Origin of the sequence: Sporosarcina aquimarina, assembly GCF_033253705.1 — a bacterium.
Lineage (GTDB): Bacteria > Bacillota > Bacilli > Bacillales_A > Planococcaceae > Sporosarcina > Sporosarcina aquimarina.
In genome coordinates this window covers 115,344-173,014 of sequence record NZ_JAUBDH010000007.1, presented here as the reverse complement: position 1 = coordinate 173,014, position 57,671 = coordinate 115,344, and the positions used below count along the sequence as shown (strand labels likewise).

Here is a 57,671-nt window from a genome sequence, read left to right as displayed (position 1 = left end):
CGCCGTTGCCTTCGCCTTCACCGAGCTGATGCATCGTAATGATGTACAGCCACTTCTTCGTTTCCTGCAGTCCAATCAGCATGATCGCTTGCTGAATCGACGTGATTTTTCGCGGAATGCCGAATGCATACGTGTTGATGAACCGCAGCAGTTTGTATGTTAACGACATGTCTTGTGTAATGAGCGCCGCGACGTCTTTCACTTTCGGCAGCTCGCCGTTCAGTTTGTCCATAACTTGGAACGTATGGTAGTCGACGGAAGGAACGGCTGCGCCTGCTACGACTTCGGGTGTTGCAAAGTAGTACCCTTGGAACAGCTCGTATCCCGCAACTTTTGCTTCTTCGTACTCTTCTGCCGTTTCGATCTTTTCCGCCAGCAGTTTGACGTTCGGATAAGAGCGGACGAAGTGCTGGATCCGCTGCCGATCTTGTCGATCCGACTGGATGAAATCGACTTTGACGTAGTCGATTGTTGTAAACAACGTTTTTTCAGTCGCATATTGTTCATTCAGCACAAAGTCATCAAGCGCAATTTTAAACCCTTGCTGTTTCAAATCGCGCAGTCTTGACACGAGTGCAGGTGTGATTTCGACATCTTCCAGCACTTCGATAATAATGCGTTTTGGATTCAGCTGACTGTAAAAATCTTGTGCTAATAGCTCCCCTGTAAAGTTGATGAACGAGGGATAGCTGCCCGTCACTCGGTTCGCGCCAATGGTGAGGAATGTATTGACCAACACACCGATTGTCGCTTTTTCCGGATTGACGTTCGGAAACCGGTTCTCTTGGCTATTGCGATACAGTAATTCATATCCGAAAAGGTTCCCGTTGCGATCCAAAATCGGCTGTCTTCCTACAAATACGCTCTGTTCCATTGGAGTTCCACCTACCTAGTCGTTTTTCCTATATTGTAGCAAATTAGGACTAGTTTGCATAATTGTTTTTTTAAAACGGAAATCAAAGTAATTCTACAAGTTATACTACTGACGTTGTTTTCCGCTACTGGCGGACGCTTTCCGAGGGGCTCGATTTCAGCCTCTTCGGTGCTACGCTTCTGCGGGGTCTTCAATCTTCGCTAATCCCTCCGAAGTCGCCGCCCTACGCTGCAAACAACTAACTTATAGAGTAGATATAATCTTTAGTACAGCATATTAATCGGGTTCTTTCTGGATTCGATACGATCGAAATGATATGTTTGAAGAGGATACAAGAAACTCTGGGGGTGTATGGAATTGGAAACGATTTTAGTAGACAAGAAAGACGGCATTGCTTGGGTGACGCTGAACCGGCCTGACGCAATGAATGCGTTCAATTACGACATGATTCGCGAGTTAGGTGAAGCGGTGGAAACACTTCGGATCGATCCGGATGTACGCGTTGTCGTATTGACTGGGTCCGGGGAACGTGCACTCAGCGTGGGGGCTGATTTGAAAGAGCGTAAGACGTTATCCGACCTCGAAGTGAAACGGAATTTGAATAAAATCGGAGAAGTCTTTACGGCGATCGACCAGATGCCGCAGCCGACAATTGCGATGATCAATGGGTTTGCGTTCGGCGGCGGTATGGAACTGGCGCTTGCGTGTGATTTTCGATTTGCAGCGAACACTGCCGTTATGGGACTTACTGAAACAGGGCTTGCCATCATTCCTGGTGCAGGCGGAACACAGCGATTGCCACGACTCGTTGGCGAAGCGAAAGCGCTTGAGCTCATTTTGACGGCTCAGCGGCTGACTGCAGATGATGCTGCTCTTTGCGGACTTGTGACGAAATCGGTCGAAGCTGCGAAATTGCGCGAAGAGACGCGAGCGTTCGCCGACACGATTCTTGCAAATGGGCCAATTGGAGTGCAGCAGGCGAAATTTGCGATAAAACAAGGAATGAAGGCGGATCTTGCGACAGGATTGACGATTGAACGGAAAGCGTATGAAATTACGATTCCGACAGAGGATCGAATTGAAGCGTTGAATGCGTTCGCAGAAAAGCGCAAGCCGCAGTTTCAAGGGAAATAATCGAGAGCACGAACTCCGTTGTGGGGTTCGTGTTTTTGTTTGGATGTGTTGAGTGAGGGTGAAAACTTGGATTAGAGAGGGTTAGATTCGCAGAAGCGGGAGTTTTCCGGATTCAATGTGGAACACTTGGTTCGTAGGATCCCATCGCATGCCTGTTCTATTGAAGAGGTGAACAGAATTGCATCGTTCATCATAAAAACGACCGCAGCTCACTCGCGCTTCGGTCGTTTCTGTTTACTGGTGTTTGGCTGCGTATGTGTCACATCGGGGATTGCCCGAAACGATCGCAGCAGATTTCGCGATTACTGTAAGAATGGTGGTGGCGCCTTGATGATTCGCTTCGTGTTCGACACGAACATATGGACTGAACTTTGAGTTCGAAATGTAGCGTGGCGGCAATTCGTTCAAAGCCAGCGCGCAAATATCATTCAGGCATTGCTCACAATCGCATGTAAGGTGCAGACTGCCTTTGTATGTGTGCAATGTGTCTCGGACGACGTCTTCCATTACATTGTGGACTCCCATCGGGTATTCCTCCGTTCTCATTTCCTATGTATCGATGATTGGACTGGCTGTTCAAGAATTGGTCAGTTTTTCCATTGGATTTATCGTACAAGATTATTAAAACAGTTGCAAACGCCATTGCTCATTTGTGCAATTTTGTGTCTGTAAGAAGTTTGTCCTCAGTTGTTTGTCCACGTCATACTTATCGAATTGCATAAAGTAGTAGTGTTCGGACAAATCAAATTCAAAACGCACTAGTATCAGTACTTCAGCCGCTGAATGAGTTGACCGATGGCGCTTGTCCAATCGATAGATTTCTAGCAGCATAGACTAGTAAGGAACGGACACGAACAACCTCCCCGCATCTAGAAACCCCGCTTCAAAATCCTTCCACAACTTTTTGAGAAGTTTGTCCCCCGGCTGGTTGTCCAACTCGCAGAGAACCTGCTGCATAGACTAGTAAGGGACGGACGCGAACAACCTCCCCGCATCTAGGACCGCGCTACAAAACCACTACTACTAATTTTTGAGAAGTTTGTCCCCGGCTGGTTGTCCAACTCACTGAGAACCTGCCGCATATACTAGTAAGGGACGGACAGCACCAACCTTCCTGTTCGGCAGTTCGATGGTACCAAGTGCTTCGAGAAGTCTTAATACGGATGGTTGTCCATCTCACCCCGAAACACGCGACACAAACTTAACGTGTCCGGACACATTACCCTTTAAAGGAGGTGAACGACCATGGACCACGCTAGAATGCTTAATCAGCTGCAAGCTGCAGCGTCAGATTCGCTACAGACTGGCACTCTAACACTAGGTGAAATCATCATCGTTTCCGCTTTGCTGACAGAATTCGCAACGACAGCTATCCTGTTTGAAGAAGTTCGGAAATTTGATGAATTCAACGACAACAATACAACACCTTGCCAAAAGATCGAGTACAACGAAGCACTTGCCGATGTACTGAAAGGTGTATGTTGTATCGAGGATGCAGTTGTGAAGAAAATCCGCGCTGGCATCGCTTACGATGCAGCACAAGACACTCCTGACACACCCGTCAACGACGGATGCTGCGGACGTGACTAACTTCATGCTTCCCCCCTCAAAAAACGCCTGCCCCGCAACTCGGGACAGGCGTTTTCCTCATGTCACAAATACTTTTCGAACCAGCTTGTCAATTCGTTCAAACGCGTGATGCGCAAGTTCGGTTTTCCTGTGCGGGACAAGTTGTGATCCGATTCCGGGAACCGGACGAATTCTGTTTCTTTGTGCATGCTCTTGAGAGTGATATAGAGCTGTTCTGCTTGTTCGATTGGACAGCGCAGATCGTCTTCAGAGTGAAGAATGAGCAATGGTGTTTTTACATTCTCTGCATATTTCAACGGCGAATGCTTCCACAGTTTGTCGACATTTGTCATGTCCGCTTTGATTTGCCAATCGCAAAGGTAGTAGCCAACGTCTGACACACCGAAGAAACTAATCCAGTTACTAATTGAACGTTGTGTAATTGCCGCTTTGAACCGGTCCGTGTGACCGACAATCCAGCTCGTCATGAAACCGCCATAACTGCCGCCTGCCACGCCGAGTTTCTCTTTGTCGATCCACGCGTGATTTTCCAGCACATTGTCGAGTGCATCCATAATGTCCTGGTAATCTCCGCCGCCATAATCACCGCGCACTGCGTCGACAAATTCCTGGCTATACCCATGACTGCCGCGGGGGTTGATATATAGAACGCCCCAACCTTGTGCTGCAAGAAGCTGCATTTCATGGAAGAAAGAATTCCCGTACATCGCATGCGGACCGCCGTGAATGTTGACGACAAGCGGGTACTTGCTGCCTTCTTTGTAAGTTGCAGGCTTCATGAGCCATCCGTGGACGTCGAATCCGCCAGCACCTCCGAATTGAATCGTTTCCGGCTGCACGAGAATCGTGTCGTTTACATAGGTTTCATTGAATGAAGTCAACGCTTTCCGCTCGCCCGTTGCGATATCGAGTCGATACAATTCACCAGGGTTCACTGGATTACTAATCGCTGCAAGCGCGAATTGTCCATTTTTCGCAACGTCGTAATCGTAGACATGCTCTGATTCTTGTGAGGCTGGATACAAACTGCCTTCCAGGTCTGCGAAATAGAGTCGCACGTCGCCCATTGTTGTCACTTGGAAATACAAGTAGTTGCCTTCTGTCCAGACAGCATCTGGCGGATTCGGGCCTTGCTGGGTATCTGCAACGACTGCGTCGCCAATTGGCGCATCCAGTCCTTCTGTCAGATTAAGCGTCGTTTGGTTTTCAGTGTCGTAGATGTACAATTCGCTATGTGTTGCGTTTTCGAATGTACGGACGGAACCCGTGTAAGCGATGTAGCGGTCGTCCTCGGAGAACGTTGCGCCTCCAAAGTAGCCTTCTTCATCGACTAGAGTTGTTTCTTCTTTCGTGTCGAGATCGACCAGATGGAGCGGCTGACGGAAATCGAAATCTTTGTTTTCCGCTCGGTTGACACCCATTACTAGTTTTTTACCGCAGTGTGAAATTGCATTCAATGAGTGATGGAATGGTTCGTTTGTGAATGCTGTGATTTCTTCTGTGTCGAGGTCGAGCGTGCCGATTTGCGAATGGTGGTCTTCTTTGATGAATCCCACTCCGTCCATTTTATATTTCATCGTCGTGACACGAAGCGCTTCCGGTTGCTTGTCTTCTTCTTTTTCCTTTTTGTCTGTGAAAGTTTTTCCGTCTTCCAGCGTGCTTGTCAGCCAAATCTTTTTACCGCATGGCGACCACAGGAAACTTGTCACACCAGTTTCGTAATCTGTCAGTTTGCGCGCTTCCCCGCCAGCTGCCTGCATGAGGTAAAGCTGGTTCTTTTCATCCCGTGTCGATAGGAATGCAACTTGACTGCCGTCAGGTGACCATTGCGGCTGCGACACGCGTTCTTTGCCATATGTCCATTGCGTCGATTTTCCTGAGTCCACTTGCAAATGATACAAGTGTGCATGATACGTATTTTCTTTTTCATCAATTTGCGTCACGATGAATACCGCTTCAGTAGCATCTGGAGATAGCACTGGATTTGTGACTGATTGGATGTTCAATATATCCTTCTGTTGCACCGTTTGTTTCGCTGTCATTTCCACATTCCTCCCCTAATGCCATCTATTTCGACACTCGTAAGGTTTTCCCTTTATTTTGGTGGGGGTATCGGGCGGGTTGCACGTGAAAGCGGGCGGGTTCTGTGCGGTAACGAGCAGGTTCCCTGCGCTGTGCGCGTTGTGTGATGGAGGGATGTTCTTCGGCAAATCACAGATTTTTACCGACACAGCGAGTGGGTTCTACGACATTAGCATGTCCTTCTTCATCACAATGGGGCATTTCTCCGACACTACGCGAAGTTTCTCGATAAGTAGACACAATTTAGCATGAGTTAAGAGATTAATTGGTAGCGCTTCGCGCGTTTAGGGCAGAGGGAATGTTTTTCAACAAATCAAAGGGGTTGTCCGACACAGCGGGAGTGTTCCTGGACATTGGTATGTGCTTCTTCATCACAATGGGGCATTTCTGCGACACTACGAGAAGTTTCTCGATAAGTAGACACAATTCAACTTGGTTTTAGGAATTAATTGGTGGCGCTGCACGCGTTGAGGGATGGGCTTGCGGGTTGCTCATGGAAGCGGGCGCCTTTCATGAGTTATCGGGCGAGTTGATCGTAAATGCGGGCGGGTGCCGTCAGCTTGCGGGCGGGTTGCTCAACTTAATGGAGCGGTTAGCCTATGTAATCGAGCGTTCAATAAGGCTAATGGAGCGGTTCGCCCATTCAATTGAGCGGTCAACATACTTAATGGAGCGATTAACCGACGTAATCGAGCGCACAGCTATGGTAATGGAGCGGTTCGCCCGTGTAAACGAGCGGTTAACGACCATAACACATAAAAACAGAGAGCACATGCGCACCCTCTGCTTCAAACAACTTATGCGTTCACTTGCGCCTTCAACGAACGACGGAGAATTTTGCCGGTTGTGTTCTTCGGCAATTCATCCAGAAACTCGATATGCTTCGGGACTTTGTATTTCGCGAGACGCTTCGAACAAAACTCGATGAGCTGCTCTTCCGTTACCGCGCTGCCTTCTTTCACTACGACATACGCGTGCACTGCTTCCCCGAAATCAGGATCCGGCACACCGAGAACCGCGGCTTCTACTAAATCGCGATGTGCAAACAGCACTTCTTCCACTTCACGCGGATAGACGTTATAGCCTCCCACGATGATCAGATCTTTCTTGCGATCGACGATGTAGAAATAACCGTTTTCGTCGACGCGCGCCAAGTCGCCTGTGTATAACCAGCCGTCGCGCAATGTTGCGGCAGTCTCTTCAGGCATTTTATAATAGCCTTTCATGACATTATCGCCTTGGACAATCAGTTCGCCGACTTGTCCAACCGGGACTTCCTCGCCGAGTTCATCCACAACTTTGTTCTTCACATTCAATATCGATGTTCCGATCGAACCTGGTACCCGTTCACGATCTAACGGATTAAAACAGGTCACAGGAGACGCTTCGGACAATCCGTATCCTTCTGAAACTTTCACTTGGAACTTTTCCTCGAAGTTTTCAAGCAATGCCACTGGGAGTGAAGATCCGCCTGAAATTGCCAGTCGAATCGTGGAGAAGTCTTCACGTTTTGCTTCCGGATATTGCACCATGAAGTTGTACATCGTTGGCACACCCGCAAAGATCGTCGCTTTCTGTTCTTTTACCGCTTGGAAAACGTCTCCCGGGCTGAATCTTGGTAATAGAACAATTGTCGCGCCTTTGACGAGTGGTGCATTCACAACAACAGTCAGCGCGAATACGTGAAATACGGGAAGCGTTGCGACAACTCGGTCTTCGGATGAAAACCCGAGATATTCCCCGACGTCACTTGCATTCGAATACAAGTTTTTGTGGGTCAGCATCGCACCTTTAGGCCGGCCTGTCGTACCTGATGTGTATAAAATGATAGCGGTTTCATTTTCATCGACGGCAACTGGTTCCATATCTGGTTTTCCACTTGCAAGTACATGTGTAAATAAGTGCGTCTTTGCTTGTGCTCCTTCAGATAGCTGACTCACTTTTTCACTCGTCTCCCTAGTTGTTTCACACACGATATAGTGTTCGATTGCAGGCAGTTGAACAGACGCCGCTTCCACTAGTGGGATCAGCTGCTCAAGCGCAACGACAACTTTCGCATCGCTGTCATTCAAAATGTACGAGATTTCATCAGGCGAATAGATTGGATTCACAGGAATTGCCGTTGCGCCTAAACGCATCGTTGCGTAAAGTGAAATCAGGAAGTGCGGTGTGTTGCCTAGTAACAATGCGACGTGATCCCCTTTGTTCACGCCTAGATCTTGCAGAGCTGATGCAAACATTGCTACAGACTGGTCGAATTCTGCGTACGAAGTGTCTTTGCCCATAAAGTGATAAGCAGTTTTGCCAGGTTGTGACTTAGCGGTCGCCCGGACTCGGTCTACCAGATTCATAGTTGTACCCCTTTCGTAGTTGAATGAATAGTCATTCATTTTACTCTTCTATTAGTATATAAGAAAAATTTAAATAATTCAATAGCCTTTATTTTTCGATAGTTTGCTTTTGAAATACTTTTCCAGGAAAACAAAAAGACACCGGGATTATTCCGGTGTCCGAATGTGAGACAAGTAGCGCCAGCGAATCAGATAGAAATAGGAGATCTGTAAAATCGCAAACCCGCCTAATACGAGCGTTAACTCTGTCACTATGGATATTTCTGCAAGAGCGTCCCAAATGACTTGAAGCGCCAAAAACGCAAATGCCGTGTGAATGAACGCCACTCCCCACGGGATGAAAAACTGTGGAAGCAATTGTCGGTTGACAATCTTTTTCAGTTCTTTGTCTGTAATTCCCATTCTTCGCAACACGTCGAATTGACGACGGTCACGGTCTAACGTTGTATACAAGCGGAAGTAGACAAAACTTCCCGCAGCAAGAAACAGTACAGCTGCGAGCAAAAGCCCCATAAATAGTAACAAGGAAAATGTCGTCCGGATTATTGAATAATTGAGTCCCGGATTGCCGAATGAAAACAATGTGTTCGTTTCCCCGCCAAGCAAAATGGACTGCAGTTCGTCCTCATGAAGCGCACGGCCGACATCTTTTGTTTCTTGCCAGTTTGCGATATTGAATGCATAATATCGGAATAGTGAAGCCGTCGAACCGTCTTCCCCCATCAATATCCGATCAAAGTCTTCATCCGAAATGACGATAGCATTCGCACCAATCGCGTTTGGCGGAAATAAGCGATACGGATACGCACCTGAAATCGTCACGTCCAGATTGCTCTTTTCCAAAGAAGTTTTCACGGAATGGTCTTTCAACTGTTCGAATGACGACTCGGATTGAGGCAGAAATAAGGCTTCTCCATTCTTCACATTCACCGCATCGTGACCAAACGTGTACCCGAGTGCGTTAATACTCGATAGACGCACAATCGATACGTTTTTGTCTGTAAATGAAGACTTCTGCTGCAGTACACGGAACGGTACAACCGTGTAATCAATGTCTTTTTCATTCAGTTCATCAGTCAGTTCACGAACATGAATTTGTTCAAGCACATTTCCAGGATAACTTTTGTAAACGAGCCCTAAAGGATTGATCTCCCGGTATTGATTGGCAAAAGAAGTGAGCGATGCAAGCAGCCCGACAGACATGAACGCAAGTGTCGACACCATCGTGACGATGAAAAACATGCGCGCATTTTCTTTTAATCGCACAACGCCTTCAGACAGGGACAGCAGCCAAAACGGACGCCAATACAAGCGCTTTCGTGTTCTAAACAACTGAATCATGTAAGGCAATGAGTCGCTGAAGAAGAAGTACGTTCCGAGAACAGCAGCTGCCGGCAGCAAGTAAATGACGCGAATGACATACAAATTGGTCGCGTAAACTGCCATTGTGTAGGTCACGGCCAATAAGACGATTCCCGCTAGTGCGCGCCATTTCGATGTCGAATACGCGTCTTGTTCTGCAGATTCTCCTTGAAGCAAGTCGTACACTTCCCCCGTGCGGATGAACATCGGAGCGACCAGCGATATGATCACGAACACACTTGCAAAGCTGCCGATGGTGAGTGCAAACGGCTGCCACGTGAAATAAAAAGGAAGCGTCGGTACTTGAATCAGCTCTTTCACAATCATAAGAAAGAACTTAGAAAATACGAAGCCAAGAGAAGTTCCCGCCACAATCGCAACACTGCCAATCAGCATTGTCTCCAAAAAAATCAGCCGCTGCAGTTGGTTTCGCGCCATACCGAGCAGCAGCAAAATGCCGAATTCTTTTGTGCGTGCTTGTAAAAAAGCCCGCATGGAGTAAAACAAGAAAAACAATGTGAAGATGAACAGTACAAATTCCGCCATAAGCATACCGCTCGTTGCAATCTCTTCGACGAATCCTTCGTTCATGGCTGGGTGGAACAGCAGCATGGAGTATAAGAAAAACACCATGACGGAAAAGGCACTGGCCATGAAAAACGCTGCGTAAATGCGTCGATTCCGAACAACGTTACGGTAAGCGAACTGACGAAAGGTCATTGACGTTTCCTCCGAGTAACGACAGCACGTTCAAAATTTGTTGGAAAAATGTCCGACGCTGTTCATCTTTGTACAATTCGTTGAAAAACTCACCATCTTTGATGAATAACACCCGATCACAATAACTCGCAGCAAGCGGATCGTGTGTTACCATAATAATCGTCGTGCCCGCGGATTTATTGATTTTCGACAATAATTCCAGCACATCCCGCGCAGATTTCGAATCCAGATTCCCCGTTGGTTCATCCGCCAAGATCAGTTCCGGTTCATGTATCAACGCTCGTCCGACAGCAGTCCTCTGTGCTTGTCCTCCTGATAATTCGTCCGGCCTTCTCGACAAAATATCGTTCAGCGACAACTTATCCGCCAATTCCGCTATTCTCCGTTTCATTTCAGGAACTGCTACGCGATCGAGCGTCAGCGGCAATACTAAATTCTCTTCCACCGTCAGCATTTGCAGGAGGTTGATGGTCTGGAATACGAAACCTAGATGTCGTCTTCTAAAAAGTGCAAGCTCATTCTGATTCAGTGTTTCAGGTTCCACACCATTGACCGCAATCCGGCCGTATGTAGGCAAGTCAATCGTGGAAATTAAGTTGAGCAGCGTTGTCTTTCCGCTTCCAGACGGTCCCATTATGGCGATGAACTCTCCTTCTTCCGCCTCAAAGTCGAGACGATTGAGCGCCCGATGCATCACTTTGCTTTCATAGATTTTCGTCACTTCCGTCAATTCGACGATTTTTCGTGCCATCGTTTTCTACCGCCTCTCCATTTGAGAACAACACGGTCACCGCTGTTCCTTCGTCCACTTTCGACTCAATCGTCATCGTATGCCCAAGTCTTCCGCACACTTCAGATGCAATATATAAGCCCATCCCTGTCGACTCGCCCGTTTTTCGACCATTTTCCCCAGTGAAAAACGCACGCGTCACGCGTTTCAAATCGGTGTCAGGAATTCCAATACCTTCGTCACAAACAGTCAATTGAATACCGTCAGACATATTCTCCGCAGTGACATATACTTTCTTCCCTTTTTCAAACGTATATTTCACAGCATTTGTTATGAATTGGCCAAGAATGATTTTCATCCACTTGCGGTCCGTTGCAACGACAAAGTTTTTATCCACCGTGATCTCAGGAAAAACTCCATTGGTAATAAATAACCGTTTATGCTCTGTAACTACTTGCCGCACAAGCTCTTCCAAAACCACTCGCTCAATTCTCATGTCATCCTCGAAAGTCTCAAGACGCGCATTGACGAGCACAGCATCCAGTCCGTCTTGCAGCCGATCGAGTTCCTCATGAAAACTTTTTCGGTCAATTTCTTCTTCTTGCAGCAGCAAACCCAGTACCGAGATCGGTGTTTTCATCTGATGTACCCACTGATTGATGAAATGCAACTGGCGGTGCTGCGCGGTATCGAGCTTTTGCACATCACTGTGGTACAGCCTGTACATGTTGCGCATATATTGAGCCGTTATGCGATGCTCCGGTGTTTGCGGCCGGCCGATCAGCGCATCCTCCATACGTGTCGGCTTTCGCTCGAGCACTTCATAAAACGACCTTCGGGTAATAAATTTTGCAAGCAAATAACCGCATGTTAACAAAATCCCCATCAAAACCGCATAAATTGCTGTACTCCAATTGCGTGCTCCATCGAGCCAAAAGAGCAGCGTGATGAATAGCAGCAGGATTAGTTGAAACAGTAAAAACGCAGCGTGCTCTCTGATGAATAATTTATATTTGTTCATAATTCCTCAGTCGCTAGTACAAATCGATACCCTGCTCCACGCACGGTGTCAATCGTTGAAATGATGTCGAAATCCGATAACTTTTTACGCACGCGTGCAATATTTACGTTCAACGTGTTTTCATCGACAAATGACTGATCGTCCCATAGTTCTTCAAGAAGTGTTTCCCGCGAGACGACTTTCGGTGCGGCTTCCATTAACAATTCCAAAATAATACATTCCTTTTTTTGCAGCGGTACGATAATTTCCCCCGCCTGCAATTCCATACGTTCTGCATATAACGTCAAGATGCCTGATTTCACAATTCGTTCAGATTGAGCAGGTGCGTATTCACCAAACGATCTGCGCAAATGGCTCCGTATTTTAGCAAGTACAATATCATAATGGAATGGTTTTGTGATAAAATCATCACCGCCATTTTCTAACGCAAACACTTGGTCCATATCCCCCGATCGTGCAGAAATGAATAGGATCGGACAAGTCGTTTGAATCCGTAATTGCCGGCACCAATAATAGCCATCATAGGTTGGCAAGTTGATGTCGAGCAGAATCAGGTGAGGATCGAATGCTAAACATTCATCCGAAATCCGATCGAAATCCTCCGCAACCGCCACATCATACTGGTATTTCCTCAGCGTATCCGCTAGCAGTTCCGCGATTTTACGATCATCCTCAACGATAAAAATACGATGTTTTTCCATAGATCCGCGCCTCCTTCACAAGTACTTCCAGTATACCGCATCTGCCCCTCGCGCGTCTTTACGGACACATGAAAAAACAGGATTCCAGTGCGTCTATTGACGGCCGGAATCCTGCAGATTTGATTTAATAAATAAGATTCACAAATTCTTCTTGGGTAATCCCGCCAAGCAGCTTTGGAATATCCAACGTGCTGACTGCGGCAGTAATCGATTCGCGGTCATATTGACAGCCCACAAGACGTTCTTCAATTTCTGACACACTGCCAATCCCGAAGAAATCACCGAAGATGTGCACCTCGTGGATTGTTCCCTTTTCCACTTGAAGACGGACGTCAATGCTGCCAACTGGGAATCGGTGGGAGTGCTGGACGTTACATTTAGGAGAACGTCCATAATTCCAATCCCAGTTTCCGTAGCGCTCAGCGGATAATTGATGGATGTTTTCCCAGTCTTGCTCCGTCAATTCTTTGTATTCGATGTTCTCTTCGCCATCGAATACAGATTTCAAAATTTCCAATCTGAATTCTTCAATCGACATCGGCTTGTCCATATACTCCGAAATGTTGGTAACACGGCTGCGAATCGATTTGATACCTTTCGACTCGATTTTGTCTTTTTTCACACGAAGCGCATTCACCACTTCTTCGATTTCTGTATCAAACATGAGCGTACCGTGGCTGAACATACGGCCTTGTGTCGCAAATTGAGCATTGCCCGATACTTTTTTGCCATCGACAAGTAGATCATTCCGGCCTAGAAGTTCTGCTTTCACACCCATTTTCGCAAGTGCATCTACAACGGGCTCAGTGAATTTCTTAAAGTTCCGGAATGACTGGCCGTCGTCTTTTGTAATGAAGCTGAAGTTCAAGTTCCCTTTATCATGATACACCGCGCCGCCCCCAGACAGTCGGCGGACAACGTGAATTCCGTTTGCGTCGACATACTCTGTATCAATTTCTTCAACGGTATTTTGGTTTTTACCGATAATGATCGACGGTTCGTTGATATAGAACAGCAAGTAAGAATCTTCGTCCGTGTCCATTGTATTCAACACATACTCTTCGATTGCTAAGTTAATGCGCGGATCGGTAATGCCTTGGTTATCTACAAATTTCATAAAGTTCTCTCCTCCACTTGAATCTAATACAGTCATTCTATCATACCTGGCCTAGGTTGTTAGCACAGGAAGTTCACGCATGCCGTAAAAATGCTCCCGACATTTCTAAGTAAATAGAACCATTTTTCTAAATTATTCAAAAACCGTTGACAAAAACTCATCTGTTATAATACACTATGAATAACAAGTCGAAGTGCTAGTACAAAAGAGCTGAACAGCTCAAATTTTTTTGACCTTGCTGTTGCATAACACTCGCCTACGGAGAATATAGTACTAATACAAAAATCGAATGGAGCGGATGAGATATGATTGAAAATGTAGTGGAATTCTTTAGAAACCTGCCCCCAAAACAGTGTGCAACTTGCGGTGAACAGTTCGAAGAGCAACACGAGTGCTACCAAACCAATTGTCCATCATGCTCAGAATAATGAGCTGCTGTTATAGTCCAGATCGATTGGCTGCCTCAGAACGTCAGTACACACTGACTTCTGCGGCAGTTTTTTTGTTGGCGAGAGTTATTAAGTGGAATTAATTTGTTAAATAAGGCAATTCTCATTGTGACAGTCCGACATACTAGCCTACTAAAAATAAGCGCAGCGCTACCAATTAATTCCTTAAACCTGGTTGAATTGTTCACTTTTTCCGATTAATTCTCCCATGTTGCCGATTCTTCGTACTATAATGCCGATTCACGCCGCCATGGTGCCGATTCCGCTCTCGATAATGCTGATAACCACCCCTATCTTGCCGATTCCCATTGCTCAACCACTAGCCCACTAAAAACAAGCGCAGCGCTACCAATTAATCCCTTAAATCAAGCTGAATTGTTCACTCTTTCCGATTAATTCTCGCATATTGCCGATTCTCCGTGCGATAATACGGATTCCCGCCCCCATTTTTCCGATTCCCCTCTCGATAATGCCGATAACCACCCCTATCTTGCCGATTCCCCATTGCTCCAAGCACTAGCCCACCAGAAACTTGCACAACACAAAAAAATACCACATGCGCCAGTGCAGGCACATGTGGAATCTAACGCATACTATACTTTTCAATTCATCAACCGCTGCATAACGCGATCCGCTGCGGCTTGACCTTGGTCGATACAGTCGGGTAAGCCGACGCCTTCATAGGATGCGCCTGCGAGCTCCACGTTCGGGAATCTAACCCGCAGCTCCTCTTTCGCTTTCGCAATAAGCTGCTTGTGTCCGACTCGGTATTGCGGCCGGTCGTCTTTCCAACGCGTGACGATTGAGAACTCAGGTTTCCCGTTGATTTCAAAGATTTTCCCTAAATCACTCAGAACGATTTGTTCAATCTCATCATCTGGCAAATCGACAATTGCTTCTTCGCCAATACGTCCTACAAATGCGCGCAACAGCACTTTTCCATCGGGAGTTGTTGTCGGCCATTTCCGATTCACCCATGTACAAGCTGTAATTGAATAATCGCCGCTTCGTGAAACGAGGAAACCCGTTCCTTGCTCATTTTGGACAACAGCACTTTCAGGGAAGGCCAGGGCAATGGTCGCGACGGAAGATGTTTTCACCTCTCCAAGCTCCTGCAAAATACCATAAGGTTCGAATAAATGACGTGCAACCGCATGTCCGGTAGTCAAAACGACAGCGTCTGCTTCAATGACCGACCCTTCATTTAACGTCACAAATGTACGATTGCCTTCTGTTTCAATTGCATCTAGGCGAACACCTTTAATGAATTTAACGTCTGACAATTGGGCTTCTAATGCTTCCACAATCGTTTCGAGTCCATTTTTAAATGTATGGAACGCGCCTTCTTTTTTCGCAGCATGTCCTTTGTTAGGCAGCTGTTCTGGTTTCGGACGTGTCTTCTTCATTCCTAAAATAAGACTGCGGTGTTTTTCTTCCACATCAACGAACTGTGGAAATGTCGATTCCATACTCATATTGTCGATATCGCCTGCATAGACGCCGGACAATAGCGGTTCGATCAGATTGTTCACGACTTCATTGCCAAAACGACGGCGGAAAAACTTCCCAAGGGACTGGTCGCCCTTAATCTCAGAACGGGGCAAGAAGAAGTCACCTGCAGCACGTAACTTACCCGTTAATGAAAACAGATTACTTTTGAGAAATGGTCCTACTTCAGTTGGGACACCCATAATGGACCCGCCGGGTATCGGATGCAATTCATCGTTCAACAACACATAAGATTGTCCTGTTGCATTTTTGACAAGCTGATCGTCAATTCCTAATTCTGCTGCAAGACGATCCATGCTTTTTTTGCGTATCAAAAAGGAATCTGGACCGCGTTCAATAATATAGCCGTTGCGACGGACTGTTTGAATTTTACCACCGAGTCGATTCGTGGCTTCCACAAGAATAATATCGATTGGAAGATTCTGCTCACGGATTTGTTTCTGCATATAAAATGCCGCAGAAAGACCCGTGATACCGCCTCCCGCAATGACAATCTTTTTACGCTGTTCGTCCATTTCCTTCACACTTCCTTTTCAAAAACTCACTCGTTTACTTTATCCATTACTGCGTCTGCAACGGCACCAATGAATAATGGATCTGTATTTGGCATTGCCGGGCGGTGATAGTTCGCTCCGATTTCATCACAAACTACTTTACACTCATAGTCATTGTCAAAGAGGACTTCCAAGTGATCCGAAACAAATCCTACTGGTGTGTAGACAAATGATGTATAGCCTTTTTGTTCGTGTAATTCACGTGTTAGATCTTGAACATCCGGCCCAAGCCACGGCTCACCCGTTTGTCCTTCACTTTGCCAGCCTACCGCATAGTTTTTCACGTCAGCTGCTTCCGCAACAAGTTTGGCTGTTTCTTCTAGCTGGTCTGGATACGGATCTCCCGCTTCACGGATTTTTTGCGGCAGTGAGTGTGCAGAAACCACGAGTACAGATTTCTCCCGCTCTTCGTCACTCATTCCGTCAAACGTTTCGCGGATTTTTTCTTCCCAGTACTTCAAGAATTTCGGCTGTTTATACCAGCTTTCAACAGACGTTACAGAAATTCCGTATTTGTCTGCTTCTTCTTTAGCACGTGTATTATATGATTTCACCGAGAATGTTGAGAAGTGCGGTGCCAATACAACAGTGACCGCTTCTTTAATGCCATCATTACTCATCTGCTCAACTGCTTCTTCAATGAATGGTGTAATGTGCTTTAAGCCCACATACAATTTAAATTCAATCTCATCTTGTGACTGGTTTAATGCATCACAGAGAGCCTGCGCTTGCCCGTCTGTGATATGCGCTAGTGGAGAAATTCCGCCGATAGCTTCATAACGATTTTTCAAATCTTCAAGTTGTTCCGGCGCCGGTTTGCGTCCACGGCGGATATGTGTGTAGTAAGGCTCGATGTCTTCTTCCTTATATGGAGTTCCATACGCCATTACTAAAAGTCCCATTGTGCGTTTTGACATGTCTTTCACCTCTGGATTAATTTTTTGCTGCACGTAGTTCAGCACTATATGTGTGGATCAATTCAGTAAGCTTTTTCAATTTTGCAGGTTCGATTTCCGGGAATACCCCGTGTCCTAAGTTAAAGATATGGCTGCCGTGTGCAACCCCTTGCTCAATAATCACTTTTGCACGTTCTTCAATTACGGACCAGTCTGCAAGAAGCATCGTCGGATCTAAGTTCCCTTGCAGTGGCTTTGTTAAGCCGCGCTTTCCAGCCTCTTCAATAGAAAGTCTCCAATCTAAACCGACAACATCCACAGGGAGGTCGTGCCATTCGTTTGCTAAGTGACTTGCCCCTACTCCAAACGTAATCAAAGGCACGTTGAGTTTGCGCAGTTCTGTAAATATACGTTCCATGACTGGCTTAATGAAGATGCGATAATCCTGTACATTCAACGCGCCGACCCATGAGTCGAATAGCTGAATGGCACTTGCACCCGCATTTACTTGTGCTGTCACATACTTAATCATCGTATCCGCAAGCTTATCCATTAACGCAAACCAAGCTTGTGGCTCAGACACCATCAATGCTTTTGTGCGTGCGTAGTTTTTCGACGGGCCGCCTTCAATCATGTAACTTGCAAGTGTAAACGGTGCTCCTGCAAATCCGATTAAAGGTACATTCAATTGCTCCTGAGTCAGGATACGGATTGTTTCAAGTACGAACGGAATATCATCTTCTGGATGAGTTTCTGTCAACTTTTCGATATCTGCAACGGAACGGATCGGATTTGAAATAACAGGTCCGATTCCGGCCTTGATTTGCACGTCGACTCCCATACCAGGTAATGGTGTTACGATATCTTTGTAAAGAATCGCAGCATCGACACCATATTGGTCAACAGGTAACTTTGTAACGTATGCACAAAGTTCTGGTTGATGTGTAATTTCTTCCAGTGAATACTTTTCTTTAATTTTACGATATTCAGGCTGTGACCTGCCCGCTTGACGCATGTACCAGACAGGTGTGTGGTCAATATGCTCTCCACGCGCAGCGCGCAGAAGTGTATCATTCGTGATTGCCATGAACAAAATCCCCCATTCATTCTTTTCAGAAGTCCGTTATTTTTGAATATCCTTCAACTATTTAACGTGTTGCTTATCGTTTTCAATATAGACGTAAACGGTTGGGATGTATAGCGAAACACACCTAATGTCATAAATTTGTGCCACATTCCGTCATTGTTTTGACAAGGTTTGTTTTAGGAGCAGGATTCGGGGAAATAAGTAAAGAAGACATAGATGAACAGATAAGCCAAGGAGGACACGACAATGACAAATATTTATACAACACAAGGGACTCCAGAATTCATGGAGAAAATTAAGGAAAAACATACGAACGAGTCAATGATTTTAATGCATGGTAACGGGACGACAATGCTCTTGCACGAAACAGAAGGGAAAACGGTTTTCCAAACCCCGCATCGCTATGAAGTCGTTGCTGAGTCCGGCCAGCTTCACCCTCATGGATTCTTTGCACTGAACAACGTATCCATTACAGATGAAGGAAAACCAATCTTTGAAGATCGTTTGATAAAGAATCATGAAGCAATGATTGGAACTCCAGGTTTTCTCGCTTTTCGATTATTGCGTCCGATTGGATCCGACACGTACGTGATTTTAACGGAGTGGGAAGACAACAAATCATTCGATCTAAACAAGAATTCTCCCGCATTCGCAGAGGCCTATGCAACGTCACGCACTGATATTTTAGCAGGACCCACTGTACATTTATTTACCAGCGCACCTTATATTACACTATTTACTTCACTTCATAATGAGGACTAATAATAACCAAGAGGCTCAGCGCCTCTTTTTATTATGCAGAAAATAGTTGTCAAACAATTGCGAGTTAAAAAACACACTGATATACTGGATTCTGTATTCAATTAAAGGGGGCTTCACTGATGAACGAAAAACTATACACACTTCTCGACAACTCTTTTGACGATATGGTAAGCATTCGCCGTCACTTGCATCAACATCCAGAAGTGTCATTTCACGAAACAAACACTGCTAAATATATTCAAGATTTCTATAAAGACCTAGGTGTAGAATATCGCAGTAATGTTGGTGAAAATGGCGTAGTAGCTCGAGTTGAAGGCAGCAAACCGGGTAAAACGGTCGCACTACGAGCTGACTTTGATGCCTTGCCGATCCAGGACCAAAAAGACGTCCCTTATAAATCTACTGTTGACGGTGTCATGCATGCGTGCGGACACGATGGTCATACCGCAACATTATTACAGCTTGCAAAAGCCATCCATGAATTAAAAGACGAACTTGCTGGTACATATGTATTCATCCACCAGCATGCAGAAGAATATGCACCAGGCGGCGCAATTTCGATGATTGAAGATGGTTGTTTAGAAGGTGTAGACGTCATCTTCGGTACTCATCTATGGTCGTTGATGGAGCCGAATACAATTCAATACGTCAGCGGACCTATTATGGCTGCCGCAGACCGTATCGAAATTACAGTACAAGGTGCAGGCGGCCACGGCGCTTCCCCTCACCAAACAAAAGATGCAATTGTAATTGCTTCACAACTTGTAACGAACTTTCAGCAGCTAGTATCCCGTCGGGTTGACCCCATCCAATCTGCAGTTTTGTCGATTGGTTCGTTTGTATCAGATAATGCTTTTAATATCATTGCCGATCAAGCAGTTTTGCAAGGTACTGTCCGCACGTTTTCTCCTGAAATCCGCGATCTTATGGAATCCGAGATTCAGCGAATCGCTAAAGGTACAGCACTCATGCATGACTGCGAAATCACTGTCGAATACACACGCGGTTATCCCGCAGTAGTGAACCATGAGAAAGAAACAGCGTACTTACGCGATGTTGCACAAGAAGTTCCAGGTGTAAAAGCAGTCATAGAAACGATTCCTCAAATGGGCGGCGAAGACTTCGCTTACTATTTGGAAAACGTACCTGGTACATTCTTCTTCACTGGTGCGCAGCCTGAAAATGCTTTCCCGCATCATCATCCAAAATTCGATTTTGATGAAACTTCTATGTTAACAGCTGCCAAAACACTTGGTGCTGCAGCACTTTCCTATCAGAACTAATACTTATTTGCCCTATTGTTTTGTTGTATTTCCGGCATCCATTTGAATTGTGATGCCGATATACGACAGCAATAGGGCTTTTTTTACATTCTTTCTGATAATTCTTTCTTTAAGGATTGCTTTCCGAACTAGTTCCTATATAATAGGAAGTATTACTTAGGAGCAGGAGTGTATGGGATGCATTCACGGAAAAGCACTGTTAATTACGTTATTAATTTTGATACGTTAGTATTACAACCCGTTAAGGAAGGTTATAAATTATCTACACGTGTGATAGAACGTCATTCGGAGTTTACACTTCCGAAAAAACCGTTGCAAATCGTCAAAAAAACGTGTGAACTTTATGGAGCTTCATTACAAACTCGAACGTTGACTGCACGTCAGGCACTTGGAAATCGACATAAAACACCGATTGTTATTGCACACGCGTTCAACACTCCTTATATCTTTTTACCAACCATGTCACCTAAAGCTGAAGAAAACATGTGGATCTCCTCGCATGCGATTTTGGACTTTCAGGAAGAAGAAGTTGGATGTACAGTCGTCTTGGAGAATGGTTATGAAATTAAATTGAATGTATCGACTCCTACGATGTGGCGGCAGTTAGCTTTCGCCTCCCTTTTAGAAAAAGACTTCAACAAAAAGCAAGGTATGCTGCATCAGTCCAGAACATTTTTTGCTCAGGAAGGTCCTTTCAGATATCCGATTGTCGAAGATAATGACTAAGCAATTCTTCCGTACGATTACGTAATCGTACATTCAAATATCGACGACAGTCTTCTTGGCGATCATGGACAAAAATGTATTCCGTGAAAATGTCATCCATTTTCCCTCTCACTACGGACATCCGATTGCCGCGTAAATAAGCCGCCGTATTTCCAAGCTCTTTATGCACTCGCCTAGCGACGTCATCCAAGAGTTCAATATACGGCTTTTTTAATTTGAAATTTCCTTGCTCGAATAGCATTCGATCCCGTTCCACTATGGTCAAAATCATAGGCAGGTAAATCATATTTTCTAGATAAGGAATAACTTCCATTTTTAATGCAGGCATCTCATCACTCCTCATAACGAACAAGTGTTCTTATTTATATTCTATGCCACATCTGAAAAAATTGCAACACAAAAAGCAGTGAGTCAGTGGACATGACGTCCTATCCCTGATTCACTGCTTTTTGTCGTTTGTTTTCATTATTCCTGGTCACCGATGTAGTGAACTGCTTTCACTTTCCAATCCCCATCTTGCTTAGTCAGCACCGTCACTTGACGGCCTTGACGTGCATCCTCTTGACCCGTCTCTTTAACTTTCATAGCTGTTTTCATCGTTGAAAAAAGTTGAGCTTCTTCTTCGGTATACTTAACAATCGTTAAATCTTCCGGAGTTCGAGTCAATTCACCGCTCGCTAACATTTCTTCCGCAGCAGCCCGTTCTTCATCTAAATCATAGTTTTCAGTTGAAAGTGTGGTGAGATACTCATCGACTTGTCCTGCATTTAACGTATCAATATACTGATTGAACGTCTTCAATATCGCTGTTTTCTCTTCTTCTGGCACGTTTTCCGCTTCTTCTACAGAACCGCCATCTAAACTAAAGCCGATTTCTCCGTCCTCTTCTTTTACTCCATGGTCAATTGAACCATACTCATTAGAACGTTCACCATCGTCAATGGAACCTGAAGCAGACTTGTTATCATCGTCGCCACTACATGCACTAAGAAGCAGTGCGAGTGAAGCTGTACCGATTAATGCTGGTATCTTTTTCATACTGTTCTCCCTTCATAGCAAAAGGACCATCCGGGTGGAGGTCCTTTTATAAGTAATGCCTTACTTTACTTCAACCCAACCGTTTTTAATCGCCGTTACGACAGCTTGCGTTCGGTCGTTAACACTCATTTTTTGCAAGATACTTGAAACGTGGTTTTTAACAGTTTTCTCGGAAATGAACAAGGTCTCTCCAATTGCCCGGTTGCTTTGTCCATCTGTTAACAATTGCAAGACTTCGCATTCGCGCTTCGTCAACAAGTGAAGCGGACGTCTGATTTCGTGCTGATGGAAAGAGCCTTTGTATTCGCGTTCGCTCAGTCTGCGGTATTCTGTGACTAAGTTGTGCGTCACTTTAGGATGTAAATAAGAGCCGCCTGCAGCTACCACTTTAATCGCTTGAACGATTGCATCTGCATCCATCTCTTTCAGCATATAACCAAGTGCACCCGTTTTTAATGCCTGGGAAACGTACGACTCGTCATCATGAATAGACAGTACAATTACTTTTGCCTCTGGATACTTGTTCATGAGTTGTTCCGTTGCTTCAATACCATTCATGCGCGGCATGTTGATATCCATCAGAACTACATCCGGTTTAGTCTCTTCGTACAATGAAAACACTTCACTGCCGTCGTCACCTTCTGCCACAATTTCAAATGTATCTTCAAACGCAAGGATACGTTTGACTCCTTCACGGAATAATTGATGGTCATCTACGATTAAGATTTTTGTCATGTTCGTTCCCTCCACAGCTTCTATTTGCCAAAATTATCAGGATTAAATGGAACTTTAAAGAATACGCTTGTCCCTTTCCCCACTTCGGATGTGATTTTGAAATCACCTTTCAGTAAGTCAATACGCTCCTTCATTCCTATAATACCAAATGATTTCTCTTTTACTTGTTTCTGATCAAAACCAATTCCATTATCTTTTACAATTGCATTCATTGTTTCGCGCAGCCATTCAACTTTCACCCATACGTCATGGCTTTTCCCATGCTTAATGGCATTCGTAACGGATTCTTGAACTAACCGAAATACTGCAATTTCGAAACTTGACTCAAAACGGCGATCTTCTCCGATGCTTTGAAAGTGAATGCGTACATCTGGTTCATACTCCATTAATGTTGATAAATACTTTTTTAAAGTAGGTACTACACCGAGGTCGTCAATCGCCATCGGACGCAGGTCATAAATAATTCGCCTTACCTCATATAATGAGCTTCGAACCATTTCTTTTAAGTCATTGAATTCTCTTCGTGCTTGCTCAGGTCCTCTTTGTTCGTAAACTTTCTCTACAAGTCCTGATCGGATGAGCACGTTGGCCATCATTTGCGCAGGGCCATCATGAATTTCTCTAGACACACGTTTTCGTTCTTCTTCTTGGGCTTGAATAATACGGATTGCAAAGTCCTGCTTATGTCGTGCAGTCTCAAGCGCTTCCCCTACGTCCTTCAAATCTGAAGTAAGATAGGTAACGACCGTAGAAACCTGATTGACAAGCTGGTCAGCCCGTTCAATTGTCTCTAGCAGATCTGCAAGTCGTCGATCCAAGTCATCGCGTTGAATGCGCAATTGTTTTTCTTCCATCCTATTTACGGAAAGTCTAACAAGGAGGTCATTTGCAACTTCATACGCTTTTCGAACTTCTAGTTCAGTGTAGTTCACAAAGTTCTTCGAAACTTCAGCAAGTCTTTTACGTGAGTGACGTGTCATTTCTTCCAGATGATCTCCCTCAGTTATTACCCGGGAAATATCTTCTTTTACAAGAATAAGTTCACGCTGCATCGATTCAAAACTGCGACGGCTTTGCTCACTAATCATGAAAATGTCATTCTTGGATTGATCCATTACATTTACCATGCTGTCGAAGATACCTTCAAGCTTTTGAATATCAATTGCCGACTTATTCACAGTCTTCACTCCCACCATGCTAAAATCTCTTTGTAAGAGCCATCGTTTGTTGCGATTGAGATGGATTCACTATACACTTTATTTAGTATAGCATCTTAATGCCCATAAGATATTAAAATTGTATTACAGATTAAGGAGTGCCTGCAATGAGAATGGACTATAAGACTGTAAAACAACAAGGTGAGGCTGAAATTTTAATTAATAAATCACGCTTTATCGCCTCTGTTAAACGTACTGAAACAGAACAAGAAGCGCTAGAATTCATACAAGAAATCAAACAAAAACATGCTTCGGCAACTCATAATTGTTCTGCCTATTTAATAGGAGAACATGATAACATCCAAAAAGCGAATGATGACGGTGAACCTTCTGGTACTGCCGGCTTCCCAATGCTGGAAGTACTAAAAAAGCAAGGACTGAAAGATACGACAGTAGTGGTTACCCGCTATTTTGGCGGCATCAAGCTCGGAGGCGGCGGTCTGATACGTGCATATGGACGTTCGACAACTGAAGGAGTTGCAGCAGCTGGAATTGTTGAACGGGTTCTTCATAGTTCAATGATCGTGACTGTTGACTATACGGCACTTGGCAAAGTGGAAAACGAAGTAAGGCAATCGGAGTGGCCGCTTGACAGAATCGAGTATGGTGAACTTGTCACATTGTATATCTTCGTTCCTACCTCAGAGGTGGAACAATTTCAAGGTTGGATCGCTGATTTAACCAACGGTCAGGCAGAACTATCAGAAGATGAACCGAAGTTCTTGGAGTTTTCTGTCTGAAAAGGTGTACGTGCCTACCGAAAAATAGTATACTGTTGATAACTGAAGAAACTTGTAATTCCACAGCCAATTCGACAGGTACATCCGTTGTTGTAAAATTACAGCAATCGACTCCTTATCGACGGGGTCTGACATAGAGTACGGATTAACGGAGGCTAGAAATAATGAAGCGAAAAGAATATAGAAAAGCCAAGAGAAGGTCTTCAAAAGGCAGAACTATTTTGAAGATTGGTCTTGTTTTAACGATTGCTGCTTTTTTAGCGGTAGCCACATATGGTGTATCGTTACATAAAAAGGCAGAATTAGCGGCAGATCGTGCTTATGAACCCATTCAAGACCGGACACCGCATTCAACTGCAAATGAAAATAAGGTCCAACCCGCGACAGACAACGTATCCGTATTGCTAATCGGAGTGGACGACAGTGAAGAACGTCAACAAGGCGATAGTAATAGCCGTGCTGATGCTTTGCTCGTTGCGACTTTGAATCCCAAGCAAAAGACCGTGAAATTACTCAGTATTCCGCGTGATTCCTATGTGTATATTCCAGAAGTGGAATATAAAGATAAGATTACCCATGCAAATGCATATGGCGGAACGAAGGCAACAATCGAAACTGTTGAAGAAATGTTAGATATTCCAATCGACTACTATGTAAAGACGAACTTCAATGCGTTTATAGATGTAGTCGATGCTCTTGGCGGCGTTGAAGTCGATGTGCCTTATGAACGAATTGAAAAAGACGAAACTGACGCAGGTACAATCCACTTGATGCCAGGTCTTCAAACACTGGATGGACGTCACGCACTTGCTCTTGCCAGAACACGAAAGCTGGATAACGACATTGAGCGCGGAAAACGCCAGCAAATGATTATTGAAGCGATGATGGATCAAGCAAAATCCCCTGCTGCGATCACAAAATTTGGTGATGTAATTGAAGCCCTTGGAAATAACATTAAAACCGATATGCAGTACAAAGAGATGTTATCGTTTTTAGAGTATGCTAAAGGCGGCATGCCCACTGTAGACACATTGACTCTTGAAGGAGACGATGATTGGTCAACAGGCGTATATTATTGGAAGCTGCAAGATGAAGATTTGAATAAGAAGAAGCTGATTTTACGATCCCATCTTGGATTGATCTCCTCTATAACACCCGATGAAAACGATGAAGCAAACGAAGATTACGGAGAACAATCGAATCGTGTCGTCATTTCCCCATCGGAAGATCCGGAAGTGAATTAACATACGTTGTAAACTGTGCCTTAACTCGGCACAGTTTTTTATTGCACCAAACTGAATGCTGCTAAGATACATTCTTACCAGAAAACAAATTGCATACAACAAAAAGGCCGTCCCAGTAAGTTTCCCTGGGACAGCCTTTACTAATTATTTTCCGATCATGCGGACTAAGTTGAGAATCGGTCGGTAATTCGTACCAGCGAGTCCGATAATTTCGACGAACAATTCAATTGCAAGCAGGATTACGCCAAGGAGTAAGATGGCTCCCCATACTGTCGCTTGCGAGAATAAGACTGCAGCAATTCCGAAGAGAATCGCAATTCCGTAAATGACTAACACCGTCTGTCTATGCGAGAATCCTGCGCGAAGTAAACAGTGATGCAAGTGTGATTTGTCTGGTGCAGTAATCGATTGTTTCATGCGTATGCGTCGAACAATCGCAAAGAATGTATCAGAAATCGGAACACCTAGCATAATAATAGGGATGATTAATGAAACGATTGCTACGTTTTTAAATCCGAGCAGTGCCAGCACTGAAATCATAAACCCAAGGAAAAGTGACCCTGTATCCCCCATAAATATTTTCGCGGGGTGAAAGTTAAAGAGCAAGAATCCAAGTGAACTTGCTGCAAGGATAGCAGCTGTAACAAGTACGAATGTGTTCCCCATAATCAACGCCATGACTGAAATGGAGATGAGTGCAATTGTCGAAACACCTGCAGCGAGTCCATCGAGTCCGTCAATTAAGTTAATGGCGTTCGTCACGCCGACAATCCAAAGCAGCGTAATCGGTATGCTTAAATATCCAAAGTCAATTTGGCCTAGGAATGGTAAGTTTATAAAATCAATTTGAAGATTTCCAACGGTCATTACAATAATCGCTGCAACTAATTGACCTAATGCTTTTGCTTTCGCTGTGATTTCCAGCATATCATCGAAGAAACCAATCGCAATGATGATCACAGCACCAATTAAAATTCCGGCTGCGTGTTCATCTTTAGGTAAAAGAATTGCGTATCCGATTAAAAATGCACCAAATATCGCAAGTCCTCCAATGCGCGGCATGATGCCCGCATGAACTTTCCGGTGGTTTGGTTTATCTACCGCTCCGATACGGAATGCGAATTTTATGACGAGTGGAGTGAGTATGATGGCGCCGATAAATGCAGCAGCCATTGCAAGGAATAACATGTCCTTCCTCCCTGTAGATCTCATTTTTAAGTTAAGCCTACCGTATTATAACACGGTAACAAAAAGAAAGCACTCTGTGAAACAACTTTTCTATAAATCCACATACTTATTATAGATATACCCATTATTGTCACCAATTACTCCTCTTTTCGACAACCTTTTTTTCCACTTCTAGTCTTTTACGCTCTTGTTTGATAAAATAGAGTAGTGTCCGTGTAATGGACAAAATAAAGGAGCGTCTACTCTATGCTATCCATCTTTAAACGATCAAACAAAACCAGTGACCGACAGCTTCGGAAATACCGAAAAGTCGTGGATCATATAAATAAAATTGAATCTGATTACGTCGATTTGCCAGACGAGCAGCTCGTTGGAAAAACCGCAGAATTTAAAGAACGTCTTGAAAAAGGGGCAACTGTTGAGTCGATTATCCCTGAAGCATTTGCTGTAGTCCGAGAGGCTTCGAAACGTGTACTTCATATGCGTCACTTTGAAGTTCAGCTTATCGGGGGCATGGTTCTAACTGAAGGTAATATTGCGGAAATGCCAACAGGCGAAGGTAAAACACTTGTTGCCTCTCTTCCCTCTTACGTGCGTGCACTAGAAGGTAAAGGTGTTCATATTATTACGGTTAACGATTATCTTGCTCGTCGTGACTTCGAGCAAATGGGACAAATCCATCGATTCCTCGGCCTTACTGTCGGATTAAATGTACCGATGATGCAAGGCGATGAAAAGAAAGAAGCATACGACGCAGATATTACTTACGGTGTTGGTACTGAATTTGGATTTGATTACTTGCGCGACAACATGGCGCAGCATATCAGTCAAAAGGTTCAGCGTCCTTACCACTATGCCATTATCGATGAAGTTGACAGCGTCTTGATAGACGAAGCAAAAACGCCTCTAATTGTCGCTGGAAAAATGCAGGCTGATGCAGATCTTCATATGATTGCGGCTCGGCTGGCGAAGCGATTCAAGCAAGGTGAAGACTTTGACTTTGATGATGAAACTAAGTCAACCTCACTCACTGAAGGCGGCATTACCAAAGTAGAAAAAGCGTTTGGTGTTGATAACTTATATGACCTCGATCATCAGACACTTTATCACTATATGATTCAAGCCGTTCGGGCACAAGTCATCTTTAAGCGTGATGTTGACTATATCGTGCGTGATCAGAAAATTGAATTGGTCGATATGTTTACAGGTCGGATTATGGAAGGCCGAACTCTTTCCGACGGGCTTCACCAAGCAATCGAAGCGAAAGAAAACCTTCCGATTACAGATGAAAACAAAGCACAAGCTCAAATTACGATTCAAAACTACTTCCGGATGTACCCGCGTCTTTGCGGTATGACAGGAACTGCCAAAACGCAAGAAAAGGAATTCCGTGAAGTCTACAATATGCAAGTCATTCAAATTCCGACAAACCGCCCTCGCGTTCGTATTGACCAAGACGATTTTGTGTTCAAAACGATTGACGAAAAGTACAAGGCAATGGCGAAAGAAGTCGCAGAACGCAATAAAACCGGACAACCTGTACTTGTAGGAACGACATCGATTTTGCAATCTGAAAAAGTCGTCGAATACTTAGATACGCACAAACTTGAATACAATTTGCTGAATGCGAAAAGTGTCGAGCAAGAAGTTGAATTGATTTCAAATGCGGGTCAAAAAGGACATATTACTGTAGCAACAAATATGGCCGGACGCGGAACCGACATCGTACTAGGTGAAGGTGTTGAAGATCTCGGTGGATTATTCGTACTTGGAACGGAAAAGCATGAAAGCCGTCGCGTTGATAACCAATTGCGCGGGCGTTCAGGCCGACAGGGGGACAAAGGTGAATCACGATTCTTCTTATCACTTGAAGACGATATGTTTATCCGATTTGCTAAAGACGACCTGGAGAAGTACCAGAAAAAGGTAGAGACAGACGAAAACGGCCTCGTGCTGAACAAAGACGTTAACGAATTGACTGAGCGCACGCAGCGTATTGTAGAAGGTTCTCATTACTCCATGCGCGAATACAATTTAAAATTGGATGATGTCATTAACGATCAGCGTAATGTATTGTATGGTCTCCGCGATAATGTATTAGAGCGTAATGATGTAATGGGTCTATTGGAAACGATGTTGAAAGAAACAATGGAATTTGTTGTATACGATAGTTGTCCAGATGCAGAAACGCCTGACCAATGGGACTTCGCTCGGATTGAACGTGTCATGAATTCTATGCTTATAACGCCGGTTGAGTTGCTGCGCACATACGAAAAACCAGCCCAAATTGTTAAGTTTTACAAAGAACCACTTGACGAATTGGTTGCATACATTCAATCGTTTGAGGATAATGAGCAAGTGAACCAACTTATTCCACAAGTGATGCTGAGTCATATCGATTCGATGTGGGTCAAACACTTGGAAGTGATGACACGTTTGAAGGAAGGTATTGGACTCCGTTCTTACGGACAGGAAGATCCAATGCGAATTTATCAGCGTGAAGGGTTGGAACTTTTCGGGAAACATTATCAAAGACTAAGACGGGATATTGCTTCTGAAGTTATTCAGTTCATGAAAATCCTAACAGAACAGCAGGAACACCAAACTGAGGAGGTTAACTCATGAATTTTCTTTCCATGTTTAAAAAGACATCAAAAACAGGTAAAGACAGCACAATCGGTTCTGAGGAACTGATGGATGGTACAACGGCAGCAGCTGGTGATGAGGATATCGAAACAGCGCTATCCCTACATCCTTCTTGGCAATTGCCGCAAGAACAGGAATACGTATTCCGCTTTCTTGCAAACGAACTAGAAACGCTTAAACCGAATCAGATCTCACTATCTGGAATCGACATTGACGTCGAGCCCGCAACTGGTGACTTCTTAGTTAAAGCTTTCTTCCGTTCTTCACTTGACCAAGCCATCTCTGTCGGCGAAGTTGAATTAATGCTAATGGATGAAGCCGGTAAAACAATCGGTTCCCAACAGTTCGACATGAACGAATTAGGCGAGATTGCACCGCGCAGCGCGCGACCATGGGTATTTGTTTTCACTAAGGACAATCTCTTCGTCGAAGAGCCGCCTGCAGAAAACTGGACACTTGCATTCAACGTTCAATCGATGGTTCCTCACAAGTTAGAGCTAGAAGAATCATGGGAGAAAGGTCTTCCTGCAGAGCAGAAAGTAGCTTTGGAAGAAGTCGTCAGCAACCTTCCGAAATTGAAGCCGCGTGAAGTGAACATCGCAGGTTTCCAAGTGTTGAAACAAGACGATGGCAGTATTGCTGCATCCGTTTTCATCCGTAATGGGCACTCGAAACAAATCAATATCGAGAAATTGCCTTTAGAGCTAATCGATGCATCCGGTGAAATGGTCGCAAGCGGTTCGTTTGATATTGGTTCTCTGCCAGTCAATGCGAACACGACAAAGCCGTGGACATTCATCTATCCAAAAGATATGGTGACGAAAGAAGATCCAGATTTCTCACGCTGGACCATCCGCATCCCTCAACAAGACGCATAATTTATCTCCCTCGCCAACTTCGGTTGCGCGGGGGTTTTTGTTATTTGTTACATGATTTATTCATCCAATTAATCCCTTTTCCTCGTTGAATTGTGTCTCGTTATTAAGAAATTCAACGCAGTGTCGGAGAAATGCTTGGCAGTGATGGAGAAACTCCGCCGTCTGACGGAGAATGCCCCTCAATCTGTCGGAGAACTCTCGCGTATTGATCGAGAACCATTCCCCGCCAACTCCGGTTGCGCGGGGGTTTTTTAATTGATTGGATATATGATTTTTCCATCCAATTAATCCATTTTCCTCGTTGAATTGTGTCTCGTTATTAAGAAATTCAACGCAGTGTCGGAGAAATGCTTGGCAGTGATGGAGAAACTCCGCCATCTGTCGGAGAATGCCCTCAATCTGTCGGAGAACTCTCGCGTATTGATCGAGAACCATTCTCCGCCAACTCCGGTTGCGCGGGGGTTTTTTAATTGATTTGATATGATTTTCCCATCCAATTAATCCATTTTCCTCGTTGAATTGTGTCTCGTTATCGAGAAATTCAACACAGTGTCGGAGAAATGCTTGGCAGTGATGGAGAAACTCCGCCATCTGTCGTAGAATGCCCTCAATCTGTCGAAGAACTCTCGCGTATTGATCGAGAACCATTCCCCGCCAACTCCGGTTGCGCGGGGGTTTTTTAATTGATTTGATATATGATTTATTCATCCAATTAATCCATTTTCCTCGTTGAATTGTGTCTCGTTATTGAGAAATTCAACGCAGTGTCGGAGAAATGCTTGGCAGTGATGGAGAAACTCCGCCGCCTGTCGGAGAATGCCCTCAATCTGTCGGAGAACTCGCATGAACTGATTGAGAACCTACTCCACTCCCATCCCCGCCCAACAAAAAAAGACTGCCCAAGTGGACAGCCCTTCATTTAATTTCCTTCTATTATAACTTCAAATCCGTAATCACCGTTACATCTGGGTGGTCTAACAAATACGTTACCGGCCACTCTGTTGTCACTTCTCCAGCAAATAACTTCTCCAGTGCTGCACGCTTTTTCTCTCCGAATGCAGCGACAATCAATTTCTTCGCTTGCATGATGGATGAAATCCCCATTGTCAATGCAGTAACCGGCATCGTTTCATCTGCCGTGAAATATTGGCTATTCACATCGATAGTAGACTGCGTAAGTTCAACCACATGTGTTACTGATTCTGGTGACGTCCCTGGCTCGTTGAACGCGATGTGTCCATTTTCTCCAATACCGAGAAACTGCATATCCAATGGATTCTCTTTCAAGAGTGTTTCATAACGAACACATTCTGCATCTAAATCTTCTGCCATTCCGTTTTCTATATGTGTCTCTTTGAACGGCTTTTTGTTGAATAACAACTGATCCATGTAATACGCATAGCTGTTTTTGTGGGTTGCAGGAATGCCAATGTATTCGTCCAAGTTGAATGCCGTTACATTTGTGAAATCGAGATCCGAGGCAACCATCTTTTCATAGACTGGCTCCATTGTGCTTCCTGTTGCAAGCCCTAACACGTTCAGTCGGCCTGCTTCCATTTCTTCGCGTACAAGTTCCACTACCTTTTCTGCGCCTCGCTCTTTGCTTTCAACAACAATCGTTTGAATGTTTTTCATAAGTAATTCCCAACTTTCTGTTTAAGTTACTTCATTAATTGTAAAGCGTGCCGGTGTAACGGTCAACAAGAGTCCTCTAGTCTTCAGGTTCCCCTCTTTGTCTCTTCATAAGCTTCTATTTTCCCATCAGTTGCTTTTGTCTAAAATGTGGTGGTACTATGAACAATTTGTGAAATCCGCCTCACAGACTAAAGTATTAGGGATTTCCCTAGTATTTAAATCTTGTAGATTTTATATGATGAAAGTAGTTCTTACAGGGCATATAAAACAACTTTTAAAAGGCGGTGAGTGAAATGGCAAAAAAGCAAAAGCAAACGTCAGTTGCTTCATCAGCAGAATCTTCTAACTTAAAAGGAACATTCATCATGGTTATGATCCTCGGGGTGCTGATGGTAGGTGCATGGTTCGGCGCATATTGGCTTTTCATTTCAAGATAACAGAAAAAGAAGGAGGCAGAGGTTATGCATCTGCACAAGTATGAGAAGGTTTGGCTTACGTTCGGTATGGCATCATTAGTTATTTTTCTTTTAATTATAGGATTTGCGGCTTTTTGGAAAGGGACTCATCCTCAGAGTCACTTGGAAACAATTGACCAAAACAACGTAGAGGCACATGATTCATTCAAACCTGAAAATCTCGGTCTGACAGAAGTGGCAGACGGAAAGTATAAAGTGAACATCGTTGCATCTGCATTCAACTATGACTTCGGTGTCGATAAAGACGAAAAACCTGTAAAAACGATCCGTGTACCTCAGGGCTCGACAGTTCTTTTCACAATCACATCGAAGGACGTTGTTCATGGCTTCCAAGTAGCTGGAACAAACGTCAACATGATGGTAGAGCCTGGCCACATTAGCCGATATGAAGCGGTTATGAAAAACAAAGGCGAATTCACAGTTGTTTGTAACGAATACTGCGGCATCGGTCACCACCAGATGTTCGGAAAGGTAGAGGTGTATTAACATGGACGGAACTGAAAACAATCTTCGTTTATTCCCAAAGAAAGATGCGCGGCTTTACATGTCGTTCATGTACGTAACATTTGTTTCGTTACTCGTCGGCGGTCTGATGGGCCTTTTACAAACCTTTGTCCGATCTGGCAGATTTACATTACCTTTCAACATTAACTATTACACAATTTTAACGGTTCACGGAGTGATTCTCGGACTCGTGTTAACCACTTTCTTCATCCTCGGATTCCAGTTTGCGCTGATGGGCAAAACAGTCGGAATTTCAGACAAACAGCGGAATGCCGGCTGGGTCTCCTTCTGGATCATGCTCGTTGGTACGATTATGACCGCGGTCACAATTTTAGTCGGTGAAGCAAACGTTTTGTATACTTTCTATGCACCGCTTGCTGCGCATCCTGCCTTTTATATTGGTCTTGCACTTGTCATTATCGGCAGCTGGGTTGGCGCGTTCACGAACTTCCGACAACTGTACGTCTGGAAAAAAGCACACAAAGGTGAAAAATCACCATTGCTCGCATTCATGGTAGTCATTAACATGCTCATGTGGGTAATTGCATCTCTTGGTGTTGCAATTGCAGTGGTCGTTCAATTTATCCCGTGGTCACTCGGATACACAGAAACTATTAACGTGCTCGTCAGCCGTACATTGTTCTGGTACTTCGGTCACCCACTTGTATACTTCTGGTTACTCCCTGCTTACATGGCATGGTATGCAATCATTCCGAAAATCATCGGTGGAAAGCTATTCAGTGATTCACTTGCTCGTCTTGCATTCATCTTGCTGTTGATGTTCTCGATTCCAGTTGGATTCCACCACCAGTTGACAGAACCGGGAATTGACCCGACTTGGAAGTTCATCCAAGTTGTGCTTACCATGATGGTTGTCATCCCTTCATTAATGACAGCTTTCTCGATCTTTGCAACATTTGAAATTACAGGTCGCCGCAAAGGCTTTAGCAGCTTATTCGGCTGGTTTAAAAAATTACCATGGGGCGATGTACGTTTCTTTGCACCGTTCGTCGGTATGGTAGCTTTCATTCCAGGTGGAATCGGCGGGATCATTAACGCATCTCACCAAATGAACGCTCTAGTTCACAATACGATTTGGATTACAGGTCACTTCCATTTAACAATTGCAACAACCGTTATTTTGACTTACTTTGGAATTGCTTATTGGCTCGTGCCGCACTTAACAGGCCGACGTCTGACAAAGCAATTGAACAAACTGGGAATTATCCAAACGATCATCTGGACAGTTGGTATGACAATCATGTCAACAGCGATGCACATTCAAGGTCTGCTTGGCGGCCCACGCCGGTCTGCTTACTCTGAATATGCGGGCGGAGCGCAAGTCGATACATGGATTGGTTATCAGCTTGCACAAGCAATCGGCGGAACAATTCTATTCGTCGGCATTCTGCTAATGACCTATATCTTCATTAAGCTTACGTTCTTCGCTCCTCGCGGCGTCGAAGAATTCCCAATTGCTGCAGAAGACGAAGACGCACAAAAAACACCAAAAATTCTTGAGAACTGGTACTTGTGGATTGGGATTACGATTGCTCTGATTGCATTTGCTTATACGATTCCAATGATTGATATTATTAAGCACTCGCCTCCGGGTTCTGTTCCATTCAAATGGCCAATCGGAAGAGGATAAAAACAAACCGAGTCACTCGCACTTTAGCGAATGACTCGGTTTTTTCATGTTAACTTATTGGGGCTGGCAGATGTAAAAACGGAAATTCTGGAGAAGCTAACAGCAACTTGTTCAACTCCTCAATCGGAATCGGTCTACTGAAATAATAGCCTTGGATTTCAAAGCATCCAAGTTCTTCTAACCTCTTCAGCTGACCTTCTGTTTCGACTCCTTCCGCTACAGTATGCATGTGCAGACTTTTAGCAAGTGTTAAAATGGCACGGACAATCGCTCGGCTTTTAACGTCGGTTTCAATGTTTTTTATAAATTGACGATCTATTTTAATCTCCTGAATCGAAAATTGCTGCAAATAGATGAAGGCCGAATACCCCGTACCGAAATCATCTATTGAGAGCGTGAATCCTAATTGCCGGATTCGTTGAATTTGGGCTTCTACAAGCTTAGCATCCTCCAGTGCGACATTCTCCGTAATTTCGAGAATCAAGTTGGCTGGGTTGACTCCATGCAGTTTCAAACAGTCTTGTAAGAAGTCTTCAAAACGATGATATAAGAAATGGCGCGGTGAAATATTAACGGAAATCGTCAAGTGTCCAAGACCTTGCTCCTCCCAGCTCTTCAACTGTTTACACGCTTCGTGCAGAGCCCACTCTCCAATTTGAGAAATGAGCCCGGTCGTTTCAGCAATCTCAATGAATGAAGCGGGCGACAGCAAACCTTTTTCCGGATGCTGCCATCGGATGAGTGCTTCTGCACCTGTCATCACATGGGTTATGCTTTCAACTTGCGGCTGATAATATAACCGGAACTCATTCATATCAAGACCTTTACCTAAGTTCATCTCAGACTGCATCGCTTCTTTCCACTGCTCATACATATCAGGATTGTAGACAGCACGCGTTTTACGAACCGTAATTTTTTGCGATGAATCGAGCGCTGTTTTGGCGGCTTGAATACCTTCATAAGCATTCTTGATATGATCCGGATAGAGTGCCACCCCATAACTGAACGTCAAAAATACGTCTTGATTGTCAAATACGATGGGACTTCGTAATTCTTCCATGATTGCTGCCATTCTTCGTTCGTTTGCTTCATTATCTCCTTCATGCTCAGTGCAAATGATGAAATGATCAAATGCGATGCGTGCAAGATTTGAGCCGACAGGAAACAACTTATGAAACCGTTGTGCGATTTCTTTCAAAATCATCTCTGTCGCTCCTGGGCCAAGAACACTTTGCACGGCTGTAAATTGATCGATTTTGATATATAAGAAAGCACCGTGCATCCCACGGCCGAAAGTATGTAACCGTTCATTCACTTTTTCGATAAACGCGTTTTCATTGTCAATACCAGTCAATAGATCGGTGTATGCCAACTCTAGCATACGATCTTCCATTTCCAACCGGTACAACCGATCAAAGATGAATGATAGCATATCCGCAATCGCTGAGATCATAACCTCATCCAACTTTGTCCATTCGCGTCTTGTCACAGATTCACAGCACAGCATACCACCAATACCCCTGCTCATTATTATAGAGGCATCAATTAAGGAAACCATATGACTTTGTGCAAAATAGGTTTGATGCAACGCTTGTAATGCTGGATGCGTCGCGATGTCTACAACTGGATTAACTCGGTGTCCTACTATTAAGTCAAAATAGCCTTCTGAGTGGATGGCATCCAATTGTTTCGTTTCAGGCACACTTACAGAATCAGTCGCATAGGTCATGTGTTCCGTCAGAACGGTTTGATTGTGATTAAATAACCATATACTGACTCGATCTGTTTTCATAAGTTCGGCAATACTTTTACACAGCTCATAAGAAACCTCATGCATAGAGTCTTTCGTAAGTTCCAGCTGTTTTGCTTGTTTAAAGATATCTTGCTGCAGCTCCTGCATTTTGGATATAAATTCGGCAAGTTCTTTCTGGTCACGATGCACGTGCAAGCACCTCCTTAAAAGGCCGTTCCGATTTGTTATATATCTACTTTACATAAGATTAGTCCTGAAGTTTCAACAGATACTACTAAAGTTCGACATACTATGCATTTCCCCTTTTAACTCAATGAAAACTCTTCATTCCATTATTCTGACTTCTTTGATACAATAGAAATGAATGACCATTCACTTTTAGGAGGTCGGATGAGTTGTCGATTGGACAAGAAAAGGATCTGCAGCAAACATGGGAGGATATTGAGAAGCAGCTAAACGAAAACCCTGCTCCCATTCAAGGGTTGAACGTCAGTTACGGATTTAACTTAACTGGAGAAGAAAAGGTGAGCTATGTATTAGTGCTCGGTGATAAGCAGGCGTCAGTCAATGTACAAGAAACCGACGAAGCAGACTGCGTACTTAGTATGAGTGTCGACGATTTCTACAAGCTGCTAGCAGGTAAGCTCAACACCACTACCGCTTTCATGATGGGCAAACTGAAAGTAAAAGGCAGCCTCGGCTTAGCGCTGAAGTTGGAGAATATTTTGACGCAGTATCAGTTTTAATCTCTTATCTCTAATTACTTATCACTACCTTTCTATCCTCATTGCAGATGAACACAATTAATTTTATGGTGAACCGTTGATTGAAGCAGAAGGCGGCGACTCCGGAGGGATCCTAATTGAAACAACCTAAATTCGCGGCGTCCTGCCGCAACGGTTGCATGACCTACATCCTGTAGGCCCGCGTCCGCCTGCCGCGGAAATCAACACCGTCTACTCTTCCAATGCAAGACAAAAAGACGCCTTCTCAAATGAGAAGACGCCTTTTTTATTCATACACCAATTAACGTGCTGAGAAACCGCCGTCGATTACGAGTTCAGCGCCAGAGATGTATGATGCTTCATCAGAAGCAAGGAACATTACCGCGTTGCCCACGTCTTCAGGTTGTCCAAGACGGCCAAGCGGAGTCATTTTGATAAGTCCGTCCAGCGCCGCTTTAGAAGACTGGAGGTTTGCAACCATTGGTGTTTCGATAACGCCTGGGAATACTGCGTTCACACGGATTCCATCTTTACCGAACTCAGCTGATGCAGCACGAGAGATCGCACGAACTGAACCTTTAGAAGCTGAATATGGATTGTAGCCCATACCAACTAGAGCTGTGTAAGAAGAAATGTTAACGATTGAACCTTGGCCAGCTTCCTTCATGTAAGGAACGACTGCACGCATACCAGCGAATGTACCGAATCCGTTGATGTCGTGTAGGCGCTGCCAGTCAGCTAGAGTAATATCGTCCATACCTTTTTCAGTGGAAATTCCAGCACAGTTGATCAAAATATCAAGTTTACCGAATTTATCTACAGCTGTTTTTACAGCTTCTGCCCAGTTGTCAGCGTCTGTAACGTTAAGTTTTACATACTCGACGTTTTCTACGTTGTCCCATTTAGCTTGAAGAGCTTCTGTGTTAATGTCTGCAGCTACAACTTTCGCGCCTTCAGCTGTAAACAATTTAACCATCATTTCACCCATGCCTGAAGCTCCGCCAGTAATAAACGCTACTTTATCTTGCATTCTACCCATTTGAACCGCTCCTTTTTATATGTTTCAATAAGTTTTAACATCTAAATAGTACTCCTATATTTGAGACATTGCAAACTTCATGACTCACACAAAAAATACTTTCCTTCTATAGATAGGCTGCAATTTCAAAGGCTCACCTTCTCCGAAAATTCCTAATTATTGTAATCAATTTCACGCTTTAAAACTAGCGCGCTTCAACGTCTCCGCCAAAATTTCTGCACCTGTTACAAGGGCATCCCGATTGAATTTCATCTCTGGATGATGCAAGCCAGGTCCTAGATCTGCACCTAACCCAATCATCGTTGCTTTCAATTCTGGATGACGAATCGTGTAGAAATGGAAATCATCACTTCCTGAAGTAACCACGTCTGATGCAAGACCTTGCTCACCAAGAACTTCCAAAATCCCTTTCCGCGCAATTGCTGCCGCTTCATCGGACACTTCTGCAGCAGGTGTATAATCCGTCCATTTTAATTCAATTTTCGTCGCATAAAGTTCAGCGATTTGCTGCATGCCTTTGTCGATACGCTGTTGAAGTTGCTGTAATACATCGTTCGATTGCGATCGGATATCCATGCCAAACTTCGCTGCCCCAGGGATAATATTCAAACTTTCCCCGCCTGCTTGAAGATGGGTCAATTTCGCTGAGTACGCATCATACGGTGAAAACTGGATAGTCTTTAGAAATTGTCCGATTGCGAGCAGCGGATCGATTGAATTATTCCCTTGATGCGGACGGGCGCCGTGTGCATCTACTCCTTGAATCGTCCCTTCTACGAAATATGCAGCACCATGTCGAATCGCAGCAGATGCTTGTCCTAGAGGAAGTTCTTCTTGCGGCCGTAAATGTATGCCGAACAAATACGTGACACCTTCAACAGCGCCGCGGTCGATCATTGCATTCGATCCGTTCCCTTTCTCTTCAGCAGGCTGAAAGATGAAACGAATGCGGCCGCCAAGTTGTTCATCTTTCAATAGTTGAAGTGCTCCGAGCACCATAGCCATATGACCATCATGTCCGCATGAATGATTTGCTTGGTAAACACCGTCCACTTCTTGCCAAAGCGCATCGATATCTGCACGTACCGCAGTGACAGAGCCCCCTTCTCCGATTTCCGCAATAACACCCGTCACGTCATCAAACGTTTTAAAAGAGACCCCTAACTCCGTCAAGATCCGTGCAATCTCGTTTGTTGTTTCTTGTTCTTTCCAACTAATTTCTGGATGTGCATGAAAGTGTTCGAACCAATTCCTGATTTGTTCAGTAACGACCATCTTTCCTTCCCCCTTTTACCGTGTCTTCGCTGCATCCTCGTAGATTTTCAATAGCTTGTTTACAATCATTTCATATGAATGTTCGTGAACTAATTTTTTGCGCTTCTCCTCATTAGCAGGTGTTTCCGATGAAAGCACTTGAAGCAATCCAGCTGCAAGTGCTTCCGCATCTTTAGGCGGCACTAAGACGCCTGCACCATCTGCTAACAAATACGTTAAACCTCCAACATCAGATGCAACTACGGGTGTGCCTGAAGCCATTGCTTCGAGCGCGACAAGGCCAAATCCTTCGTGGTAGGAAGGCAATGCTAAAACATCTGCAGCCGCAAGCCATTGCACCAGTTCTTTTTGTGTCTTTGTTCCTTCCAAGTGAATTCCTTCAAGTTGACGAGAGGTAATCTCATGCTTCACCTCTTCGACAAACCCTGCAGACTTATGTGAACCGATTAGATGTAAGGAAGAATTAGGGACTGTTTTACGAATGGACTCGAATGCTTGGACCAATTCAAGTACTCCTTTTTCGCGAATTAAATTCCCGATGAATAAGACAACAGGTTGAGTTTCTTGAAGTCCCAGTTCCGCTCGCACAGCAGCGCGCTCCATAGGATGAAATACAGTTTGATCCACTCCCATGCTCATAACTGTCACAGCGTTTTCAGCAACACCGAAGTTTTCAACCACTTCTTGTTTCAGCCTCTCGCCTACTGTTACAACGTGAGCGGCTTCTTGTAATATTGTTTTTGTCATTGAGGCAATCTTGGCATTCTTCTTTGCCATCTTGTCGATATCCCCGCCGTGAAGAGTGACGATGTAAGGAATTTTAAACATCCGTTTCCCCAACAATGAGAGAACACCTGTAGGAAATGCATAGTGCGAATGGGTCAATTCCAGTTTCCGACGATTGCCAAGTAGATAGAATAAGGAACTTGCGAACCATTTCCCATATTTTAATAGACCTTGTACTTTTCCGCTTTTAGGGTTATCAATGGCTTTCACGTCAACGGATACTCCAGATTTCCGAAGTAATTCGACTTGGTTCTTAACAAAAATGCCGTACGTCGGGTGTTCGGCAGAAGGATACATATTGCTAAATACTGCGATTTTTTTCATGTCAGCCTCATTCCGCCAGTTGTCAAAAGAGCTCTGGCAATTCGATAAGTTTGATTACAAAGATACAGCAAAACTAGTTATCTTTCACGTTCTTCAGTTATTTTACAACAAAATAAAAACGCGAATACCGGAAATAGTTTCCGACAAACTGCGTCAAATCAACATTTATGCATGAGTGCATTCATTTGTAATGTCTTTGTAATATAACTGTAACCGAAATCAGGTTTAGCCTGTGCTAAGATGTTCACAGATAAAGTCACTGTCAAAGAAACGGTGCGAAAGGGGAAATAATAAAACTTATGAAACTCAAACGTCTCTTGGCTTTTGGAATCGCCAGTTTAGTAATTTCAACGTCCGTACCTTCTATGGCCTCTGCGAACTCAGCTACTGATCTAATAGATACAGCTAAAAATTATATTGGAACTCCATATCGATACGGTGGGACAAGCCTAAAATCAGGTATCGATTGCTCAGCATATACGCAAGTTATTTTCAAAAAGAATGGTAAATCACTTCCACGTACAGCTGCTCAACAATTCAACCAAGGTAAAGCTGTTTCTAAAAGCAACTTGACTACTGGTGACCTTGTATTCTTCAAAACAAGTGGCAGCAGAATTTCCCACGTGGGAATCTACATAGGTTCCAGCAAATTTATTCACGCTTCTACAAGTAAAGGTGTTACAATCTCGTCTATCAACGATCCATACTACTGGAAGAGCCGTTATGCGGGTGCTAAGCGCACTGCAACATTCGGTGAAACAGCAGTTGCTTCAAAACCTGCAGCACAGACTGTACGTTATGCAACTCGCGGAGAAGTAGCGAACATCGTTGTTAAGACTCTAGGTCTTCACAGAGACTACAGTGCTAAAGATTATACAGATGTAAACTCAAAAACTTCTTATTACAATGAAATCATGGCTGCAACTGAAGCAGGTATCTTCAACGGTGGTAACAGCGGAAGATTCAACCCGAATGATTCATTGACTCGTTCACAAATGGCATTGGTTCTTACAAAAGCATTTGACCTGCCTATGTCTACTGAAGGTAACTTCAAAGACGTACCTGCTGACTACTATGCTGCAAAACATATCGGTGCACTTTATGCGAACGATGTAACAAAAGGTTACACGAACGGAAACTTCGGTGTAGACGACAAAGTGAAGATTCAAGATATGCAACGTTTCTTGGACCGTCTTAAATAAGAACCTGCTCGTGGAATTCTCTTACTATAGAGGATTCCACGTTTTGTTAGTTATAAACCGATTTTTGATGATTCCTTTAATCTTTTTCAGCAATACTGATCATCTTCCCTTCGAACCGAAAAGCGTGCAGTCCTCGTGTGAGGGACTGCACGCTTTTATATTGGGTTATACCCTAAATCTACTAACTTCCTGTTGAAGCTCATCAGCAAGGCGTGTAAGGCTCTGGGCGTTGGCGCTAATCTCTTGGCTCACTGCCAGCTGTTCCTCAGTTGCTGAGCTCGTCTCAGTTGCTGATGCTGCTGCCTGGCCGCTGAGTCGCTGAACTTCCTTCGCGCCTTCCGTCACTTCGTCCGCCATCGCTTGAATTTCTTCTATTGCTGCCGATACAGTCTCTACCTTTGCAGAAACGTCTGTCACCGCTTGCTGGATGTCTTTGAACACATCATTTGAGTCTGCTGTTGCCTTCATTCCATTTTCGACTTTCTTATTTCCAGCTTCGATCGATAAAGTCGCTTTTTTCGAATACACTTGGATGTCACTGACCATGGTGCCTATGTCTGTTGCGGATGCTTTCGATTGCTCCGCGAGTTTCCGGACTTCGTCGGCTACAACCGCAAACCCTTTGCCTGCATCCCCTGCACGAGCTGCTTCAATTGCTGCGTTCAGTGCAAGTAAGTTCGTTTGTTCAGCAATACTTGTAATAATTCCTGTCACTTTTTCAATCTCAGAAGAGTGCGCCGCCATTTCGTTCATAATTTCTGACGTTTCCCGGATTGTTTCCCGAATCGTTGTCATTTCTTTCACGACATCATCCATCGATGCGGATCCTTTCCCAACAAGTTGAGATACTGCTTCAGCAGAACGTAACATATCTTCGTTACTTTCTGAAATTTCTCCTACTCCTAACGATAGTTCGCTCATCGATTGTGTGGATTGGTCTGTAATCCGCTGCTGCCGTTCGCTTCCTTCTAATTGCTGTTCTGAACTGCTTGCAATCATTTCTGATGATGCTAAGCTCTCTTCAGAACTCGCAGACAACTCTTCAGACTGCATGGCAAGCTGATGAGCAGATGTATTAATTTTACGAATCATATTCGCGACATCCGCCCCCATTTTATTAAAAGCAGCTGCCATCTCGCCGATTTCATCCTTACTTTTGACAACGAGCGGGTCAATCGAGAAGTTCCCTTCTGCAATTTGATGCAGTGCCTCCGTTACAATGCCAACGGGCTTTGAAATGGACTGACTAATACGGCGGGAAATGATGAATCCGACTATGACGGCAACGAGCATAACCGCTGCGATGGCTATCGTCAGCTGCATCATGAGCGCATCGATTTCTACTTGCTTCTTCTCAAGCGCTTTATACTGGTTATTTTTAATCATGTCTGCTCGGGTTAACACAACGTTCCCAACGTCTTTAGAAGCTTCGGACATCCATTTTGCGATATCGTCTTTTCCGGCTTCTATATTGTCGATGATCTTGTCTTGTAATGCCATTGACTTTTCGTTTGAGTCAACGAGCGCATCATATTCTTTTTTCAGTTGAGGACCCATCTCCATTTTGCCAAGTTCTTGGATGAGTTGTTCAGAGCGCGCATAGTTCTCTTCTCGCTCGGCTAGAAGGGTTTCATCCGAATAGAGCAAGTAACCTCTGATTTTGCTTTGCATCTGTTCTTGCTTCAAGACGAATTCGTCGATGATGTCTACTTTTTGGACTTCGTTGTCTAACATGTTTTTGTAATCTGCGTTCAGTTTGACTAGTAATAAAATACTTGCTGCGCCGATTATAATGAGCAGCGCGATCAGGAGACCAAACCCGTTTCGCAATTTCCCTTTGATTGTTCGTTTCACCCATTCCACCCCAAGTTTATGTCTTTTTAAAACTATAAAACTTATTCAATCGTCTGAATAGTAATGACTAGTTCGATTATATCTGTTTACGAGTAATATATCACTACTTTTTTACTAGTTTTTTTAGATTATCTTCCCTTTCGAACTCTTCTATTCGTTCGATTATTTATCTCTCCCTATAATCTCTTCTATTTTCCATCTCTATTTATGCCCTCGTAACTTCTGCAGCGAGGAGCCTGTTTTAAATGACGAATACTTTATTCTATGTAGGTACTTGAAAGTCGGACATTTTAAACCATGAATTGTAAAAGTCAGATACTGCATGTCCTTTATAAAAAACAAAAAAACTGCAGAGAATACTCTACAGTTTTCGTAAGTTGAATTATTTTACAGATGTGGAGCTGAGTATTTCAGTAAACACGGACAGTGCTTCTTCCACATTCGCTTCATGTCCGCTCATCTTTAGCGTTTCCCCGATTTTACGGATTGCCTCTTCTAGCATTTCAGGCGTTGTGTTCCCCATATGTCCAATCCGGAATGCTTTTCCTGCTAGATGTGCCAGTGCACCTGACAAAATGACGCCTTGTTTTGCGAGCGCCTCCCTGAATTCGGCATCGTTAACGCCTTCAGGATAGTAAATACAGCTTAATGTTGGGGCTGCATCGTCTTCTTCCGCTAGCGGGGTCATGCCATACACACGCAGCGCGGAACGAACGGCTTTCCCGTATGCTTTATGACGTACATAACGCTTCTTAAGTCCCTCTTCTTCAACGATTCGCAGCCCTTCTTCTAGCGCGTAAATCATATTCACCGGCGGTGTTGCGAAATATTTGGATGGATCATGCATGACAGGGATCCAATTATGGATATCACAATAAAAGGCAGAAACCCGTTCCATTTCATTCCTAGCCTTTAATGCTGCTTGGCTGAAAGCAACAATGCCAACACCAGGCGGCACGCCAATCGCTTTTTGGGAGCCCGTTAAGACGATGTCAATCGCAGTATCAGGTCCTGCATAATTGTGCTGCATGTCTTCAGGCATCGCAGTCGTTGCGCAAACGCCGTCCACGATTGCGAGCGCACCATGCTGTTTAATGAGCGGAATCAATACTCCAAGACTCGCTTTTACGCCTGTGGATGTGTCCGCGTGTGTGACCGTCACCGCTTTATAGTGATGCTTCTCTAAATGTTCTTTTACGTGTTTAATGTCTACTTGCTTCCCCCACTCGGCCTGCAGCAGATCGATTTTAATCCCGAACGCTTGCCCGAGTTTAATGAACCGGTCGCCAAAATAGCCATGGCTGATGATCAATAAACGTTCTCCGGGGGCAATTGTATTCACCAATGCCATTTCCATTGCAAGCGTACCGGATCCTGCGACGATGAACACTTCCCCGTCAGTGTTCAAAATCCGTTTTATCCGCTCGATTGCTGTCTTGAATCTGCTTACGAATCTAGGATCCGTATGAGCGCGAGTTTCTTCTCCTAAGGCATCATAAATGGAATCGACAACAGGTGTCGGTCCAGGAATCAATAATAAGTCTTTGTTTCTCAATCGAATTCCCCCAATAATCAGATTTCTATGCCTAGTATTTTTCGACATCATTCTTACAAACTCCTTTATTCCTTTTTACAGTAACGCAGCCGTTTACATGCCCACTAGAAAAAGCAGGTATGCATTCAACTCGATACGAATGCACACCTGCTTTTCTATTCGTGAGATAACCTTAATTGGTCATGCGGTTTTCATATGCCGTGATTTCGTCTTCATACTGAAACGTAAGCGAGATTTCGTCCCATCCGTTCAGTAGCATCTGTTTTGAATATGGGTCAATTTCAAAGGCGAATGCTTCTTCAGTATCTCTTCTGGTGACTGTTTGTTGTTCCAGATTCACAGTAAGTTCCACTGGCTGCTCTTCACCATCTGATAGCAGCGCATCGATTTCAGTTTGCTGCAGCCGGATCGGCAAGATGCCGTTTTTGAAACAGTTACTATAGAAGATATCCGCAAACCCAGGCGCGATAACGATACGGAATCCATAATCGAGAATGGCCCATGGAGCATGCTCACGGGAGGAGCCGCATCCGAAGTTTTCATCTGCAACTAAAATCTTGGATTCTTCAAATCGCGGATCATTAAGCACGAAGTCTGGATTCGGATTGCCTTTTGAATCGAATCGCCAATGATAGAACAAATACTTTCCGAATCCTGTTCGTTCAATTCGCTTTAAAAACTCTTTTGATATGATTTGGTCGGTATCCACGTTTTTCCGATCTAGCGGCGTTAGGGTACTCGTAATGATATTAATCGGTTCCATCGAATGCTCCTCCCTTCAGTCTTGCATCACAGGCACTTTTCGAATATCTGTAAACCGGCCCGCTATCGCAGCGGCTGCCGCCATTGCGGGGCTGACAAGATGCGTACGCGCTCCGGCACCTTGACGTCCTTCGAAATTCCGATTCGACGTGGAGGCACAGCGCTCTCCTGCAGGCACGACATCGTCATTCATCGCAAGACACATACTGCATCCTGATTCGCGCCATTCAAAACCGGCTTCTTTAAATACGGCGTCAAGTCCTTCTTCTTCAGCCAGCCGTTTTACAGAGCGAGATCCTGGAACAACGATAGCTGTCACTGTTGGATGAACGTGCTGACCTTCAATGATTGCTGCAGCTGCGCGCAAGTCACTCAACCGTGCGTTCGTACAGGAGCCGATGAATACGTGCTGTATCGAAATGTCAGTGAGCGGCATGCCTTCTTCGAGTCCCATATAGGCAACTGCTTTTTTCAAGGCTTCCTGATCCGATGCGGATGAATAATCAGAGGCAAACGGGACGTGCCCGCTAATCCCTGTACCCATCGCAGGATTCGTTCCCCACGTGACATACGGTTCAATTTCAGATGCATCGAGCGTCAGCGTCGTATCATAGACAGCACCTTCGTCCGTTGCGAGCGCAAGCCACTTAGCCGCAGCTGCTTCGAACGCTTCACCTTCCGGAACGTGACGGCGGCCTTTCAAATAGGCGACAGTCGTTTCGTCAGGGCTGATCAACCCAGCTTTTGCACCTGCTTCAATCGACATGTTGCAAATCGTCATGCGTTCTTCCATTGAAAGGTTGCGAATCGCTTCACCTGTAAACTCGATGATGTGACCTGTACCGACGTCAATACCGAACTTAGCAATTACGGCAAGAATGACGTCCTTCGCAGTCACTCCATTCCCAAGTTCTCCGGAAATTTTCACTTCCATTGTTTTCGGACGGTTTTGCCAAAGTGTTTGCGTCGATAGCACATGCTCGACTTCACTCGTTCCAATACCGAATGCGATGGCACCGAATGCTCCATGTGTAGAAGTATGACTGTCTCCACATACAATCGTGCGTCCCGGCTGTGTCAATCCAAGTTCCGGTCCGATAATATGGACGATTCCTTGGTCAGGATGTGTCATATGAGCGAGCTCAATTCCAAACTCCGCACAGTTTTGCTCAAGTGTGGTCATTTGCTTCTGAGCAGTTGGATCGCTCACGACATTGATATTACGGGTGGGTACATTATGATCCATCGTTGCATAACATCTCTCCGGGCGCCGCACTTTCCGTCCCGCAAGCCGTAATCCTTCAAAAGCTTGCGGTGACGTGACTTCATGGAGGAGGTGGAGATCGATGTAGAGTAAATCGGGTTTCCCTTCTTCTTGCGTCACTACGTGCTGATCCCATACTTTTTCAATAATCGTTTTTGCCATACTGTTTTCTCCTCTCCATGAATGGTAGTTGCGCTCGTGTTGAGCTGTTTTTTAAACGTATGAAAACATAATACAATTAGAAACAGATTGGACATCCACTTCTTCTGCCACTCTCGCTGTCCATTCTTCTGTCGACATCGGGCGCACATCGGGTCCTGCTAGATCCGCTGTACAGTGCCCTTCTTCATAAACAGTTTGAACTGCGCATTCGATTGCGGCAGCTTCTTCTTCCATTCCGAATGACTGACGCAGCATCATTGCAGCAGACAGCATTGCAGCTGCCGGATTCGCAAGTCCTTTTCCTGCAACATCCGGTGCGGAACCATGGACTGGTTCGTATAACCCAAATCCATCTGTCCGTATACTTGCAGAAGGAAGGAGTCCAAGTGATCCCGTGATGACAGACGCTTCATCACTCAAAATATCTCCAAACATATTTTCTGTAACGATTACGTCAAATGCTTCAGGCTGTGTGATCAGTTTCATCGCAGCGGAATCCACTAACTGATGTTCCACTTCAACATCTGGATAACCCGCACGCACTTCCTCTACTACCTCGCGCCACAAGCGACTCGATTGAAGAACGTTCGCTTTGTCAACAGACGTTACTTTGTTGCGTCGCATTCGGGCAAGGTCAAAGGCAGAACGGACAATCCGTTCAATTTCTGTGCGAGTATAGACAAGTGTATCCACTGCTGAGTCATGGTCTCTCTTGCTTGGTTCTCCGAAATACAAACCGCCTGTCAGTTCACGAACGATAACGAGATCGACGTTTTTCACAAGCTCCTCTTTTAAGGGAGAGCGATGGAGCAGCGCAGGCACTGCCTTCACTGGACGAATGTTAGCGAACAATCCAAAGTGTTTGCGAATCTTCAAGAGACCTTTTTCCGGCCGGGTTTCTGCCGGATTTTGGTCCCACTTCGGGCCTCCAACTGCGCCGAGCAGAACAGCATCACTCTTTTCACAAAGCGCAATTGTTTCGTCTGGAAGCGGCGTACCGTGCGTGTCTACTGCGTTCCCGCCAATAGAACCATGGACAAATTCGAACGAATGATGAAATCTTCTTGCAATGACTTCTAACACCTTCACTGCTGCTGAGGTTACTTCTGGTCCGATCCCGTCACCGGGTAATACTGCGATACGTTTTTCCATCGTCTTCTCCTCCTTGTAGGATTACTGTGCAGTTACAACTGCTTGGTTTCTTTGGGTTTCCAATGACATTCTGACCAATTGTCGGTTGATAGCATTCAAATACGCTTTTGCAGATGCCTCAAGCACATCTTGCGCAATTCCTCTGCCTGTAAGTTGTGTTCCATTGTAGTTCAAATTCACGACTGCCTGCCCGAGAGCATCCCGGCCTTTACCAATAGAAGAAACTTGATAATCGTGAATATGGACATCGCCTTTAACGAGCAGCTCCAATGTATTGAAGATTGCTTCTACAGATCCAGCTCCTGTAGTAGCCACGTTCACGGTTTTCCCATCAGGATTCACCGCTGTGACTGTTGCAGTCGGTACATTGTTCGTTCCATATTGCACTTGGATATTTTCCAATTCGTAAATCGGCGTCTCGGTCTGTTCAAGCTGCTGTTTCGTAAAGAGTACGAACAAGTCATCCTCTGTAATTTCTTTCTTTTTATCTGCAAGATCTTTGAATTCCACAAACGAAGCATTTAATTGCTCATCGTTTAATGTAAAGCCCATCGTCACTGCGCGATCTCTAAATGCAGCGCGGCCAGAGTGTTTTCCTAGCGCTAACGGTTCAACCGTTGCGCCAATTAGTGCCGGTGTAATAATTTCGTACGTCTCTGGATTTTTCAACATGCCATCTTGATGAATTCCGGATTCATGGGCAAATGCATTCTTCCCCACAACTGCTTTGTTCGGCTGAATCGTGACGCCTGTCAAGCGACTGACAAGCTCACTTATGCGCTTGATTTCATCCAGCTTGATGCCCGTGTCGAAATTGTAGAAGTCTTTACGGATATGAAGGGCGACTGCAATTTCTTCAAGAGCGGCGTTTCCAGCACGTTCGCCGATTCCGTTAATTGTACCTTCGACTTGATCCGCCCCGTTTTCGATTGCGGCAATGGAGTTTGCAACTGCCATTCCCAGGTCGTTATGACAATGTGTCGATAGTTTCACCCGATCGATTCCGCGTACATTCTCTTTCAAAAATTTGAAGAGTGCACCGTATTCTTGAGGCGTTGCGTACCCGACTGTATCCGGGATATTGACTGTCGTTGCACCTGCTGCAATGACTTCATTCAGAATCCGGACGAGAAACGCAGGGTCCGAACGGAATGCATCTTCTGCTGACCATTGAACGAGCGGGAATTTAGCTTTTGCGTATTTAACCGCTTCAACTGCAATGTCCACAACTTGATCAGGCGTCTTTTTCAATTTATATTCCATATGAATCGGTGACGTCGCGAGGAACACGTGAACGTGTGGATTCACGCCTCCTTTTAACGCTTCCCAACATGTATCGATGTCACTTTTAACAGCTCGGGCAAGACCTGTCACTGTTGAGTTTTTGACGCTGTTTGCAATTTGTTTGACTGCTTCGAAATCGCCGGGGGACGAAGCGGGAAAGCCCGCTTCGATCACCGATGCGCCAAAACGTTCTAGCTGCCGCGCGATTTTAAGCTTTTCCGCCGTATTTAAGTTAATGCCTGCTGATTGTTCTCCGTCCCTCAGTGTCGTGTCGAAAAAGTCAATTTGTCGCACCAGCCGTCACCTCTTCCTCTTTTTTCAATCCTTTAGCTACGAACGGCATCATTGCACGAAGTTTTTCTCCTACTTCTTCAAGCTGATGACCCGCTTCTTCTTTTTCAATACGGTTGAAGTTCGGACGTCCGTCTTCGTTTTCTTGGATCCAATCTTTTGCAAATTTACCAGACTGGATATCGTCCAAGATTGACTTCATGCGTGCTTTTGTATCTGCGTCGATTACGCGTGGTCCTGAAACGAAATCGCCCCACTCTGCAGTGTCTGAAACAGAATAACGCATGCCTGCCATACCACCTTCATACATCAAGTCAACGATCAGCTTTGTTTCGTGAAGCGTTTCAAAATATGCGAGTTCCGGCTGGTAGCCTGCTTCGACAAGTGTTTCGAATCCTGCTTTGATAAGTGAAGTTAAGCCCCCGCATAGTACCGCTTGCTCTCCGAATAGATCCGTAACTGTTTCTTCTTCAAATGACGTTTCAAGTACGCCGCCGCGTGCAGATCCGATTCCTTTTGCATACGCAAGTGCTGTTTCGCGAGCGTTACCTGATGGGTCTTGGTATACACCGAACAATGCAGGTACTCCAGCGCCTGCTTCGAATGTCCGTCGAACGAGATGTCCTGGTCCTTTTGGTGCGACGAGGAATACGTCAACGTCAGCTGGCGGTTTGATCTGCCCGAAGTGGATGTTGAATCCGTGTGCGAATACGAGTGATTTGCCGGCTTTTAGTGCAGGTGCCACTTCTTCTTCGTATACTTGTTTTTGACGCTCATCGGGTAGTAGAAGCATGACGATGTCCGCTTGTTCTGCCGCTTCTGCAACAGTTGTCACTTCGAGTCCGTCTTCTTTTGCTTTGTCGAATGACTTGCCGGGACGAACGCCTACGACTACGTCAAAACCGGAGTCTTTCAAGTTTTGTGCGTGTGCGTGCCCTTGTGAACCGTATCCGATTACCGCGATTTTCTTGCCGTTCAATACCTGCTCGTTGATGTCCTGGTTATAATACATGTTTGTCATAATAAATTCCTCCTAGGGTTTGTGGGTTTTATTTTCTTTTCTTTTCTTTTTCCTCTTCAAAACAATAAGTGTTGCTGACCATAACCGTTGATTGAAGCGGAAGGTGGCGACTCCGGAGGGATCAGCGAAGATCGAAGACCCTGGACTGAGCGTAGCGAGGGAAGCGGCTGAGATCGAGCCCCTCGGAAAGCGTCCACCTGCAGCGTAAATCAACACTGTCCAGATATAATTGGTTACTTCAATATAGACAGCTGCGGCGATGGCGCTTTCTGGATCTCTCGGACAAACGCCGCCGTCCCCGTCCGCGTCAACTCCTTAATCCCATACGGCTTCAGCAAGTCGATGAACGCATCAATCTTCGTCGGATCACCCGTCACCTGATACGTCACAATATTCTTCCCCGAATCGACAACAGTCGCACGGAACGGCTCCACCAGGCTATTCATCTCGCCTCTTGCATGCGGCGGTGACGTCACCTTGATGATCGCGAGCTCCCGCAGCACAATCGACTTATCCGTAATATCATTCACCTTGATGACATCAATCTGTTTCTGCAGCTGTTTCACCAGCTGTTCAATCTTCCGCTCCTCATCCACATGGACAATGAACGTCATCTTCGACATACCCGCTTGTTCCGTATGCCCGACCGTTATACTTTCAATGTTGAACTGGCGTTTCATGAGCAACCCCGTCACCCGGTTCAGTACGCCGCTTTGGTTAATAACTGTGACTGTAATCACTCGCTTCATGGCGCACTCACTCCAATCATGTCTTGAATTCCTTTACCTGGCGCAACCATCGGATTGACGTTCTCTAAACGTTTCACACGACAATCGATCAGAACTGGTTCATCGGATAATAGTGCTTCAGTAAAGACGGCTTCTGCTTCATCTGCCGATTGAATGCGATATCCTTTCAAATCGTACGCTTCTGCCAGTTTCACAAAGTCCGGCTGAACCGGAATCAATGACTGTGAATAGCGTTCTTCGTAAAATGTCTGCTGCCATTGTCTTACCATCCCGAGTGCTTCATTGTTCAAAATCACGACTTTGACAGGAATTCGATGTTCTTGCAGCAAGGATAATTCTTGTGCAGTCATCTGAAAACCGCCATCTCCTACAACAGCGACCACCCGCTTTTCGGGTTTCGCAAGTTGAGCACCGATTGCTGCTGGGAAACCGAAGCCCATCGTGCCAAGGCCTCCTGATGTTACCCATTGGTCTGAATGGTTAAGCCCATAATACTGAGCCGTCCACATTTGGTGCTGACCGACATCCGTCGTGACAATCGCATCTCCTTTAGTGATCTTGCGGATCAATTCAAGCGCTTGTTGAGGCAGCAAATGATCTGGATCCTCTTGATACCAAAGTGGGAAGTCCTTCGTAAGTTGTTCTAGTTTTCCAAGCCAAGCTTTTGTATCCGGCTCGCACGCTGGGTGCTTGAGCAAAGCCTTTAATGCTTCTTTCGCATCCGCCACGATTGGAATCGCAGTCGGGACGTTTTTGCCGATTTCAGCAGGATCGATGTCGATGTGGACAACCGTTGCATTCGGTGCAAACCGAGCTAAGTTACCTGTCAGACGATCATCGAACCGTGCACCGATATTGAGTAACACATCACATTCACTCAAAGCCATATTTGCCGTGTACGTCCCGTGCATCCCCGCCATTCCTAGGAATAACTCGTGATCTCCGGAAATACTTCCGAGACCAAGCAGTGTATTCGCGATAGGAATTCGATTGACTTCCGCAAACTCTTTCAGTTCAGCGGTTGCCTTCGCATGCAGTACACCCGCACCTGCTAAGATGACTGGCTGTTTGGCTTGCGTTAGTAGCGCAATAGTTTTTTGAATTTGCAGGTAATTCGGATGAGTCGTTGGCTGGTATCCTGGCAGATTCAGTTCAACTGGTGAGTCCGGTACGTGTTCAGCTGGTGCTGTCGCGATATCTTTCGGAATATCGACCACTACTGGACCTGGTCTGCCTGTTGAAGCAATGTGAAACGCTTCTTTAATGATACGAGGCAGCTCCAAGACATCACTTACTTGGTAATTATGTTTCGTAATCGGCTGCGTAATTCCGATAATATCAGCTTCTTGGAATGCATCCGTTCCGATTACACTGCTTGCAACTTGGCCGGTGAATACAACAAGCGGAAGGGAATCCATCATGGCATCTGTAATTCCTGTGACAAGGTTCGTTGCACCCGGACCTGAAGTTGCAATGACGACACCCGGTTTACCTGACACGCGTGCGTATCCTTCCGCCGCATGAATGGCGCCTTGTTCGTGCCGCGCTAAAATATGCTGAATCGGGTTTTGATACAATGCATCATATATAGGAAGAACTGCGCCTCCCGGATAACCAAAAATAATTTCAACTTGCTGTTCTTTTAAGGATCGAATCAGGACATCCGAGCCATTCGCAGGCCGCATAGGTGTATCAATCGTGTCCTGTTTCGCAGGTGCTGTTTTCAACTGCAATTCCGTACTCATTTGCATCTCTCCTTGTCATCTTCGTTCTGTTTCCACCGAATATCCCCGTCTGTTTTATGTCAATAGAAAAAGCCTTTTCTCCCCGCGCAAAATAGTTGCGCAAGGGATGAAAAAGCTTTCATGGTACCACCCTTGTTCACGGTAAAAACTACCGCCTCATGGACATAAGTTACCTTACGTCCTTTTTCATAACGAGCACGTATGCCCGAAACAGCCTACTTAGTTCAGCTGTTCACTCCGAGGGGATATTCGCGTTGGCTGCATTGCCGGTTTTCAGCACCACCGACTCTCTGAAAATGCAGGATCCAATCACTTTTGCCTCATCATCGAATTGTCTATTAAATTTTCATAACGCCGCCTGTACTGGCGGATGTGACTAGTTTTGAATAGCGGGCAAGATACCCTTTTTTAATCTTCGGTTCAAATGGTTTCAACTGACTTTTACGTTTCGCAAGTTCAGCTTCATCCACTTCGAGTTCAATTGTTCGATCCGTTAGATTAATTTCAATAATGTCTCCACTTTCAACGAGAGCAATCGGACCGCCTTCTGCTGCTTCTGGTGAAATATGTCCGATGGAAATGCCTCGGGATGCTCCAGAGAACCGTCCATCTGTAATGAGGGCTACCTGGGTGCCAAGACCGCGACCTGCAATTGCTGCAGTTGGTGCGAGCATTTCCGGCATACCCGGACCGCCTTTAGGTCCTTCATAGCGAATGACGACTACATGGCCTGCTTGCACAGTTCCATCGTCAATTCCTTCTTGTGCTGCTTCTTGAGATTCAAAGACGATTGCTTCCCCTCTGAAATCTTTTATGGAAGGATCGACAGCACCGACTTTGATAACCCCGCCGTCCGGGGCAATGTTTCCAAAGAGGACGGACAAGCCGCCTACTGGACTATATGCATTGGCTTTTTTCCGGATGACTTGCTCATTCGTAATCGGTTTGTCAATCACATTTTCATAGAGTGACTTTCCGGTAATGGTTATCCGATCTGGATGAACCGCACCGTCAATCTCACATAATTCCTTTATAATGGCGCTGACGCCACCTGCCAGATGGACGTCGTGCATTGTATAATCGGATGCCGGACTGATCTTGGACAAATACGGAATCCGCTTTGCGACTTCGTTAATATCCCGAACGTCGTACTCAATTTCTGCTTCATGAGCAATTGCCAATGTGTGGAGCACAGTATTCGTAGAACCGCCCATTGCCATATCGAGTGCAAATGCATCGTCAATTGTTTCTTTCGTAATGATGTCTCTCGGCTTAATGTCTTCTTTAACCATTCTTACAAGATGCTGTGCAGCTTCTTTAATAAGGCGATGGCGTTCATCAGACGTTGCAACGATTGTTCCGTTTCCTGGAACCGTCACTCCGAGCATTTCCATTAATGAGTTCATCGAGTTAGCAGTAAACATTCCTGAACAGCTGCCACATGTCGGACATGCACTCTGTTCAATATCGAGCAGTTCTTCAGCGGTCATCGTCCCTGATTTATAAGAACCGACCCCTTCAAATACAGATACGAGAGATAATGGTTTGCCGTCCGCTGAAGTTCCGCCTTCCATTGGACCTCCTGAGACGAATACGGAAGGTACATTTGTGCGAACCGCCGCCATCAGCATTCCTGGTGTAATCTTGTCACAGTTTGGAATGTAGAAGACTCCGTCAAACCAGTGTGCGTTAATAACCGTTTCTGCTGAATCTGCAATGAGTTCCCGGCTTGGCAGCGAATACCGCATTCCGATATGCCCCATCGCAATTCCATCGTCAACACCGATCGTGTTGAACTCAAATGGAATACCTCCTGCTTCGCGAATCGCCTCTTTCACGACTTCTGCGAATTTGTTCAAATGCATATGGCCAGGAATGATGTCAATGTAAGAGTTACAGACTCCAATGAATGGCTTTTCCATATCTCTCGAGCGAACGCCTGTCGCATACAGCAAACTTCTGTGGGGCGCACGATCGATTCCCTTCTTTATCATGTCACTTCTCAACAACACTCACTCCTAACAGTGGCACCAACGGGTGGACAATAATTTCTGCAACTGAGGTGTAACTTGCAACCTCTTGCTTTAATAGATTGTTGCTATCATATAGCGAAAGAAATAAAGAGTCAACAGTGTTTTTTAAATAATTTCTCAATTTAGAATACATAAATAAAATGTATACGCTTACAACGTTGTTGCCACGCGATATATTGCACATCGCACTTTTTTAATAAACTTTTGAACTTATTTCTGGAGGTACTCAGAAAAACATTTCGACAAAATTCGCGCAGTCCACAAGTGTGTATAACTTTCCCCACATTATCCACTCTATAGTCATAGACTTGAGTCGCTATGTGAACAACTTGTCCACACGTTGTCCACGAGTCTATGTGGATAATCGAACGGTTGTTCTTTTTTTAAGCATCTGATAAGTTAGTGGTACATCGCTTTCCCTGCCACTGGGGAAAAATTAAAACTCTGCCGGAAGAAGGTGATAGACAAATGAACAGACTCCCCGACGATTTACTGATTCTATCTTATGTTAAAGCCTTGGAACTAGAACTGCCTTCAGAATTTATAAGCTTACTGAAATTTGAAGTTGATAAACGAAGCTTACTTTGTTTCCTATCGTAAATTTTGTTCTATTATTCATGTCGCCATTACCGGAAAGCGGTGTTGTTTCCCAATACGCATTGACGAAAACCATTTGTCCGCGATAACAGATGGTTTTTATCATTTTATAGAAAACAATTTTACTGCCGCTGCCCAATACAAAAAGCCCCTCCATCAGCTGTTAGGCTGACAAACGGACTTCCTTTGTTCAATTAAACTGTAAATTGTTGAATCATTTCTTGGAGTTCAACAGCTTTCACGCTGAGGTCTTGTGCCACAGCATTGATTTCTTCAATTGTTGCCATTTGCTCTTCCATTGAAGCTGAGTTCTGTTCCGTTTGAATGGACGCACTTGCAGCTTGCCCCGAAATTTCACTTACCGATGCCGACACTTCTTCAGCACTTGCGGAAATTTGCTCTGTCGCTGCGGAAATCTCCGTGATCTGATTCGTCATCGTTTGAACGGCTTGAACGATTTCAACGAATGTACGGCCTGCATTGTCAATCACCGCAACTCCCTGCTCCACGTTTTGCATACTTTCTGTAACAGACTGTTCAACGTCTTTCGTGTCAGATTGAATGGCCATCGTCAACTGTACGATTTGCCCAGCAGATTTCTTTGACTCCTCTGCCAATTTCCGGACTTCATCTGCAACAACTGCAAACCCTTTACCATGCTCGCCTGCACGTGCTGCTTCAATCGCTGCATTCAGCGCAAGCAAGTTCGTTTGTTCTGTAATCCCGGTAATGACACTTGTAATGCTTTCAATCTCTTCCGTTTGACGACTTAAGCGCTGAATGAGCGAAGACGTCTCGTGAGAAGTCTGGTAGATTAAATCCATTTGTGATTTAGCCGTCTCAATCGTCTTTCCGCTTTCGTTCGCAATGCGCATTGTTTCCTCTGCACTTGTATTCAGCTCGACTGCAGATTCAGCAATCCTTTGCACACCCACCGCTGTTTCTTCCATTGCTATGGAACTTTCCCCAGCAGCAGATGCTGAAACTTGTGCACCTTGAGCAACAGACTCAATCGACTTCGCCATATCTTCTGAAGACTGGGAAACTTCATAAGTACTCGCAGAAAGCTCCTCTGCAGAAGCAGTCAAATGCAGTGCATTGCTATTCACTCCGCCTATCAGATTCCGCAGATTCCCTTTCATGATATTGAAAGAGTGAGCCAAAGCAGCTACTTCATCTTTTGAACTGACTGAGACAT

At 44.8% G+C, this 57,671-nt stretch carries 53 protein-coding genes and 1 other annotated feature (2 of these 54 cut by a window edge); of the genes, 16 read left to right on the top strand and 37 right to left on the bottom strand.

Annotation, left to right across the window (positions count from 1 at the left end; genetic code table 11):
• On the bottom strand, window positions 1–874 hold the 5' portion of the coding sequence (locus tag QT716_RS12305; protein WP_317936360.1) for an EAL and HDOD domain-containing protein. 359 nt of this gene lie to the left of the window's left edge; only the first 874 of its 1,233 coding nucleotides appear in the window; it begins with the start codon at window positions 872–874; the stop codon falls past the left edge of the window.
• A 357-nt stretch (window positions 875–1,231) separates the two neighbouring features.
• On the opposite strand from QT716_RS12305, the gene QT716_RS12300 reads away from it, so the two are divergent.
• Entirely contained in the window at window positions 1,232–2,008 is a 777-nt protein-coding gene (locus QT716_RS12300) for an enoyl-CoA hydratase-related protein (RefSeq protein WP_317936359.1), read from the top strand.
• A 234-nt stretch (window positions 2,009–2,242) separates the two neighbouring features.
• Here QT716_RS12300 and QT716_RS12295 read toward each other — a convergent pair whose 3' ends face one another.
• The gene (locus tag QT716_RS12295) at window positions 2,243–2,533 is read right to left on the bottom strand and encodes a late competence development ComFB family protein (RefSeq protein ID WP_317936358.1); all 291 of its coding nucleotides are present in this window, start codon (window positions 2,531–2,533) and stop codon (window positions 2,243–2,245) included.
• Between the two features lie 96 nt (window positions 2,534–2,629).
• Entirely contained in the window at window positions 2,630–2,839 is a 210-nt protein-coding gene (locus tag QT716_RS12290; RefSeq protein ID WP_317936357.1) for a hypothetical protein, read from the bottom strand.
• Between the two features lie 414 nt (window positions 2,840–3,253).
• Here QT716_RS12290 and QT716_RS12285 point away from each other — a divergent pair, with 414 nt between their 5' ends.
• A complete protein-coding gene (locus QT716_RS12285) occupies window positions 3,254–3,598 on the top strand; it encodes a hypothetical protein (RefSeq protein ID WP_317936356.1) in 345 nt (114 codons plus the stop codon).
• 62 nt (window positions 3,599–3,660) lie between these two features.
• On the opposite strand, the gene QT716_RS12280 is transcribed toward QT716_RS12285, so the two are convergent.
• From QT716_RS12280 to QT716_RS12245, 8 genes are all read right to left on the bottom strand, one after another.
• Window positions 3,661–5,640 carry an alpha/beta hydrolase family protein gene (locus tag QT716_RS12280; protein WP_317936355.1) on the bottom strand — a complete coding sequence of 660 codons (1,980 nt, stop codon included), beginning with the start codon at window positions 5,638–5,640 and terminating at the stop codon, window positions 3,661–3,663.
• 637 nt (window positions 5,641–6,277) lie between these two features.
• Window positions 6,278–6,430, bottom strand: a complete 153-nt coding sequence (locus QT716_RS12275; RefSeq protein WP_317936354.1) for a hypothetical protein — start codon at window positions 6,428–6,430, stop codon at window positions 6,278–6,280.
• A gap of 47 nt (window positions 6,431–6,477) precedes the next feature.
• On the bottom strand, window positions 6,478–8,031 hold the full coding sequence (locus QT716_RS12270; protein ID WP_317936353.1) for a fatty acid--CoA ligase family protein: 1,554 nt from the start codon (window positions 8,029–8,031) through the stop codon (window positions 6,478–6,480).
• A 147-nt stretch (window positions 8,032–8,178) separates the two neighbouring features.
• A complete protein-coding gene (locus tag QT716_RS12265) occupies window positions 8,179–10,113 on the bottom strand; it encodes an ABC transporter permease (protein ID WP_317936352.1) in 1,935 nt (644 codons plus the stop codon).
• Window positions 10,085–10,864 carry an ABC transporter ATP-binding protein gene (locus QT716_RS12260; RefSeq protein ID WP_317936351.1) on the bottom strand — a complete coding sequence of 260 codons (780 nt, stop codon included), beginning with the start codon at window positions 10,862–10,864 and terminating at the stop codon, window positions 10,085–10,087. Before QT716_RS12260 ends, QT716_RS12265 begins: the two co-directional genes overlap by 29 nt.
• Window positions 10,818–11,864 carry a sensor histidine kinase gene (locus QT716_RS12255; protein ID WP_317936350.1) on the bottom strand — a complete coding sequence of 349 codons (1,047 nt, stop codon included), beginning with the start codon at window positions 11,862–11,864 and terminating at the stop codon, window positions 10,818–10,820. The genes QT716_RS12260 and QT716_RS12255 overlap by 47 nt, the downstream gene beginning before the upstream one ends.
• Window positions 11,861–12,565, bottom strand: a complete 705-nt coding sequence (locus QT716_RS12250) for a response regulator transcription factor (protein WP_317936349.1) — start codon at window positions 12,563–12,565, stop codon at window positions 11,861–11,863. Before QT716_RS12250 ends, QT716_RS12255 begins: the two co-directional genes overlap by 4 nt.
• Window positions 12,566–12,689: 124 nt before the next feature.
• Entirely contained in the window at window positions 12,690–13,682 is a 993-nt protein-coding gene (locus tag QT716_RS12245; RefSeq protein WP_317936348.1) for a lipoate--protein ligase, read from the bottom strand.
• A 305-nt stretch (window positions 13,683–13,987) separates the two neighbouring features.
• On the opposite strand from QT716_RS12245, the gene yhfH reads away from it, so the two are divergent.
• Complete coding sequence (gene yhfH, locus QT716_RS12240) at window positions 13,988–14,110, top strand: protein YhfH (RefSeq protein ID WP_317936347.1); 123 nt, start codon at window positions 13,988–13,990, stop codon at window positions 14,108–14,110.
• Window positions 14,111–14,491: 381 nt separating this feature from the next.
• Here yhfH and QT716_RS12235 read toward each other — a convergent pair whose 3' ends face one another.
• The 4 genes from QT716_RS12235 to hemE all read right to left on the bottom strand — a co-directional run bounded on the left by QT716_RS12235 (window position 14,492) and on the right by hemE (window position 18,177).
• Window positions 14,492–14,644, bottom strand: a complete 153-nt coding sequence (locus QT716_RS12235; protein ID WP_317936346.1) for a hypothetical protein — start codon at window positions 14,642–14,644, stop codon at window positions 14,492–14,494.
• Between the two features lie 89 nt (window positions 14,645–14,733).
• A complete protein-coding gene (hemY, locus tag QT716_RS12230) occupies window positions 14,734–16,155 on the bottom strand; it encodes a protoporphyrinogen oxidase (RefSeq protein WP_317936345.1) in 1,422 nt (473 codons plus the stop codon).
• A 26-nt stretch (window positions 16,156–16,181) separates the two neighbouring features.
• Window positions 16,182–17,111 carry a ferrochelatase gene (gene hemH, locus QT716_RS12225; RefSeq protein ID WP_317936344.1) on the bottom strand — a complete coding sequence of 310 codons (930 nt, stop codon included), beginning with the start codon at window positions 17,109–17,111 and terminating at the stop codon, window positions 16,182–16,184.
• Window positions 17,112–17,127: 16 nt separating this feature from the next.
• Complete coding sequence (gene hemE / locus QT716_RS12220; protein WP_317936343.1) at window positions 17,128–18,177, bottom strand: uroporphyrinogen decarboxylase; 1,050 nt, start codon at window positions 18,175–18,177, stop codon at window positions 17,128–17,130.
• A gap of 246 nt (window positions 18,178–18,423) precedes the next feature.
• On the opposite strand from hemE, the gene QT716_RS12215 reads away from it, so the two are divergent.
• The 3 genes from QT716_RS12215 (at window position 18,424) to QT716_RS12205 (ending at window position 20,948) form a co-directional block, all read left to right on the top strand.
• The gene (locus tag QT716_RS12215) at window positions 18,424–18,939 is read left to right on the top strand and encodes an antibiotic biosynthesis monooxygenase family protein (protein WP_317936342.1); all 516 of its coding nucleotides are present in this window, start codon (window positions 18,424–18,426) and stop codon (window positions 18,937–18,939) included.
• A gap of 119 nt (window positions 18,940–19,058) precedes the next feature.
• On the top strand, window positions 19,059–20,222 hold the full coding sequence (locus QT716_RS12210; RefSeq protein WP_317936341.1) for a M20 metallopeptidase family protein: 1,164 nt from the start codon (window positions 19,059–19,061) through the stop codon (window positions 20,220–20,222).
• Between the two features lie 177 nt (window positions 20,223–20,399).
• On the top strand, window positions 20,400–20,948 hold the full coding sequence (locus QT716_RS12205) for a competence protein ComK (protein ID WP_317936340.1): 549 nt from the start codon (window positions 20,400–20,402) through the stop codon (window positions 20,946–20,948).
• Here QT716_RS12205 and QT716_RS12200 read toward each other — a convergent pair.
• The 4 genes from QT716_RS12200 to QT716_RS12185 all read right to left on the bottom strand — a co-directional run bounded on the left by QT716_RS12200 (window position 20,917) and on the right by QT716_RS12185 (window position 23,899).
• Window positions 20,917–21,276, bottom strand: coding sequence for a hypothetical protein (locus tag QT716_RS12200; RefSeq protein ID WP_317936339.1), 360 nt, complete (start codon window positions 21,274–21,276; stop codon window positions 20,917–20,919). The two genes, QT716_RS12205 and QT716_RS12200, sit on opposite strands and share 32 nt — an antisense overlap.
• 137 nt (window positions 21,277–21,413) lie before the next feature.
• Window positions 21,414–21,986 (bottom strand): DcrB/PsbP domain-containing protein, encoded by a 573-nt coding sequence (locus QT716_RS12195; protein WP_317936338.1) that lies wholly within the window; start codon window positions 21,984–21,986, stop codon window positions 21,414–21,416.
• Window positions 21,987–22,046: 60 nt separating this feature from the next.
• The gene (locus QT716_RS12190; protein WP_317936337.1) at window positions 22,047–22,721 is read right to left on the bottom strand and encodes a response regulator transcription factor; all 675 of its coding nucleotides are present in this window, start codon (window positions 22,719–22,721) and stop codon (window positions 22,047–22,049) included.
• A 20-nt stretch (window positions 22,722–22,741) separates the two neighbouring features.
• Window positions 22,742–23,899: a sensor histidine kinase gene (locus tag QT716_RS12185; RefSeq protein ID WP_317936336.1), complete on the bottom strand. Its 1,158-nt coding sequence runs from the start codon at window positions 23,897–23,899 to the stop codon at window positions 22,742–22,744.
• Between the two features lie 146 nt (window positions 23,900–24,045).
• Between QT716_RS12185 and QT716_RS12180 the strand changes: the two genes are divergently transcribed.
• Together QT716_RS12180 and QT716_RS12175 are read left to right on the top strand one after the other, a co-directional pair.
• A complete protein-coding gene (locus QT716_RS12180; RefSeq protein WP_317936335.1) occupies window positions 24,046–24,678 on the top strand; it encodes a YigZ family protein in 633 nt (210 codons plus the stop codon).
• Between the two features lie 164 nt (window positions 24,679–24,842).
• Window positions 24,843–25,922 carry an LCP family protein gene (locus QT716_RS12175; protein ID WP_317936334.1) on the top strand — a complete coding sequence of 360 codons (1,080 nt, stop codon included), beginning with the start codon at window positions 24,843–24,845 and terminating at the stop codon, window positions 25,920–25,922.
• A 144-nt stretch (window positions 25,923–26,066) separates the two neighbouring features.
• Here the strand turns inward: QT716_RS12175 and QT716_RS12170 are convergent, their stop codons facing one another.
• Window positions 26,067–27,110, bottom strand: coding sequence for a glycosyltransferase family 4 protein (locus QT716_RS12170; RefSeq protein WP_317936333.1), 1,044 nt, complete (start codon window positions 27,108–27,110; stop codon window positions 26,067–26,069).
• 246 nt (window positions 27,111–27,356) lie between these two features.
• Here QT716_RS12170 and secA2 point away from each other — a divergent pair, with 246 nt between their 5' ends.
• Together secA2 and QT716_RS12160 are read left to right on the top strand one after the other, a co-directional pair.
• The gene (gene secA2, locus QT716_RS12165; RefSeq protein ID WP_317936332.1) at window positions 27,357–29,735 is read left to right on the top strand and encodes an accessory Sec system translocase SecA2; all 2,379 of its coding nucleotides are present in this window, start codon (window positions 27,357–27,359) and stop codon (window positions 29,733–29,735) included.
• Window positions 29,732–30,634 (top strand): accessory Sec system S-layer assembly protein, encoded by a 903-nt coding sequence (locus QT716_RS12160; protein ID WP_317936331.1) that lies wholly within the window; start codon window positions 29,732–29,734, stop codon window positions 30,632–30,634. The genes secA2 and QT716_RS12160 overlap by 4 nt, the downstream gene beginning before the upstream one ends.
• Before the next feature lie 933 nt (window positions 30,635–31,567).
• Here the strand turns inward: QT716_RS12160 and QT716_RS12155 are convergent.
• Window positions 31,568–32,260, bottom strand: a complete 693-nt coding sequence (locus QT716_RS12155) for a glucosamine-6-phosphate deaminase (RefSeq protein ID WP_317936385.1) — start codon at window positions 32,258–32,260, stop codon at window positions 31,568–31,570.
• Window positions 32,261–32,562: 302 nt separating this feature from the next.
• Between QT716_RS12155 and QT716_RS12150 the strand changes: the two genes are divergently transcribed.
• The 3 genes from QT716_RS12150 to QT716_RS12140 are packed head-to-tail and all read left to right on the top strand — an operon-like array spanning window position 32,563 to window position 34,900.
• Window positions 32,563–32,706 carry a cytochrome c oxidase subunit 2A gene (locus QT716_RS12150; RefSeq protein WP_317936330.1) on the top strand — a complete coding sequence of 48 codons (144 nt, stop codon included), beginning with the start codon at window positions 32,563–32,565 and terminating at the stop codon, window positions 32,704–32,706.
• A gap of 24 nt (window positions 32,707–32,730) precedes the next feature.
• Window positions 32,731–33,231: a cytochrome c oxidase subunit II gene (locus QT716_RS12145; protein ID WP_317936329.1), complete on the top strand. Its 501-nt coding sequence runs from the start codon at window positions 32,731–32,733 to the stop codon at window positions 33,229–33,231.
• 1 nt (window position 33,232) lies between these two features.
• On the top strand, window positions 33,233–34,900 hold the full coding sequence (locus QT716_RS12140) for a b(o/a)3-type cytochrome-c oxidase subunit 1 (protein ID WP_317936328.1): 1,668 nt from the start codon (window positions 33,233–33,235) through the stop codon (window positions 34,898–34,900).
• A 49-nt stretch (window positions 34,901–34,949) separates the two neighbouring features.
• On the opposite strand, the gene QT716_RS12135 is transcribed toward QT716_RS12140, so the two are convergent.
• On the bottom strand, window positions 34,950–36,842 hold the full coding sequence (locus QT716_RS12135; protein ID WP_317936327.1) for a putative bifunctional diguanylate cyclase/phosphodiesterase: 1,893 nt from the start codon (window positions 36,840–36,842) through the stop codon (window positions 34,950–34,952).
• Window positions 36,843–37,048: 206 nt separating this feature from the next.
• Here QT716_RS12135 and QT716_RS12130 point away from each other — a divergent pair, with 206 nt between their 5' ends.
• Window positions 37,049–37,399: an SCP2 sterol-binding domain-containing protein gene (locus tag QT716_RS12130; RefSeq protein ID WP_317936326.1), complete on the top strand. Its 351-nt coding sequence runs from the start codon at window positions 37,049–37,051 to the stop codon at window positions 37,397–37,399.
• A gap of 280 nt (window positions 37,400–37,679) precedes the next feature.
• Here the strand turns inward: QT716_RS12130 and QT716_RS12125 are convergent, their stop codons facing one another.
• The 3 genes from QT716_RS12125 to QT716_RS12115 form a co-directional block, all read right to left on the bottom strand.
• On the bottom strand, window positions 37,680–38,417 hold the full coding sequence (locus QT716_RS12125; protein WP_317936325.1) for an SDR family NAD(P)-dependent oxidoreductase: 738 nt from the start codon (window positions 38,415–38,417) through the stop codon (window positions 37,680–37,682).
• Window positions 38,418–38,588: 171 nt separating this feature from the next.
• Window positions 38,589–39,692: an amidohydrolase gene (locus QT716_RS12120; protein WP_317936324.1), complete on the bottom strand. Its 1,104-nt coding sequence runs from the start codon at window positions 39,690–39,692 to the stop codon at window positions 38,589–38,591.
• Window positions 39,693–39,707: 15 nt separating this feature from the next.
• Window positions 39,708–40,802: a glycosyltransferase gene (locus QT716_RS12115; RefSeq protein WP_317936323.1), complete on the bottom strand. Its 1,095-nt coding sequence runs from the start codon at window positions 40,800–40,802 to the stop codon at window positions 39,708–39,710.
• A 299-nt stretch (window positions 40,803–41,101) separates the two neighbouring features.
• Here QT716_RS12115 and QT716_RS12110 point away from each other — a divergent pair, with 299 nt between their 5' ends.
• Complete coding sequence (locus QT716_RS12110; RefSeq protein WP_317936322.1) at window positions 41,102–42,004, top strand: C40 family peptidase; 903 nt, start codon at window positions 41,102–41,104, stop codon at window positions 42,002–42,004.
• A 165-nt stretch (window positions 42,005–42,169) separates the two neighbouring features.
• Here the strand turns inward: QT716_RS12110 and QT716_RS12105 are convergent, their stop codons facing one another.
• From QT716_RS12105 to ilvD, 10 genes are all read right to left on the bottom strand, one after another.
• Window positions 42,170–43,858, bottom strand: coding sequence for a methyl-accepting chemotaxis protein (locus tag QT716_RS12105; RefSeq protein WP_317936321.1), 1,689 nt, complete (start codon window positions 43,856–43,858; stop codon window positions 42,170–42,172).
• 382 nt (window positions 43,859–44,240) lie between these two features.
• Entirely contained in the window at window positions 44,241–45,464 is a 1,224-nt protein-coding gene (locus QT716_RS12100) for a pyridoxal-phosphate-dependent aminotransferase family protein (protein ID WP_398293364.1), read from the bottom strand.
• Window positions 45,465–45,585: 121 nt separating this feature from the next.
• A complete protein-coding gene (gene leuD, locus QT716_RS12095; RefSeq protein WP_317936320.1) occupies window positions 45,586–46,176 on the bottom strand; it encodes a 3-isopropylmalate dehydratase small subunit in 591 nt (196 codons plus the stop codon).
• A 15-nt stretch (window positions 46,177–46,191) separates the two neighbouring features.
• A complete protein-coding gene (gene leuC, locus QT716_RS12090) occupies window positions 46,192–47,601 on the bottom strand; it encodes a 3-isopropylmalate dehydratase large subunit (RefSeq protein WP_317936319.1) in 1,410 nt (469 codons plus the stop codon).
• 51 nt (window positions 47,602–47,652) lie between these two features.
• Window positions 47,653–48,753 (bottom strand): 3-isopropylmalate dehydrogenase, encoded by a 1,101-nt coding sequence (leuB, locus tag QT716_RS12085; RefSeq protein WP_317936318.1) that lies wholly within the window; start codon window positions 48,751–48,753, stop codon window positions 47,653–47,655.
• 21 nt (window positions 48,754–48,774) lie between these two features.
• Window positions 48,775–50,331, bottom strand: a complete 1,557-nt coding sequence (locus QT716_RS12080) for a 2-isopropylmalate synthase (RefSeq protein WP_317936317.1) — start codon at window positions 50,329–50,331, stop codon at window positions 48,775–48,777.
• Window positions 50,318–51,349, bottom strand: a complete 1,032-nt coding sequence (ilvC, locus tag QT716_RS12075) for a ketol-acid reductoisomerase (RefSeq protein ID WP_317936316.1) — start codon at window positions 51,347–51,349, stop codon at window positions 50,318–50,320. Before ilvC ends, QT716_RS12080 begins: the two co-directional genes overlap by 14 nt.
• Window positions 51,350–51,582: 233 nt before the next feature.
• The gene (ilvN, locus tag QT716_RS12070) at window positions 51,583–52,098 is read right to left on the bottom strand and encodes an acetolactate synthase small subunit (protein WP_317936315.1); all 516 of its coding nucleotides are present in this window, start codon (window positions 52,096–52,098) and stop codon (window positions 51,583–51,585) included.
• Window positions 52,095–53,843 carry an acetolactate synthase large subunit gene (gene ilvB, locus QT716_RS12065; RefSeq protein ID WP_398293357.1) on the bottom strand — a complete coding sequence of 583 codons (1,749 nt, stop codon included), beginning with the start codon at window positions 53,841–53,843 and terminating at the stop codon, window positions 52,095–52,097. The genes ilvN and ilvB overlap by 4 nt, the downstream gene beginning before the upstream one ends.
• 99 nt (window positions 53,844–53,942) lie before the next feature.
• Window positions 53,943–54,179 (bottom strand) — a binding site (T-box leader).
• 2 nt (window positions 54,180–54,181) lie between these two features.
• Window positions 54,182–55,849 (bottom strand): dihydroxy-acid dehydratase, encoded by a 1,668-nt coding sequence (gene ilvD / locus QT716_RS12060; protein ID WP_317936314.1) that lies wholly within the window; start codon window positions 55,847–55,849, stop codon window positions 54,182–54,184.
• Window positions 55,850–56,344: 495 nt separating this feature from the next.
• Between ilvD and sda the strand changes: the two genes are divergently transcribed.
• A complete protein-coding gene (gene sda, locus QT716_RS12055) occupies window positions 56,345–56,476 on the top strand; it encodes a sporulation histidine kinase inhibitor Sda (protein WP_317936313.1) in 132 nt (43 codons plus the stop codon).
• Here sda and QT716_RS12050 read toward each other — a convergent pair.
• On the bottom strand, window positions 56,418–56,630 hold the full coding sequence (locus tag QT716_RS12050; RefSeq protein WP_317936386.1) for a hypothetical protein: 213 nt from the start codon (window positions 56,628–56,630) through the stop codon (window positions 56,418–56,420). The two genes, sda and QT716_RS12050, sit on opposite strands and share 59 nt — an antisense overlap.
• A 37-nt stretch (window positions 56,631–56,667) precedes the next feature.
• On the bottom strand, window positions 56,668–57,671 hold the 3' portion of the coding sequence (locus QT716_RS12045; protein ID WP_317936312.1) for a methyl-accepting chemotaxis protein. The gene runs 682 nt beyond the window's last position; only the last 1,004 of its 1,686 coding nucleotides appear in the window; the start codon falls outside the window, past its right edge — the gene reads right to left on this strand; its stop codon occupies window positions 56,668–56,670.

Bases quoted from the DNA above. Each gene is read 5' to 3' on its own strand.
- QT716_RS12210 (WP_317936341.1), top strand. From the start codon at position 19,059: ATGAACGAAAAACTATACACACTTCTCGACAACTCTTTTGACGATATG.
- hemH (WP_317936344.1), bottom strand. From the start codon at position 17,111: ATGTCAAAACGCACAATGGGACTTTTAGTAATGGCGTATGGAACTCCA.
- secA2 (WP_317936332.1), top strand. From the start codon at position 27,357: ATGCTATCCATCTTTAAACGATCAAACAAAACCAGTGACCGACAGCTT.
- QT716_RS12160 (WP_317936331.1), top strand. From the start codon at position 29,732: ATGAATTTTCTTTCCATGTTTAAAAAGACATCAAAAACAGGTAAAGAC.
- sda (WP_317936313.1), top strand. From the start codon at position 56,345: ATGAACAGACTCCCCGACGATTTACTGATTCTATCTTATGTTAAAGCC.
- hemE (WP_317936343.1), bottom strand. From the start codon at position 18,177: ATGGCAATCACGAATGATACACTTCTGCGCGCTGCGCGTGGAGAGCAT.
- QT716_RS12215 (WP_317936342.1), top strand. From the start codon at position 18,424: ATGACAAATATTTATACAACACAAGGGACTCCAGAATTCATGGAGAAA.
- QT716_RS12255 (WP_317936350.1), bottom strand. From the start codon at position 11,864: ATGAACAAATATAAATTATTCATCAGAGAGCACGCTGCGTTTTTACTG.
- ilvB (WP_398293357.1), bottom strand. From the start codon at position 53,843: ATGAGTACGGAATTGCAGTTGAAAACAGCACCTGCGAAACAGGACACG.
- QT716_RS12100 (WP_398293364.1), bottom strand. From the start codon at position 45,464: ATGATGTCGAAAAATACTAGGCATAGAAATCTGATTATTGGGGGAATT.
- hemY (WP_317936345.1), bottom strand. From the start codon at position 16,155: ATGGACGAACAGCGTAAAAAGATTGTCATTGCGGGAGGCGGTATCACG.
- QT716_RS12150 (WP_317936330.1), top strand. From the start codon at position 32,563: ATGGCAAAAAAGCAAAAGCAAACGTCAGTTGCTTCATCAGCAGAATCT.
- QT716_RS12140 (WP_317936328.1), top strand. From the start codon at position 33,233: ATGGACGGAACTGAAAACAATCTTCGTTTATTCCCAAAGAAAGATGCG.
- QT716_RS12290 (WP_317936357.1), bottom strand. From the start codon at position 2,839: ATGCTGCTAGAAATCTATCGATTGGACAAGCGCCATCGGTCAACTCAT.
- QT716_RS12170 (WP_317936333.1), bottom strand. From the start codon at position 27,110: ATGTTATTCCTTGCAATGGCTGCTGCATTTATCGGCGCCATCATACTC.
- QT716_RS12115 (WP_317936323.1), bottom strand. From the start codon at position 40,802: ATGAAAAAAATCGCAGTATTTAGCAATATGTATCCTTCTGCCGAACAC.
- QT716_RS12245 (WP_317936348.1), bottom strand. From the start codon at position 13,682: ATGAAATTTGTAGATAACCAAGGCATTACCGATCCGCGCATTAACTTA.
- leuD (WP_317936320.1), bottom strand. From the start codon at position 46,176: ATGGAACCGATTAATATCATTACGAGTACCCTAACGCCGCTAGATCGG.
- QT716_RS12250 (WP_317936349.1), bottom strand. From the start codon at position 12,565: ATGGAAAAACATCGTATTTTTATCGTTGAGGATGATCGTAAAATCGCG.
- QT716_RS12145 (WP_317936329.1), top strand. From the start codon at position 32,731: ATGCATCTGCACAAGTATGAGAAGGTTTGGCTTACGTTCGGTATGGCA.
- QT716_RS12175 (WP_317936334.1), top strand. From the start codon at position 24,843: ATGAAGCGAAAAGAATATAGAAAAGCCAAGAGAAGGTCTTCAAAAGGC.
- QT716_RS12285 (WP_317936356.1), top strand. From the start codon at position 3,254: ATGGACCACGCTAGAATGCTTAATCAGCTGCAAGCTGCAGCGTCAGAT.
- QT716_RS12110 (WP_317936322.1), top strand. From the start codon at position 41,102: ATGAAACTCAAACGTCTCTTGGCTTTTGGAATCGCCAGTTTAGTAATT.
- QT716_RS12270 (WP_317936353.1), bottom strand. From the start codon at position 8,031: ATGAATCTGGTAGACCGAGTCCGGGCGACCGCTAAGTCACAACCTGGC.
- leuB (WP_317936318.1), bottom strand. From the start codon at position 48,753: ATGGAAAAACGTATCGCAGTATTACCCGGTGACGGGATCGGACCAGAA.
- QT716_RS12295 (WP_317936358.1), bottom strand. From the start codon at position 2,533: ATGGGAGTCCACAATGTAATGGAAGACGTCGTCCGAGACACATTGCAC.
- ilvN (WP_317936315.1), bottom strand. From the start codon at position 52,098: ATGAAGCGAGTGATTACAGTCACAGTTATTAACCAAAGCGGCGTACTG.
- QT716_RS12050 (WP_317936386.1), bottom strand. From the start codon at position 56,630: ATGGAGGGGCTTTTTGTATTGGGCAGCGGCAGTAAAATTGTTTTCTAT.
- QT716_RS12275 (WP_317936354.1), bottom strand. From the start codon at position 6,430: ATGGTCGTTAACCGCTCGTTTACACGGGCGAACCGCTCCATTACCATA.
- QT716_RS12180 (WP_317936335.1), top strand. From the start codon at position 24,046: ATGAGAATGGACTATAAGACTGTAAAACAACAAGGTGAGGCTGAAATT.
- QT716_RS12195 (WP_317936338.1), bottom strand. From the start codon at position 21,986: ATGAAAAAGATACCAGCATTAATCGGTACAGCTTCACTCGCACTGCTT.
- QT716_RS12200 (WP_317936339.1), bottom strand. From the start codon at position 21,276: ATGCCTGCATTAAAAATGGAAGTTATTCCTTATCTAGAAAATATGATT.
- QT716_RS12125 (WP_317936325.1), bottom strand. From the start codon at position 38,417: ATGGGTAGAATGCAAGATAAAGTAGCGTTTATTACTGGCGGAGCTTCA.
- QT716_RS12190 (WP_317936337.1), bottom strand. From the start codon at position 22,721: ATGACAAAAATCTTAATCGTAGATGACCATCAATTATTCCGTGAAGGA.
- QT716_RS12120 (WP_317936324.1), bottom strand. From the start codon at position 39,692: ATGGTCGTTACTGAACAAATCAGGAATTGGTTCGAACACTTTCATGCA.
- QT716_RS12205 (WP_317936340.1), top strand. From the start codon at position 20,400: ATGCATTCACGGAAAAGCACTGTTAATTACGTTATTAATTTTGATACG.
- QT716_RS12280 (WP_317936355.1), bottom strand. From the start codon at position 5,640: ATGACAGCGAAACAAACGGTGCAACAGAAGGATATATTGAACATCCAA.
- QT716_RS12265 (WP_317936352.1), bottom strand. From the start codon at position 10,113: ATGACCTTTCGTCAGTTCGCTTACCGTAACGTTGTTCGGAATCGACGC.
- QT716_RS12260 (WP_317936351.1), bottom strand. From the start codon at position 10,864: ATGGCACGAAAAATCGTCGAATTGACGGAAGTGACGAAAATCTATGAA.
- ilvC (WP_317936316.1), bottom strand. From the start codon at position 51,349: ATGACAAACATGTATTATAACCAGGACATCAACGAGCAGGTATTGAAC.
- leuC (WP_317936319.1), bottom strand. From the start codon at position 47,601: ATGGCAAAAACGATTATTGAAAAAGTATGGGATCAGCACGTAGTGACG.
- yhfH (WP_317936347.1), top strand. From the start codon at position 13,988: ATGATTGAAAATGTAGTGGAATTCTTTAGAAACCTGCCCCCAAAACAG.